Consider the following 48,590-nt stretch of genomic DNA (forward strand, 5'->3'; position numbering starts at 1 on the left):
CTTCGGCGGCACCGACGAGGGCCGCCTGGCCCAGCTGCATGCGGCGGTCGCCGATCCGGATATCCAGCTGATCATCGCCCTGCGCGGCGCCTATGGCATGACCCGCCTGCTGCCGCACATCGATTTCGAGGCGATCGCCGCCAGCGGCAAGATCGTGGTCGGCTTTTCCGATGTCACCGCGCTGCAGATGGGCCTGATGGCCCGGACCGGCGCCCTCAGCTACGCCGGTCCGATGATCGCCGGCGACTTCGGCGCCCGCGAAGTCGAGCGCTTCACGCTCGAGGACTTCTGGCGCTGCCTGGCCGGCCCCACCCACGCGATCCACGAGCGCGCCTGCGGCAATCCGCTGCTGGACGTGCGCGGCACGGTCTGGGGCGGCAACCTGGCGATGCTGGTGTCGCTGCTCGGTACGCCGTACTTCCCGTGCATCGAGGGCGGCATCCTGTACGTCGAGGACATCAACGAGCATCCGTACCGGGTCGAACGCATGCTGCTGCAGCTGATGCAGGCGGGCGTGCTCGCACGCCAGCGCGCCATCGTGTTCGGCGATGTTTCGGGCTACAAGCTGGCCACGGCCGACAACGGCTACGATTTCGACAGCATGCTGGCCTACCTGCGCGCGACCCTGCCGGCGCCGGTCCTGGCCGGGCTCACCTTCGGCCACATCGATCGCCGGGTGACGATTCCGTTCGGCGCCCAGGGCCACCTGGTGTCCGATGCCGAGGGCTTCACGCTCATGCTGTCGGACTATCCGACCTTGCGCCGTGCCTGAGCGGCTGCTCGATACCACCTACTACCGGGCGAGCTCCTCGCCCGACAGCCATTCCCCGCTGGACGGCGCACGCGAGTGCGCCGTTTGCATTATCGGCGCCGGCTTCGCCGGCCTGGGCACCGCCATGTCGCTGCACGAGCGGGGGCAGCGCGACATCGTCGTGCTGGAGGCGGACCAGGTCGGCCACGGCGCTTCGGGCCGCAACGGCGGCTTCGTGTTCGGCGGCTTCTCGCTCGGCGAACGCGACCTGCATGCGGCCGCCGGGCCCCAGGCGCGCGGTCTCTACGGCCAGACCCTGGAGGCGGTCGCCCTGATCCGGCGCCGCGTCCGGCAGTACGGCATCGACTGCGACGCGCGCGAGGCCGGGGTCATGCTGGCCAACTGGTTCGACGACGACCGCATCCTCGATGCGCAGCAGCGCTTCATGGAGCAGCACATGGGCGTGCAGTGGCAGCGGATCGGCCGCGCCGAACTGGCCGAGCGCCTGGCAACCCGCCGCTATACCGGCGCGCTGTTCGAGCCGGGCGCCTTCCACTTCCATCCGCTCAAGTATGCACAGGGCCTGGCGCGCATCCTGGCGCGGGAGGGGTGCGCGATCCACGAGCACAGCCGCGCGATCCGGATCGGCCGGCGCGGCGCGGCCTGGGTCGTGGAGACCCCTGCAGGGCGGGTGCATGCGCGCGAACTGGTGGTCTGCTGCGGCGGCTACCTGGGCAAGCTGCACCCGCGCCTGCGCGCGGCGATGCTGCCGATCGCCACCTATGTGATGGTCACCGAGCCGCTGGGCGGGCGCCTGGCCTCGGCGATCCGCACCGGGTCCGCGGTGTACGACACCCGCTTCGCCTTCGACTACTACCGCGCCTTGCCGGACACCCGCCTGCTGTGGGGCGGCCGCATCTCGATCCGGCGCCGCTCGCCCGCGGCCGTGGCCGAACTGCTGTACCGTGACATGCTGCGCGTCTATCCGCAGCTGGCGGGAATCCGGGTCGAGCATGCCTGGAGCGGCCTGATGAGCTACGCGCGCCACAAGATGCCGCAGGTCGGGCGCCTGCCCGACGGCACGTGGTACGGCATGGGCTTCGGCGGCCATGGCGTGGCGCCGACCACACTGGCCGGCGAGCTGCTGGCCGGGGCCCTGACGGGCGAGCCCGAAGGCCTCGGGCAGTATGCGCGCTGGGGTCTGGCGCATACCGGCGGTGCGGCCGGGATGGCCGCGGCCCAGCTGGCCTACTGGTATTACGGCGTGCGCGACTGGCTGCGCGAATAGTCGCCTGCGCATCCGCCTGCTAGCCGATCAAGGGCGTATCGACCTTTTTCAGGGTGCGCAGTACGAAGCTGGATTTGCTGTGGCGAATGCCAGGGATCTTGTACAGCCTTTCCCTCAGCAGCCGTTCGTAGTCCCGGGTGTCCTTGACGGCGATGCGCACGAAATAATCGTAGTCGCCTGAAATGAGCAGGGCCTCGAGCACTTCAGGAATCGACTCCAGCGCCCGTCCGAACTCGTAGAGGGTTTCCTCGCTGTGGCTGTCCAGGGTGACCTGGACGATCACGGTGTCGTGGTAGCCCAGGCTCGCCAGGTCGACCTTGACGGTGTAAGCCTGGAGCGCGCCGCTGTCCGTCATTCGCTTGATCCGGTTCCAGCATGAGGTCGTGGACAGCCCGACCGCGCTGCTCATCTCCTGCAGGGAAGTGCGCGAGTCCCTGAGCAGGATGGCGAGGATGGCCAGATCCGCCGCGTCGAAAGATTTTCCGTCTTGTTGCATATGTCATGTAGGATTTTCAGTTTGTGCACCTATATTAACTGAAAATATGAAGCACTTTCCGGTTGCGGGTCGATATCATTCAGGGATGAACACACACTCATCCAGGCATTCTCCGTTCCCGCCGCTGGACACCCCGGGCGAACCCGTCCGGACCGGTGCGGGCCTGCTGCTCGATACCCTCGTTAAATGTGGCGTCGACACGATTTTTGGATATCCGGGCGGCGCCGTCCTGCCTCTGTACGATGCGCTGGCGCACGATACGCGCCTGCGGCATGTCCTGGTCCGGCACGAGCAGGCCGCAGTCCATGCGGCGGAGGGCTACGCGCGCTCGACCGGGCGGCTCGGCGTGGTATGCGTGACCTCGGGACCGGGGATCGCGAACACCACTTCCGGCCTGCTCGATGCCCTGAGCGACTCGATTCCAGTCCTGTGCATCAGCGGCCAGGTTGCCACGACCTCGATCGGCACCAGCGCATTCCAGGAATGCGACGCGCTGGGGATCTCGCGCCCGGTCACGAAGTGGAACGCGCAGATCCGCGCGGAGGGCGATATCGTCGCGACGCTGCGGCGGGCGGTACGGGAGGCAATGGGTGGCCGACCCGGGCCGGTCCTGGTCGATGTGCCGAAGGATATCCAGGCCCGGTCGGTGCCTGCGGCAGCGTTCGCGCAGGCGTCGCCGCCAGCGGCGCAGCCGCGCCGTGCGGCCGGGCTGGACGGCAGGCTGGATGAAGCGGCGGCACTGATCCGGCAGTCCCGTCGGCCGGTCTTCTACGGGGGCGGGGGACTGGTGAATTCAGGCGGCGATGCCTGCGCCGCCTTCACCGAGCTGGTTCTCTGGAAGAATGGACCGTGCACGCTGACCCTGATGGGACTCGGGGCGTTTCCGGCCTCGGCTTCCCAATGGCTGGGAATGCTGGGGATGCACGGCACCCTCGAGGCGAACCTGGCGATGCACGGGGCGGATCTGGTCGTGTGCGTCGGGGCCCGCTTCGACGACCGGGTGACGGGCAAGCTGGAACATTTCTGTCCCGGTGCGCGTATCGTCCATATCGACATCGATCCCGGATCGATCGGCAAGGTGGTGCAGGCCGACGTCAGCCTGGTCGGGGACTGCGGCGCCGTGCTCACGGACCTGGTCCGCAGGCTCGCCCCCGAGTCCGCCGATCATGCATTGACTGCCGATTGGTGGAACACCATCGGGACCTGGCGCGCCGTGCGCTGCCTGGACTTCGACGGCAGCGCGTCGACGATCATTCCTCAACAGTTGATGCGCACGCTTGGCGACCAGTTGAGGGACAGGAACGCGATCGTGTCGACCGATGTCGGACAGCACCAGATGTGGGCTGCGCAGTATCTGCGCTTCGAGGCTCCCCGGCGCTGGCTGACGTCCGGCGGAGCAGGGACGATGGGCTACGGCTTGCCGGCGGCGATCGGTGCGCAGGTAGCCAATCCGGACGCGCTCGTCGTTTGCGTGACCGGGGATGCTTCCGTGATGATGAATATCCAGGAACTGTCGACCGCCGTGCAGCACCGCTGTCCCGTCAAGCTGGTGTTGTCGAATAACGGATGCATGGGCATGGTCCGCCAATGGCAGGAACTTCACCACGGCGGGCGCTACAGCCATAGCTGTCACGAGGCCTTGCCCGATTTTGTCGCGCTGGCGCACGCATTCGGCTGGAAGGCGCGCCGCGTCGAACATGCCTGCGACCTGGAGGCGGCCATGCGGGAGTGCCTGTCTTCGGATGGTCCCTATCTGCTGGACGTTGTCGTCGAGCAGACTGAAAACTGCTTCCCGATGATCCCCGCCGGGCATGGCCACCACGACATCATGCTCGCCAAGGACCGCTGGTTCGATCCTGCCGCACGGGAAGCGCCTGCTCGCGCTGCCTGTCCTTTGAGATGAAAGCAGGGGTCCCCGCCACAAGGAGTCGTACTCGGTGCTAATATGGTGCATATTTGGTGCACAAATGGGGGCCATCATGCATATAGAGCAACGATCACCCGTATTCGGCCAGGATTTCGACGCTTTCATGGCCTACCTGCGCGACGAAACCAGTCCGACGCTGTCACCGGCGCGCTACGGCCAGGTGCTGCACCTGGACGCCCAGAGCCTGGCGCAGAGTGCGCAGGTACACCGCAACACCCTCCGGCGCGCGCCCCAGTCGGCGAGCGTCCAGGGCTTCCTGCGCGATTCGGTCCGCGTGCTGCGCGCCGCGACGGATCTGAACGGCAGCGTCGAGGAAGCGCTGTTCTGGTTCTCGAATCACCCATTGCCTGTATTCGACTACAAGACCGCCCATACGCTGGTGGCGGAACGCAGGACCGAGGCACTGCTGCGTTACCTGACTTCGCTCGACGCAGGGTTTACAGGATGAAGCTTGCCCGACTCGATGCCACCGCATATCGAGTTCATACACCGCGCTGGGCCCATGCCCCGCTGAGCGGGGCCGGAGCGGCGCGCGCGGGTGGACGCGCCAACCGGCCGGGGATCCAGGCGCTCTACCTGTCGCTGGAACTGGAAACGGCGCTGGCGGAATACCGGCAGCTCAGCCCGCTCATGCCGCCCGGCCTGATGGTGTCCTATACCTTGAACCTGGGACCGCTGGTCGATTTGCGCGACGGGGTCGATGCCGACTGGGATCCTCTGTGGCACGACTTTTACTGCGACTGGCGCGCGCTGCACTTCGACAAGGACGTCGAGCCGCCTTCCTGGGTGCTGGGCGACATCGCGATGGCCGCTGGCGCCAAGGGCATCCTGTTTCCGTCCGTGCTAGTGCCAGGTGTCAACCTGGTCCTGTATACCGAGCTGCTCGATGCAGACGATCGCCTCGACGTTTACGATCCGGACGGCGGGCTGCCACGCAACCAGCGTTCCTGGGAGTAGGGGACGCCGCATGGCCTTGCGGGCCATTGTTTTCGAGGGTCTCTATAGAGTGGCCCATAGTGCATGTTGTATAATGCGCGATTAAGCTTTAACCCTTTGATCTTCAAAGCAAAAGACACAATCTAGCATGCTATCCACAGCCAATATCACGATGCAATTCGGCGCCAAGCCGCTGTTCGAGAACATTTCCGTCAAATTCGGCGAGGGCAACCGCTACGGCCTGATCGGCGCGAACGGCTGCGGCAAGTCGACTTTCATGAAGATCCTCGGCGGCGACCTCGAGCCGTCCGCAGGCAATGTCAGCCTCGATCCGCACGAACGCCTGGGCAAGCTCCGCCAGGACCAGTTCGCCTATGAAGACACCCGCGTGCTCGACGTGGTCATGATGGGCCACACCGAGCTGTGGAACGCCATCGCCGAGCGCGACGCCATCTACGCCAACCCGGAAGCGTCCGACGACGACTACATGCGCGCCGCCGAGCTCGAAGGCAAGGTCGCCGAATACGACGGCTACTCGGCCGAAGCGCGCGCCGGCGAACTGCTGCTGGGCGTGGGCATCGCCACCGACCTGCACCAGGGCCCGATGAGCGCCATCGCTCCGGGCTGGAAGCTGCGCGTGCTGCTGGCCCAGGCGCTGTTCTCGAACCCGGACATCCTGCTGCTCGACGAACCGACCAACAACCTGGACATCAACACGATCCGCTGGCTCGAGGAAGTGCTCAACGAGCGCAATTCGACCATGATCATCATTTCCCACGATCGTCACTTCCTGAACCAGGTGTGCACCCACATCGCGGACATGGACTACGGCACCCTGAAGGTCTATCCGGGCACCTACGACGACTACATGCTGGCGTCGACCCAGGCGCGCAACCAGCAGCTGGCGAACAATGCCAAGGCCAAGGAAAAAGTGGCCGAGCTGCAGGAATTCGTGCGCCGCTTCTCGGCCAACAAATCCAAGGCGCGCCAGGCGACTTCGCGCGCCAAGCAGATCGACAAGATCAAGATCGAAGAGTTCAAGCCGTCCTCGCGCGCCTATCCGTTCGTGCGCTTCGAAGGCGAGAAGAAGCTGCACCGCCTGGCGGTGGAAGCCGAGAACATCTCGAAAGCCTACGACCGCCAGCTGTTCAAGAACTTCTCGATCATGGTCGAGGCCGGCGAGCGCATCGCGATCATCGGCGCCAACGGCGCCGGCAAGACCACCTTGCTGCGCACCATCGGCGGCGAGCTGTGCAACATGCAGCCGGACAGCGGCCGGGTGAAGTGGGCCGAGAACGCCAATCCGGGCTACATGCCGCAGGATCCGACCGAGGAATTCGCGACCGACGCCACCCTGACCGACTGGATGGGCGAATGGACCCAGGAAGGCGACGACGACCAGGCGGTGCGCTCGATCCTGGGCCGCCTGCTGTTCGGCGGCGACGAAGTCAAGAAATCGGTGCGCGTGCTGTCCGGTGGCGAGAAGGGCCGCATGATGTACGGCAAGCTGATGCTCGGCCGCCACAACGTGATGCTGCTCGACGAGCCGACCAACCACATGGACATGGAATCGATCGAATCGCTCAACATCGCGCTCGACAAGTACGCCGGCACCCTGATCTTCGTCTCGCACGACCGTGAATTCGTGTCTTCGCTGGCCACCCGCATCCTCGAGATCCGCGAGAACGACATCGTGGACTTCCGGGGTAACTACGAAGAGTACCTGAAGAGCCAGGGCATCGACTGATGCCAGGGGCGGGGAACTCCCCGCCCATCCTGCCGGACTGGCCAGGCGTCCCTGGCCGGCCCTCGGCACTCCCGCATGCATTGTGAGATGATATCCCGCATGAATACCGTACCGATCAAGACCTTCGAATACGACCATCCGCAGTCGGGCGCCGCCTGTACCGCGGAAGCCTGGGCGCGTACGCCCGTCACGCCGACCGCCGCCGAGAAAATCGAGCTCAAGGAGCGCATCCGCCGCCTGCTCAAGGAACGCGAGGCCGTGCTCGTGGCCCACTACTACGTGGACGCCGACCTGCAGGACCTGGCCGAGGAAACCGGCGGCTGCGTGTCGGATTCGCTGGAAATGGCCCGCTTCGGGCGTGACCACCCGGCCAGGACCGTGGTCGTGGCCGGTGTGCGCTTCATGGGCGAGACCGCCAAAATCCTGAACCCGGAAAAGACCATCCTGATGCCGGACCTGGACGCGACCTGCTCGCTCGACCTGGGTTGCCCGGCCGACGAATTCGCCGCCTTCTGCGACCAGCACCCGGACCGCACCGTCGTGGTGTACGCCAATACCAGCGCGGCCGTGAAGGCGCGCGCCGACTGGATGGTGACCTCGTCGATCGGCCTGGACATCGTGGCCCACCTGCACGCCCAGGGCAAGAAGATCCTGTGGGCGCCCGACCGCCACCTGGGCGCCTATATCCAGAAGCAGACCGGCGCCGACATGCTGCTGTGGCAGGGTTCCTGCCTGGTGCATGACGAATTCAAGGGCATCGAACTCGACCTGCTGAAGGCCGAGCACCCGGACGCCAGGGTGCTGGTGCACCCGGAATCGCCGGCCGCGGTGGTGGCCCTGGCCGATGCGGTCGGCTCCACCACCCAGCTGATCAACGCCGCGCGCGACATGGATGCGACGACCTTCATCGTCGCCACCGACAACGGCATCCTGCACAAGATGCGCATGGCCGCCCCCGGCAAGCATTTCATCGCGGCGCCGACCGCCGGCAACAGCGCCACCTGCAAGAGCTGCGCGCACTGCCCGTGGATGGCCATGAACGGCCTGAAGAACCTGGCCGAGGTGCTGGAAACCGGCGCCAACGAGATCCATGTCGATCCGGAGATCGGCCGCCAGGCCAAGCGCGCCATCGACCGCATGCTCGATTTCGCCGCCGCCAGGAAAGCCAAGGCGCTGCCGACCGGCGCGCTGGAGCAGAACGCCACGCTGTTCTCGGGAGTGGGCCCGGCATGACGACCCTGCGCAACCCCCACGACCAGTTCGACGACAAACTGCAATCCGCTTTCGAGCAGAATATCCTGGCCGCGCTGCTGGAGGATGTCGGCACCGGCGACCTGACCGGCAAGCTGGTGCCCGACGACACCCGCGTGAAGGCGCGCGTGATCGTGCGCGAAGCCGCCGTGCTGTGCGGCGCGCCATGGTTCGAAGGCGTGATGCTGGCGGTCGACCAGGACATCGAGATCGACTGGAAATACGCCGAAGGCGACATGATGGCCGCCGACAGCGTGGTCTGCACCATCGAGGCCAGCCCGCGCTCGCTGCTCACGGCCGAGCGCGCCGCGCTGAACTTCCTGCAGCTGCTGTCGGGCGTGGCGACTGCCACCCGCACCTATGTCGACGTCATCGCCGGCACCAGGGCGGCGATCCTCGATACCCGCAAGACCTTGCCGGGCCTGCGCCTGGCGCAAAAGTATGCGGTGCGGGTCGGCGGCGGCAAGAACCAGCGCCTGGCCCTGTATGACGGCATCCTGATCAAGGAAAACCACATCGCCGCGGCCGGCGGCGTGAGCGCCGCGCTGCGGGCGGCCGATGAACTCGGCGCAGCGGTGCCGGTGCAGATCGAGGTCGAGAATATTGCCGAGCTCGAGGAAGCGCTGGCGGCCGGCGTCAAGTCGGTACTGCTGGATAACTTCAACCTCGACATGATGCGCGAGGCGGTGACCGTGAATGCCGGCCGCGCACTGCTCGAAGCCTCGGGCGGCATCAACATGGAGACCGTGCGTGCGATCGCCGAGACCGGCGTCGACCGCATCTCCATCGGCAGCCTGACCAAGGACGTGCGCGCCACCGATTATTCGCTGCGCATCGTCGGCTGATCTTGCGCGTGTCCGCCGTCCCCGGGGCGGCGGTCCGCGCTCCAGGCGGCTGCGGCCGCCGTCTTCATTCCTGCACTTCCATGTCCACATCCAAGTTGTCGCGTTCGCTCGGTTCCCGTCTTTTCTGGCTCGGCTTCGGTCTCCTGCTCGGTCTGCCCCAGGTGGCGGACGGCATCCGCTACCACCTCAATGGTGAACTGTACTTCGGCGTCGGCATGCTGCTGCTGGGCATCCGCGGCTTCCTGCGGCCGGTCATGATCAAGAAGGCGCTGACCATGAAGCACGATGGCGAGGCGGAAGAGATCTCGATCGGCTCGCCGATGCTGCATGGCGCACTGGCGCTGGCGATGACGGCGGCGCTGGTCACCGGCCTGGTTCTGAAGTTCACGTCCCAGGCCTGAGGCGGCTCAGACCCCGCTTTCGCTGGCCCGCGCCAGCGCTTCCGCCTTCGGATTACGAATCGGCACAGGCTCGCCCACCCGGGCCGCCATGGCGTCGATCGCCGCCATCACCTTTTCGGGATGGGCGTAATGCAGCATGTGGCCGACACCCGGCTCCAGCTCCAGTTCGCTGTGGTGCAGGCCTTCCTCGTGCAGGCGTTCCGAGTTGTGGCCGAACATGGCCACCTTGTCCTTGGTCCCGGCCAGGATCGCCGCCGGCACCTTGAGTTCGCCATAGCGCCTGGCCAGGCTCATGGCCGCCGGCACCATCATCGCGCTCTCGGCCGCGGCGGCGCGCAGCTGGCTGGGCCGCAGCGCCATCCACACCGGGAAGCGGTCGAACTTCTTGTCGACCGGCAGCGGCGAGAAGGCCCGCTTGATCACGCCCCGCCACATCAGGCGCCCGAGCAGCGGCGACACCGTGTAGCGCATCACGTCGCCGACCACTGGAATGGCAGGCGGAGAACTCAGGACCACGTCCAGCCTCACGCTCGGGTAGTAATAGCCGCTCAGTAGGACCAGCCCGCGCACGAAGTCCGGCACCTGCAAGCCCATGGCCATGGCCACCATGGTGCCCCAGGAATGTCCGACCACGATGGCCGAGTCGACCCCGATTTCCTGCAAGGCGTGGTGCAGCAGGCAGGCCTGGTTCTCCGGCGTCCACACGGTGCTGCGCGGCCGCTCGCTGTAGCCGAAACCCGGCCGGTCGAAGGCGATCACGCGGTAGCGTTCGGCCGCCTTCTCGAGCAGGCCGCAGTACTCGAAATCCTTCGAGTACACGCCATTGCCGTGCAGGAGGACGAGCGCGGGCCCTTCGCCGCGTTCGAGGTAGTGCAGGCGCACGCCGTCGACCTCGACGAACTTTCCCTCGGGCGGATTCTCGCGCTCGGCCTTGCGCGACCTGGCCTGCACATAGAGGAAGGAAGCCAGCAGGCCGAGGCCGGCCAGCACGGTCCTGGAGCCCAGCAGGCCGGAACTTCGACTGCGGATATACGTGGAGCGGTAAGTCTCGTTCACAATGTTCCCCTATGGTCGATGAGCTCGGGTGGCAGCTCGGGTGATGTCACGTTCAGCATCCTGGCCACCAGCGGCAGCAGGTCCTCGGCGGATTCCTCGAGTTTCAAGGCGAGCAGGTCGTCGGCGCGGGTGCGCCCCAGGTTCACGGCGGCGATCGGCTTGCCGCTGGCGGACGCCATGCGGCAGTAGCGGAAGCCCGAGTAGACCATCAGCGAGGAGCCGACCACCAGCAGCGCGTCGGCGGCCTCCATCTGGCTCAGCGCGCAGGCGGTGCGCGCCGGCGGGACGTTGTCGCCGAAGAAGACCACATCCGGGATCAGGTTGCCGCCGCAGTGCACGCACCAGGGCAGCTGGAACTCGGTCAGCGAGTCGGGTTCGAGCGCCGCGTCGCCGTCGGGCAGCGGGGTGGCCATGGCCTGGGCGACATGCGGATTGGCGCCCTGGAGCTGGGTCTGGACGAAAGCGCGCGGAAACTGGGCGCCGCAGTCGAGGCAGGCGACGGTGTGGATGTTGCCGTGCAGCTCGAGCACGGCGTGGCTGCCGGCCTGGTGGTGCAGGCCGTCGACGTTCTGGGTGAGGATGAAGCCGATCTTGCCGCCGGCTTCCAGTGCTGCCAGCGCGCGGTGCCCGCGATTCGGGGTGGCGCGCGCCAGCACCGGCCAGCCGACCATGCTGCGCGCCCAGTAGCGCCGCTGGACCGCGGCCGAGCGCCGGAACTCCGGGCCCTGGATCGGCTGCTTGCCGCGCCGGGTGCCGTCGCGGTCGCGGTAGTCGGGAATGCCCGACGCCGTCGACAGTCCCGCTCCGGTGAGCACGAGGGTGCGCGCATGCCGGTCGAGGAATGCGGCGAGTTCCTCGGCGCGGTCCTGGACGTTGAAACCTTCTGCCATGTGACGGGATCCTCCCTGTGCATGGGATCCTAACACCCTTCATCCGGGCATCGAAACACGATTCCCAGGCATAAGATGGATGCACACCCGGCATGTCGCCCTGTCCCGGGGCTGCGGGGCAGCCGCCGGGAGGCGCTCAGCGCGCCGAGACCGCGATGCCGCCCACGATCATCGCGAACGCCAGCACGTGGTAGAGGTGCGGCGGCTCGCCCAGGAAGGCCGACGACAGCAGCGCCGTGAACAGCGGGGTCAGGTTGATGAAGAAGGCGCCGATGCTGGGGCCGGCGCGCTGCACCCCGGCGCCCCAGCTGCGCATCGCCAGGATCGCCGGCCCCAGCGCGACATACAGCAGCGCGGCGGCCAGGCCCCAGCTCCAGGCGATGTGCACGCCCGCGAACGCCCATTCGCCGCCGGCCAGCGCGGCCGACCACAGCACGCCATAGCCCACCTGCACCAGCAGGAAGGCGGCCCAGTCGGCGCGCAGCCCCGGCACATCCTTCTGCTGCATCAGCATCCAGCTGTAGAAGGACCAGGCGATGGTCGCCAGGATCATGTACAGGTCGCCCACCACGAGGCGCAGCGCGGCGAGCTGCGCCAGGTCGCCGCGGCACATGACCACCAGCACGCCGGCGATCGAGAGCACCGCGCCCGCGATCTGCCGGCGCTTGACCGGCACCCCATAGAACAGGCGGCCGACCAGCAGCATCCAGACCGGCATGCCGGAGGCGACCAGGGTGACGTTGATCGGCGTCGAGCTCTGCAGCGCAAGGTATTGCAGCGAGTTGTACAGGCCCACGCCCAGCAGTCCGAGCATGCTGTAGCGGCGCCAGTTGCCCAGGGCCCCGCTGCCGCTGCGGAAGGCGGCGCGGCCGAGCGGCACCAGCACCGCGAGGGCGAGCACCCAGCGGATCAGGTTGAGGGTCATCGGCGGCACCGCGTCGCGCACCAGGCGGCCGACAACGGCGTTGCCGGCCCACAGCACCGGGGCCGTGGTCAGGAGGGCGATCGTGGACAGCGTGAGCGGTTGGCGGTTCATGGGCAGGGCGATCCGGCCTGCGCGCGGCAGGCCGGACTGGCGTGGCGCCGGATCAACGGCGGCGCGGCGTCAGCACGCTCGGCAGCGCCTTCGGCAGCGTGTCGGGGAAGTCGCGCGAATAATGCAGGCCGCGGCTCTCGTGGCGCGACAGGGCGCTCCGCACGATCAGGTGGGCGACCTCGACCAGGTTGCGCAGCTCCAGCAGGTCGTGCGTGATGCGGAAGTTGCGGTAGTACTCGTCGATTTCTTCCTTGAGCAGCTTGATGCGGTGCAGCGCCCGCTCGAGGCGCTTGGTGGTGCGCACGATGCCGACATAGTTCCACATGAAGCGGCGCAGCTCGTCCCAGTTGTGCGCGATCACGACTTCCTCGTCGGCGTTGGTGACGCGGCTCTCGTCCCAGGGCGGCAGCACCGGATTCTGGACCGGCGGCGCGGCCGCGATCTGGTGCGCGCAGGCGCGCCCGATGACCACGCATTCGAGCAGCGAGTTGCTGGCCAGGCGGTTGGCGCCGTGCAGGCCGGTGCAGGCGGTCTCGCCGACGGCGTACAGGCCCGGGATGTCGGTGCGGCCGGTCAGGTCGGTGACGATGCCGCCGCAGGTGAAGTGGACGGCGGGCACCACGGGGATCGCCTCCTTCGTGATGTCGATGCCCAGTTCCAGGCAGCGCGCGTAGATCGTCGGGAAGTGTTCCATCAGGAAGGCCGGGTCCTGGTGGCTGATGTCCAGGTGCACGTAGTCGAGGCCGCGCTTCTTCATCTCGAAGTCGATCGCGCGGGCGACCACGTCGCGCGGCGCCAGTTCGCCGCGCTCGTCGTGGGCGGGCATGAAGCGGGTCCCGGCCGCCGGGCCGGCCTCGGGCGGCAGCTTGAGCAGGCCGCCTTCGCCGCGGATCGCCTCGGTGATCAGGAAGGACTTGGCATACGGGTGGTACAGGCAGGTCGGATGGAACTGGATGAATTCCATGTTCGACACGCGGCAGCCCGCGCGCCATGCCATCGCGATGCCGTCGCCGGTGGCGGTGTCGGGATTGGTGGTGTACAGGTAGACCTTGCCGGCGCCGCCCGTGGCCAGCACGGTGTGCTCGGCCTCGAAGGTCAGCACCTTGCCGTTGCGCTCGTCCTGCACGTACAGGCCGTAGCAGCGCGGCTGGCCGACCATGTGCGGGATGCCGCCATGGACGCTGCTGCCGGTCAGCTTGTCGGAAGTGATGACGTCGATCGCGCTGTGGTGTTCGAACAGCGTGATGTTCGGATGGGCGCGCACCTTCTGTTCCAGCGTGACCTGGACCGCGTGGCCGGTGGCGTCGGCCGCATGGATGATGCGACGCTGGCTGTGGCCGCCTTCGCGGGTGAGGTGGAAGCCCAGCTCCGCCGAGGCGTCGCGGGTGAAGGGTACGCCCTGTTCGATCAGCCATTCGATGGCTTCGCGGCCATGTTCGATGATGTAGCGGGTGGCCGCCTCGTCGCACAGTCCGCCGCCGGCCACCAGGGTATCGGCGATGTGCTGGTCGTGGCTGTCGGAAGAATCGAGTACCGCGGCAATGCCGCCCTGGGCCCAGCTGCTTGCTCCGTCGAGCAGTTCGCGTTTCGAGATGATGGCAACCTTGCGGGTTTGCGCCAGGTGCAAGGCCACCGACAGGCCGGCCAGACCGCTGCCGACAATAGCGACGTCAAATTTCATGGCAATGTCATATGTGTACAGAAGCATCACTATAGACGATTTGCGCCGCTTGCGTTGGCAGGTGGAAAAGTCCAGTCCGCCGCCAAACGTTCGCGGCCGCACCGATGATCCCGCGTGGCCGGGCTAGGATCGGAAAATCGCCCAACCGGAGGACCTGCCATGACCAATCACCATGCCGACAACCACGCCGCAGTTCTGGCCGACAAGATCGGCTCGATGCGCTTCGCCATGTTCACTTTCCGCGACCAGTACGACCACCTGGTCAGCCAGCCGATGACCAACCAGCAGATCGACGAGCACGGCGGCCTGTGGTTCTACGTCCGTACCACGACCTCCCTGTGGGACAGCATCGCCCGCAATCCGGAAGTCAACCTGAGCTTCGCCAACAACGACGACAGCACCTATGTGTCGGTCAGCGGCACCGCCGAACGCGTGGTGGACCGCAGCCAGATCCACGCCTTATGGAACGGCATGGTCCAGGCCTGGTTCCCCGCCGGCCCGGAAGACGAGCACGTGGTGCTGGTGCGGGTCGTGCCGCACGCGGCGGAGTACTGGGATGCGAACGACAGCCAGATGGTGCGCATGTTCGCCATGGCCAAGGCGGCCGTCACCGGCACCACGCCTGACCTGGACGCCGAGCACGGGACCATCCGCATGTGAGTGATACCGCATCGAGCGTGGCCTGCCCCCGTCGTCGAAACACGGCGGGCGACTTGCTGCAAGGTACTGCCCTGGCTTACAGTAGTGCTCCCACAACCCGGAGCGTACCATGACGAAATCCTGGCGCCGCCACGCACGATGATCGGGCCGCTGGAGCTGGCGGCGAATGCCTTCACGGCGGTGGCGATCGTGCTTGCCGGACGCAACAGCGTCCATACCTGGTGGACCGGCATCGTCGGCTGCACCCTGTTCGGCCTGCTGTTCGCGCAAAGCCGCCTGTATGCGGACGTGGTGCTGCAGGTGTTTTTCGTCGCCACCAGCCTGCTCGGGTGGTGGCGCTGGGCGCGCGGGAACCACGGCGCGCCGCTGCCGATCACGCACGCCGGCCTGCGCTCGCTGGCGTGGATGGCGCCGGCGGGCCTGGCGGCCACGGCCCTCTACGGCGCCTTGCTGCATTTCCACACCGATGCCTACGCGCCCTTCATCGACTCGGCGGTGCTGGTGTTCAGCGTGATCGCCCAGCTGCTGATGATGCAGCGCCGGATCGAGAACTGGCCGGTCTGGCTGGTGGTGAACACGATCGCCGTGCCCCTGTACTTCAGCCGCGAGCTGTACCTGACCGCGGCGCTCTACGTCGGTTTCTGGATCAATGCGATCGTGTCGTGGATCTGGTGGCGCAAGCTGGCGCGGCGCCAGGCCGAGGCCGCTGAACCGGTCACGGCGTGATCGTGGGCGGCAGGTCGCCCTCATCCTGATTGCCGCCGGTCTCCGGGGTGCCCAGCCCGGTCCCGGTCGAGCCGGCCTGTTCCTGGCGCGTGTCCTTGGCGCCGCGGCCCGTGTGGGTCATCGCGCTGTCACCGGCCTTGCCCGACATGCCGCCCTGGCCGGTCGCGCCGCCTTGCTCGGCGTTGCCGTCCGGTGCGTTGGTGGTTGCGCCGGACTGGTTGCGGGTCAGCCCGTCGCCGCCGTTGCCGCCGGTTTCCTGCTGGGTTTCATGGGTTGGGGTAGCGCCTTGCTGCCCGCTGGTCGAGCCGCCGACCCCGAGCGTCGTGGACGGGTCGTCCTGCGGGGTGGCGCCCGGCTGCTGGGCGGGCGTGGATGCGGGAGTATTCATCGCGGCCTCCTGTCGTATGGAAACCATATTCTGCCGCGATCGCGGGCGCGCCGCTATCGGCGCACCGTGCAAGCGCATGTAGGACTACAAGCTTACTCGTCCGCTTCCAGCCTGGTGACGGTGAAGGCGCCATCCACCCGGTCGGCGACGAAGCGGATCCGGTCGCCCCGCTTGAGCTGCGCGAGCAGGGCCGCATCCCGGACCCGGAACACCATGGTCATCGGCGGCATGTTCAGGCTGGCCAGCGGGCCATGCCTGATGGTGAGCTTGCCGGCGTCGCGGTCGACTTTCCTGACTTCGCCCGAGACCATGCCGGCGGATGCCGCGGCCGCAGCCGCAGCCGCGGGTGCATCGGCCCGGGCCGGGGCGGGAATCGATGACGCCGCCGACAGGGCAAGCAGCAGCGGAAGGGAACACGTCCCGGTCTTCATGCGCATCCCGCTTCCTTATTTATAGTGCTTGTAGACCGTTGCCTTGCCGCCATCCTTGACGAGCAGCACGTCGTAAGGATCGCTGCGCGGACCTTCCATGCCGGGCGAGCCCATCGGCATGGCGGGCACGGCCAGGCCGCGCGCCCTGGGCTTCTCGGCGAGCAGGCGCTTGATCTCGGCGGCGGGAACGTGGCCTTCGAGCGCGTAGCCGTTCACGCGCGCCGAGTGGCAGGAACCGAACTCGTGCGGAATGCCGAACTTCTCGCGGTAGTCCGAGGGATTGTCGACATCCCTGGCCTTGACGCTGAAGCCGTTGGCCTCGAGGTGCTTGACCCATTCCTTGCAGCAGCCGCAGCTGGCGCTCTTGTAGACCTCGATGACCGGCTGGGCGGCCATGGCGCCCAGGGGCAGCGCGACCAGCGCCGCAGCGGCGGATGTGATGAGAAAACGCTTGAACATGCCTACTCCGAATGAATACAGGGCGGGTTGCGCCGGGGTATCGTGCGTGGGCGCCTGCCTGCCGGTGCTACGGTACGGGCGTGGCGGCGACTCGCCGCTACTATACCAGCGCGACGGCGCGGGGTGGCTCCTGCGCTCGAGGAGATGATATGGAACGTTCGCAATACGCAAACTGCATTGAAGCATGCAATGATTGCGCCGATGCCTGTGACATGTGCGCATCGGCCTGCCTGCGCGAGGAGGACCCGAAGGCGATGGCCCGCTGCATCGCCCTGGATATCGATTGCGCCCAGCTGTGCCGGCTGGCAGCCGCCGTGATGGCGCGCGGCGGCGACGCCGTCCACGCGATTTGCCTGGCCTGCGCCGAGGTCTGCGAACTGTGCGCGGACGAGTGCGCCAGCCACCCGATGCAGCATTGCCAGGATTGCGCCTCCGCCTGCCGCCGCTGCGCCGCCGAGTGCCGCCACATGAGCGGAAACCAGGGCGGCCGCCGCAACCTCGGCATGCCCGCACCGCATTGACAGCGCATTGACACCAGGCCCGCGCACGGGCGGGCTACCGGACACCCTCGCGGCGATGTTATACTGTACATTAATACAGTATCCATCGCCGTACCATGCCAACTTTCCTGCCGATCGACCTCGACCCGCTTCCCGAGCAGGGACTGGACCGGGCCGCGGCGCACCGGCCGAACACGGGCGCATTCCGCGGCGCGCACGACGAACCGGTCACCGAGGCCCGCAACGATGCCGAGATCGCCCGCGAGTACATCTCCCATGGCGAACTCAGCCCCAAGTCGATCGCCAACACCCAGAAGGAGCTGTACCGCTTCCTGACCTGGTGCCGCGAAGAGATGAAGAAGACCTTCCACCAGCTCAGCGTCGCCGACCTGAACGCCTACAAGGAATTCCTCAAGCAGCCGCCCGACGCGTGGATCTCGAAGACCAAGTGGCCGCGCAAGGATCCGCGCTACCGTCCGTTTTCCGGGCCGCTGTCCGACGCCAGCCGGCGCCAGTCGATGATCGCCATCAAGGGCCTGCTCGGGTTCGCGGAACAGACCGGCTACCTGCGCCGCAATCCGGCGCGCCTGGTGAAGAACGTGCGCGCCGCGCACGCCAGCCGCATCACGCGCTACCTGACGCCGCAGGCGATCGCGCTGGCGCTCCAGAACGTCGCCGAGCGGCCGGTCGAGACCGAGGCCGCCGCGCGCCAGCGCGAGCGCGACCGCTTCCTGCTGATCGCCTTCGCCCAGACCGGCGCACGCCTCAACGAGATCGTCGGCGCCCACATGGGCTCGATCTACAGTGAGGGCGATGGCCGCTGGTGGCTCGACGTCATGGGCAAGGGCGCCAAGCCGCGCCGCCTGCCGGTGCCGCCCGCCATGCTGTCGGCCTACCGCGACTACCGGCGCGCCTACGGCCTGCTGCCCCAGACCAGCCGCGCCGACCGCATGCCGCTGGTGCTGTCCAGCCGCAGCAGGGAATTCCTGCGCATCACCGACGAGGCGGCCTCGGAGGCGCTCAAGGCCGTATTCCAGGCCGCGGCCGACAGCGCTGCGGCGCAAGGCGACGGCGACAGCGCGTCGGTGCTGCGCCAGGCATCCACCCACTGGCTGCGGCACAGCATGCTGACCAACCATGCCAACAATGGCGTGCAGCTCAAGACCCTGCAGGACACCGCCGGCCATGCGAATATCGCGACCACGGCCGCCTACCTGCACAAGACCGACCACGAACGGCACGATGAAATCCTCGGCTCGCCGGGCGGCAAAGGCATCGCGTAGCAGATGGTGAGGATGGACGACAGGGAACCGGGACCGTGTGGCGACCGGCGCCTCAGACCGGAATGGACGAGGTGCCGCCGGCGGAACTGCCGTAGTTCTGGAGTTCATCCAGCGACAGGCGGCGCTCGTTCAGCGCGGCGAGGATCGACTTGAGTTGCTCCGCATCGGGCTGGATATAGACGATGCGCTGCTCGAGCTCGTTGTCCCAGTAGCGGGTGTAGGGAACATCGGTTTCCGCCATCACCTTGGCGTTGAAGCTGCCGTCCTGCAGTTCACCCACCAGCGTGACTCTTGCCGTATCAGGCGTAGTGTTCTTCACGGTAATGTTCATACCACTCCTTTTGAATGATCAGTTCGGGTGCAGCCATTCTCCCGCAGGGGCCAGGCGTGCGCAAACCGGCGCTTCAGGCGTGCGCACCCATCCCTCCAGGAGGATCAACGCGGCGGATCATCAAAAAAATCGAATGGGACCGTCAATATTATCCGCTTTTCAATATGGCTCCGTGCCCAGATACTGTCGGCATCCAAGGCGGACTCCGCGCAGGACCCGCCGCCACCGACCTCCAACAACACTGGGAGCTTCACCATGAAAACGCTGACCCTGACGCTGCTCGCGGCGGGCCTGCTGAGCGCCACCGCCGCCCGGGCGCAGGCCGACCTGATCATCACGAACGGCAAGATCGCCACCATGGCCAGGGAGGGCGAGTTCGTGCAGGCCCTGGCGATCAAGGGCGGCAAGATCGCGGCCACCGGCAGCAACGAGAGCGTGCTGCGCCTCAGGGGCAAGGCCACCGAGGTGGTCGACGTCGGGGGCCGCACCGTGATTCCGGGCCTGAACGACTCGCACACCCACGTGATCCGCGAAGGCCTCAACTACAACATGGAAGTGCGCTGGGATGGCGTGCGCACCCTCAAGCGCGCCATGGAGATGCTGAAGGAACAGGCCGCGCGCACGCCGCAGGGCGAATGGGTGAAGGTGGTCGGCGGCTGGAGCGAGCACCAGTTCGAGGAAAAGCGGCTTCCGACCCTGGCCGAGATCAATGCGGCGGTGCCGGACAAGCCGGTCTTCATCCTCTACCTGTATGGCCTGGGCTACCTGAACCAGAAGGGCGTCGAGACGCTCGGCTATACCAGCGAGACGAAGTTCCCCGGCGGCGTCGTCGAACTCGGCGCGGACGGCAAGCCGACCGGCTTCCTGGCGGCCAAGCCGAACGCCATGGTGCTGTACACGACCCTGGGCAAAACCAACAAGCTCGGCCGTGACGACCAGCTCAACTCGACGATCCAGTACTACCGCGAGCTGAACCGCCTGGGGATCACCAGCGCCATCGACGCCGGCGGCGGCGGCCAGGCCTACCCGGACGACTATGGCGTCACGGTGGAACTCGCGAAACAGGGCAAGGTGACGGTGCGCACCTCGTACTACCTGTTCGCCCAGAAGCCGGGCAAGGAACTCGAGGATTACCAGCGCTGGGTGGGCATGACCAAGCCGAACCGCAACGACCACATGTTCCATGCGAATGGTTTTACTACCGAAGGCGCGGGCGAGAACCTGGTGTGGAGCGCGGCCGACTTCGAGAACTTCCTCGAACCGCGTCCCGAGCTGCCGCAGCACATGGAAGGCGAGCTGGAGCCGGTATTGAAGCTGTTGATCAGGAAGCGCTGGCCGTTCCGCCTCCATGCCACCTATGGCGAGAGCATCGAGCGCGACCTGGCGGTGATCGAGAAGGTGGACAAGACCACGCCCCTGAAAGGCCTGCGCTGGATCGTCGACCATGCCGAGACCGTGACCGACGACCAGCTCAGGCGCATCAGGAAGCTGGGCGGCGGCGTCGCGGTGCAGAACCGGATGTATTTCCAGGGCGAGGCCTACTGGAAGCAGTACGGTCCGCAGACGCGCCAGATGCCGCCGATCCGCAAGATGCTCGAGCTCGGCGTGCCGGTCGGGCTGGGCACCGACGGCACCCGGGTCAGCAGCTATGGACCCTGGCCCTCGCTCTACTGGGCGGTGACCGGCAAGACCGCCGGCGGACTGCAGACCTGGCAGCCGCGCGACCTGCTGTCGCGTCACGAAGCCCTGAAGCTCATGACCGTCGGCAGCGCCTGGATGAGCGGCGAGGAAAAGTTGAAGGGGACCTTGCGCAAGGGCCAGTACGCCGACCTGGCCGTGCTGCCGCAGGACTATTTCACGATGGATGTCGAAAAGATCAAGGACCTGGAGAGCGTCCTGACCATCGTCAACGGCAAGGTGGTCTACGGCAGCGGAGAATTCGGCAAGCTGGCGCCCGCGGCCCCGCCGGTGTCGCCGGCCTGGAGTCCGGTAAAGGTGTTCGGCGGTTACCAGAACCGCTAGCCATCTCCTCCCGTACAGGCAAGGGGGGATGCGCGCGGCCATGGGCTGTTGTCCTTGTGCAGGTCCCGAGCGTGCGCGTCGTGCATCGCGGACCGCCGCTGCGGCACCGCGACTTCGGCTACGACAGCGTGCCGGGCCGCTACCGCCATGGCCTGGTGGTGCCGCGCCTCGACCTCGATCACCTGCTGTGCCAGGCCGCGGTGGCCGCCGGCGCGGTGCTGCCGAGCGGTGGAGGGCGCCCTGGACTGCGATCCGCCCGGCAGGTGCGCACTGGCCCGGCTGGTAGCGGCGCCGACGGTTCAGGCGAAGATGGCCCGCGAGATGGCGAACCATGCGGACCGCGCCGCGTCTGCGCTCCAGCGGCTGCCGGAGGCGGGCGCCACCGGCGCGCTGCACGCCCTGGTCCGTCACGGTGTGGAACGTGTTTCGCTGGTCCGGGCGGTGGTCGGCACGCCTTGGCTGTCGGCTGCCCTCGGCGCCGAGGCGAACATGTCTTGAGTATCGGAAAGGGGAGAAGTGCACTCCGCGGCAGGCCTTCGAGCAGCCATGCCCGGGACCTGGCACGGAAGGGAGCACCCGGAAGCGGCGCACATCGAAGCCTCCCGCGATCGCAGCCCGAGAGCGATTGCCGGGCAGGGGCGGGGCAGGGACAGTCAAGCTGCCAGGCGGGCCGGACACGATCGAGCGCCCGACAAGCGATCTCCCGGCTGGCGGAGACATGGTCGATCCTGTCTCTTCAAGCGAACCAGCTGGCCGCCCATGAGGCTCGGGCAGGGCTGTGAATAGTGCCGCTCGCGGTCGCACGATATCCTGGAGGGAACTACGAAAGTTCAACCGTGCGAAGAGTCGTGCGGCATGCTCCAAACAGTCGATGGCGGTACCGGTGCAAGGACTGAAAACACGGAGACAGGGCCCCGGCGCGCACAAGGAGGTCACGAAGCCTGGCAGTCCGCGACGCGTTCGGGCGTCGCCCAGCAACGCGCTGCCGATGATGGACAAACGCCGAATACCAGGCCGTATCCCGAAACTCCCCCATTATCTCACTCGACATTAGCAAATATATTGTCGAGTTTGTCCCGCGCAGCCCATGCCGCTGTTGTGTTCCCTGAGCAATACCGGTAAAGTCCCCGGCGAATTTGTTGAGCAGGGAACGATCGAATGGGTGTGCAAAGTATTTCCTCAGGCGCAGACAGCGGACGGAACGAAGACCTCGTTGCCGTCTTCGAAACCGGAAACAGGACGGATCTGCTGGTCATCGATGGCGCAAGCTCCGTCGCCGACCGCGACTACATCGACGAGCAGCGCGGCGACGTGGTCTGGTTCGTGCATGCCTTCGCCTCCGCGCTGGCGGCCACCCTCGACAGCCAGCGCACACAGCACGACAGCGTACGGCTTGCGCTGGCGGCGCTGCAGGAGGAATGGGCAGCGTGCCTGGGCGGGCAAACCATGCCGGTCCATGCCTGGCCGATCGCCGCCTTGAGCTGGGTTCGGATCGTTCGCCATGGGGATGCGCAGCGCGCCGAGCTGTACAGCCTGGGAGACTGCAAGACGCTGCTGCGCGCCGCGAACGGCTTGACGACCGACATCGACCCCTATGTGAATCCGCAGGAGTCGGTGCTCCAGGCGGAAATCGAGAAACTGCAGGCCCGGGGCGTCACCGACGCCATGACGCGGCGCGCGCACCTGCTGCCCATGCTCAGGACGCGCCGCGAGTTCCAGAACACCACGCTCGCACCATTCGTCCTGTGCCTGCGTCCGCACGGTCCGCTGGACGCCCGCACGGCCCGTTTCGACCTGGCGCCAGGCACCGCGCTCCTCATGATGACGGACGGCTTCTACCGGCTCGTGGACACCTATGGCCTGTACGGCGTCGACGAGCTCGCCGACGCCTGCGTGCGCCTCGGCCCGGCGCGCCTGCTCGCACAGTTGCGCGCCCATGAAGCGGCGCACCTGGGTGCCGCTGCGCTGGCGGTGAAGCGCGCCGACGACGCCTCGGCTGTCGTGTGGACCGCCGCGTGCCGGATGCTGCAAGGAGCGGAAATCTTCCCGCAGGCGATTGGGAGCGCGGTCGACGATCCGAGCTCCGGATCCGCGAACGCCAACGCCAACGCCAACGCCAACGCTGCCAGCGTACGTGCTCTGGAACCGGAGCAGCGCGCACCAGGCTAGCGCCGGCGTCGATGCGCCGGATCGCCCATGGCCAGCCTTCCTGCAGGGAGTTTGCCTCGCTCCACGGCTCCAGGGATGCGCGCCAAGACAGCGTATTTAACATAATATAGATTATGCGAAGAATGCTATACGGACCCCAGTCGTGGATTTTTCGCCACGCCTGGCGTTCGTAACGACTTCCATGCTCATTGGCGCCCCCTCCGGTTCGGTCCGCGACGAATCAAGCTCGGCGACGGGCTCGAACCAGCCCCCGCGCGCGTTCTGAACGACGGTTGAACCCACCGGATACCCGGATTCCTGCTACGCCCCGACCGCCGCCACGCCTGCAGACGCGACCTGAGCGTCTTCGCTTGCCTTCACCCCCGACACCCCGACAGCACCCACGATCGCACCGTCGACCACGATCGGCACACCGCCTTCCAGCGGAACGACCGGCATGGACAGTGCGGCGAACCGGCCGTTATTGATCATGTCCTCCAGCGACTTGCTGGGTTTTCCGCTCAGGACGCAGGTCCTTGCTTTTTCCGGGGCCACCGTCGCACTCATCAAGGGAGCGCCATCCATGCGTTGCAACCACAACGGATGGCCACCGCTGTCGCAAATGGCAATGCTGACCGCCCATCCATGGGCGATCGCCTCCGATTCAGCCGCGGAAGCAATGCGCTTCGCGTCGCCGAGTGTCAATACTGCTACCGTTTTCATCTTGTTGCCCCTGTCATCATATGGTTGAAGCCGGTGTTCCATCACTGCGGTCGAAGCGGTGTTCGCCGCCCTGTTTCCTCAGGCTGGCCGCTGTCCCATGGTGAACGAAATGCTCCCGACGCCGCTTACCGTGGCGCCGACCCGATCGCCTGGCTGCAGCGCGCCCACGCCTGCCGGCGTACCGGTGAAGATCAGGTCGCCCGGCGCGAGCGCGACGCTTTGCGAGATGTAGGCGATGACATCCGCGACCGGCCAGATGAGCTCCTCGAGATCGCCCTGCTGGCGCGGATCGCCGTTCACCGTCAGGCTGACGCTGCCGGCCCGGGGGTGCCCGGTCACGCCCACCGGGACGATGGGACCGCAGGGCGCCGATGCATCGAAACCTTTCGCCCAGTCCCAGGGCCTGCCCATCTTCTTGGCGACCGCCTGCAGGTCGCGCCGCGTCAGGTCGACGCCGACCGCATAACCCCAGACATGCTCGAGCGCCTGGTGCGCCGACAGGTTGGCGCCCCCTGTGCCGATCGCCACCACCATTTCCACCTCATGATGCAGGTCGTCGGTGAGCGGAGGATAAGGAACGGTCCCGCTGGCGGCGACCACCGCATCCGCCGGCTTCATGAAGAAGAACGGCGGCTCCCGGTCGGGATCATTGCCCATCTCGCGGGCATGCGCTTCATAGTTGCGGCCGACGCAGAACACGCGGCGGATCGGAAACCGCGCTTCGCTCCCGGCGACGGCGCCGGATGCCTGCGGGGCGGGTGGAAAAACGAAATCGGACATGACGGCTTTCAGGTGGATGACGGTCGGGGGCGGCGGGTTCACTTCGCGAAGACCTGGCTGAGGTCGCCGAAAGCCTTGAATTCGAGCGCATTGCCCGAAGGGTCGAGGAAGAACATGGTCGCCTGCTCGCCGACCTGGCCCTTGAACCGGACGTGCGGCTCGATGACGAAACGGGTGCCGGCGTCGCGCAACTTGCCGGCCAGGGCTTCCCACTCCGCCATCGGCAGGATCGCGCCGAAGTGCCGCACCGGCACCTTGTCGCCATCGACCTCGTTGGTCGACGCCGGGCCGAGTTCGTCCGGCGCCAGGTGGGCGACCACCTGGTGGCCATGGAAATTGAAGTCGACCCACTCATCGGAGCTGCGGCCTTCGGGGCAGCCGAGCAGGTCCCCATAAAAGCGCCGCGCTTCGGCAAGGTCGCGGACCGGGAAGGCCAGGTGGAACAATGGAATGGATTGCATGGAGTCTCCTTGGGAATCGTCGTGGTGAATGTCAAACAGCTGTTCTTCAGCGATAGGGGCACAGGTGGGTCTGCGCATCGAGCTCCTGCAAACCGTTAATGCCCAGCATCGCCATGTTGCGCGATACCTCCTGCTGCAGGAGGCTGATCGCATGCCCTACCCCGGCCTCGCCCCCGACCGCCGCCGCATAGCCGAACGGCCGGCCGACGAAGACGAAGCGGGCGCCCAGCGCCAGCGCCTTGAGCACGTCCGAGCCGCGCCGGATGCCGCTATCCATCATCACCGGGATGTCGGGGCAGGCGTCGACGATCCCCGGCAGCACGCGCAGGGGAGAAACGGCGCCGTCGAGCTGCCTGCCGCCGTGGTTCGAGACGATGATGCCATCCGCGCCCATGTCGCGGGCAATGCGGGCGTCCTCCCGGTGCAGGATGCCTTTGATGACGATCCTGCCGGGCCAGATCTTGCGGATCAGCCCGAAGTGCTCCCAGTTCAGGTGTCCGCGGTCGGAGAAATCGCGGGTCACCGACTTGGACAGGATCGGCGCGCCGCGCCGCGCATAGTTGTTTTCGAAATGCGGCATTCCGTGCTGCAGGATCGTCCTGAAGAAGGTGCCGAACAGCCAGCGCGGATGCGAGATGCCCTGCCAGGCCAGGCCCAGGCTCGGACGCAGGGGCGAAGTGAAGCCGCTGCGGGCGAAGTGCTCGGGATTCGGCGTGACCGGCGTGTCCACCGTGAACACCATGGTCTGGAAGCCCGCATTCCCGATCCGGTCCACCAGCGCCGTGATGTTCGGGACATCGCCCGGCAGGTAGGCCTGGAACCAGGCGCCCAGCTTTTCCTTCGCCACGTCCTCGAGCCGGATCAGGGAGGATCCGCTCATGATCATCGGAACGTTGGCGCGCGCCGCCGAGCGCGCCAGGACCAGGTCGCCGCGATACGCGGAAAGCGCACTGATACCCATCGGGGCGATGCCGAACGGCGCCGCATACTCATGGCCGAACAGCGTTGCCACCGTGCTGCGCCGGGATACGTCCTTCAATACCCGGGTGACGAACCCGTAGTCGTCGAAACATTCGCGATTGCCGCGCAAGCTGCGCCGGGTCTCCGCCGCCATGGAGATGTAGCCGAACACCGGGCGCGGCAGGTGGCGCCGAGCGGCATGCTCGAAATCCTCGAGGCTGCGCAGTTCCCGAAGGCGTGCGGGAAGCGCCGGGGGCGCAGCGCGGCTGGCGGAGGATGGAAGGTCGTGGGAGGCGATGGCAGTAGTCATGGTGCGGTGGATGCGCTGGATGAGCCCTATTGTGCTCAAGGTGGGAACCAAGGACAATTTCATCTTCGAATATTCAAACTGAAGGAGATGTTCATTATGGAGACGCGGTTCCTGGACAGTTTCGTGACCATCGCCGAATGCGGCTCGATGGCCGAAGCGGCGCGCCGCCTCAATGTGACGCCCACCGCGCTGGCGCAGCGGGTGCGGGCGCTGGAGGATGAATTGAACGTGAAGCTGATCGAACGCTCGGGACGGACGGTGCAGCTGACCGAGGGGGGCGCCCGGGTGCTGGCGCGCGCGCGGCGCTTCCAGCGCGAAGTGCGGGAACTGAAGGCGGCCGCTTCCGAGGAGGCCTTCGCCGGGGAGTTGAGGCTGGGGACGATTTCCACGGCGCTGACCGGCATGCTGCCGGCGATCCTCGCCACGCTCGCCGGACGGCATCCGAAGGTGGATGTCTATATCGTAGCGGAGGTGTCGCGCCTGCTGTATCACCAGGTGGTGAGCGAAGCGCTCGACGCGGCCCTGATCATCGAGCCGCAGTTCGCGATTCCCAAGTCCCTGGTCTGGCGCGTGCTGCGTTCCGAGCCGCTGGTGGTGCTGGCGCCGGCCTCGCTGGCGCACCTGCCGCCGCTCGAACTGCTGGCCACCCAGCCCCTGATCCGCTACGACAGGAACAACTGGGGAGGCCAGCTCGCCGACCGCTACCTGCAGGAGCAGCAGATCTTCCCGCACGAGCGCTTCGAACTCGACGCGCTCGATGCGATCGCCCTGCTGGTCGAGCGCGGCCTCGGGGTGTCGCTGGTGCCCGACTGGCCGCGCGCGTGGCCGCTGCCGGAAGGCGTGACGATCATCGCCCTGCCCGGCCAGGCGCCGGTGCGCAAGCTGGGACTCTTGTGGCGCGCCAGGTCGCCTTTCAGCCGCATGCTCGACGAGTTGCTGGAACTGCCCGATCCGCAGGCAGGCCAGGACGACGCGTTCAAGGCGGAACGCGCCGGCTAGGGGCGGCGCGTTCCGTCACTGCCTGGCGCCCGCTTATTCAGCCTTGATGTTTGCGCTGCGCAGCAGCTTGGCCCACTTCGGCACTTCCTGCTGCATGTAGGCCTTCAACTCGGCGGAGGAGCCGCCGACCGCGGTCAGCCCCTGCTGCCCGAGCTTTGCGCGCACATCGGGCGATCCCAGGCTTTTCTTCACTTCGGCATTGAGCCGGTCGACAATGGGCTGCGGCGTGCCGGCGGGTACGAACATGCCGAACCATGTCAGGGCTTCGAAGCCCGGCAGGCCGGACTCGGCCACCGTCGGAATTTCCGGCGCGGCGTTGCTGCGCTGCAGGCTGCTCACGGCCAGCGCGCGCAGCTTCCCGCTCTTGATGTGCGGCAGCAGGGACGGCAGGTTGCCGAACATCACCGGCACCTGGTTGCCGAGCAGGTCGGAAATGGCGTTCGCCTCCCCCTTGTACGGAACGTGGACCATGGGCACCTTGGCCATCTGCGAGAACAGTTCGGTGGCGACGTGCTGCGGGCCGCCCTGGCCCGACGACGCATACGACATGCCGCCGTTCTGGCGCCTGGCGTAGGCGATCAGTTCCTGGATGTTCTTGACCGGCACCGCGGGATTCACCACCATCACCATCGGCACCGAGGCCAGCAGCGAGATCGGCGTGAAATCGGCGACCGGGTCGACTTTCATCTTCGCATAGATGCTCGGCGCCACCACCATGGTCGACTGGGTGGCCACCAGCACGTTGTATCCATCCGCGGGCGCCTTGGCCGCCTGCTCGGCGGCGATGACGCCGGTCGCGCCCGGGCGATTTTCCACATAGAAGGAACCGCCCATGCTCTTGCCCATGCTCTGCGTCACCAGGCGCGCCACGTTGTCGACCGCGCCTCCCGCCGAGAACCCGACGATCACCTTCACCGGCTTGGAGGGATACGTGTCCGCCAGCGCCATTGCCGGAACGAGGCTTGCGCACAGTGCGAACGTGAGGAGGCTGCGCCTCGGGATGCCACTTGTCTTGAATGTCATGCTGCCTGTCTCCAATATATTATGATTATGAATCTACGTCGTTCAGACCAGTTGCGCGTGTCCGCCGCCGGTCCTCACCTCAGATCTTCCACCTGGGGCATGCTGAACCCGAGCTGGTGAAGTCCGCTCTCCAGCCGATCCCTCTGGTCCGGCGCGAGTTCCACGAGCGGCGGACGCACCGCGCGCCAGCCGTCGTCGCCGGTCTTCCAGGCGATCGCCGCCTTCATGGCGGGAATCATCGGGAATTGCTGGAACACCGCGCGGGTCTGGTCCAGCGCGCGCTGCTGCTCGTCCGCCCCTTCCTGGCGCCAGCTTTCGTACAGCGCGACCATCGGCGCGGGATTGACGTTGCCGGTGGCCGTGATGCAGCCGGCGCCGCCGGCGCGCATGTTCGCGAGCAGGAAGGTCTCGCTGCCCGCGAACACGTCGAAGCCTTCCGGCTGGAAGTTCCTGAGCATCGCCTCGGTATGGCTCCAGTCTCCGGCGCTGTCCTTGACGCCGGCGATGGTGCCCGGGTAGGCCTTGAGCAGGCGTTCGATCAGGCCGAGGCTGATCGGCACCTGGGTAACGGGCGGGATGTGGTAGAGGTAGATCCTCAGGCGTTCATCGGCGACCGCGTCGATCAGCGCCGCGAAACTCCTGAACAGGCCCTCGTCGCTGACGCCCTTGTAGTAGAACGGCGGCAGCATCAGCACGCCGCCGCAGCCCGCTTCCACCGCATGCCGGGTGAGTTCGACCGCGTCTCCGAGCGCGCATGCCCCGGTCCCCGGCATCATGCGTCCGGCCGGCAGGCCGGCGTCCAGCAAGGCGTCGAGCAGGCGGTGCTTTTCCGCCAGCGTCAGCGAAGTCGCCTCCGAGTTGGTGCCGAAGATCGACAGGCCGACGTCCTGCTTCAGCAGCCATGCGCAGTGCCGGGTGAAGCGCTCGACGGAAGGGGTCAGGTCCGCATTGAAGGGTGTGAGAACCGGCGAAAACACGCCGCGAAGACGAGTGGTGGTGGTCATGGAGGTCCCGAGTGAGTGATGGGCGACAGGCGCTACATGGCCATTCTAGTAAGCCTGTCGCCCAACAAAAACATCATTCTTGGCACTTCAGAATCCATGAAAAGTGGATGCAGGGCTCATCCGCCAACCCGATCTTCCTTCCCGTGCGCCATGTAGTACATCAGGGGCAGCAGCAGGAGCGTCAGCACCGTCGACGACAGCACCCCGCCGATGACGACGGTCGCCAGCGGCCGCTGCACTTCGGCGCCGGTCCCGGTGGCGATCGCCATCGGCAGGAAGCCGAGCGAGGCCACCAGCGCCGTCATGAGGACCGGCCGCAGCCGGGTCAGGGCGCCCTCGTGCACCGCCTCGGCCAGCGGCATGCCGCCCTCGCGCAGGCTGCGGATGAACGACAGCATCACCAGCCCGTTCAGCACGGCCACCCCCGACAGCGCGATGAAGCCCACGGCGGCGGAGATCGACATCGGTATCCCGCGCAGCCACAGGGCGAAGATCCCGCCGGTCAGGGCGAAGGGAATGCCGGTGAACACCAGCAGCCCATCCTTGACGTTGTTGAACACCACGAACAGCAGCGCGAACACCAGCAGCAGCGAGGCCGGCACGACGAGCTGCAGGCGCTTGGCCGCCGCCTGCAGGTTCTCGAACTGCCCGCCCCAGGTCGTCCAGTAGCCGACCGGCACCTTGACCCCGGCGTGGATGCGGCGTTCGGCTTCCTCGACGAAGGAGCCGATATCGCGGCCGCGCACGTTGGCCGTCACCACGACCCGGCGCTTGCCCTGCTCCCGGCTCATCTGGTTCGGGCCGGGCGCGGTGTCGAAGCTCGCGATCTCGCCCAGCGTGATGAAGTGGCGCGGCTGGTCCGTGCCCGCAGCGGCGTCGCCTGCGGGCAGCGGAACCGGCAGCCGCCGCAGGGCGTCGATATCGCTGCGCACCGCTTCCGGCAGGCGCACCACGATGTCGAAGCGCCGGTCGCCCTGGAACAGCGTGCCCGCCTCGCGTCCCGCCGTCGCCGTCGAGATCAGATCCTGCACCTCGGCGATGTTCAGGCCCATGCGGGCGGCCCGTTCCCGGTCGACCCGGATCTGCAGCATCGGCAGCCCGGTGGTCTGCTCCACGGTGACTTCGCTCGCCCCCGGCACCTGTTCCAGCACGCTCCCGATGCGGGCGGCGGTGGCGTTCAGGATGTCGAGATCGTCGCCGAACACCTTGACCGCGACATCGCTGCGCACGCCCGAGATCAGTTCGTTCACCCTGAGCTGGATCGGCTGGCTGAACTCATGGCTGTTGCCCGGCAGCGTGTCGACGGTTGTCCGGATGGCGGCCAGCAGCTGGTCGCGCGTCTTCTTCGGCCTGGGCCACGCGCTTTCCGGCTTGAGCATGATGTAGCCGTCCGATACGCTGGGCGGCATCGGGTCGGAGGCGATTTCCGCCGTGCCGGTGCGGGCGAACACCCGGGCGATCTCCGGGAACCTGTTCATCAGGGTGGTCTCGATCTGCTGCTGCATCCTGACCGACTGGGTCAGGCTGGTTCCCGGTATCCGTACCGTCAGCACCGCGAAATCGCCTTCGTTCAGGTTGGGCACGAACTCGGCGCCCAGCCGGGTGGCCAGCAAGGTCGAGAGCGCGATCATGATGCCGGCGAAGGCCAGCGCCACGGGCCGGTTCGCCATCACATAGCGCAGGCAGGGTTCGTAATGGCGCTTTGCGCCCTGCATCAGGCGGCTCTCCTTCTCGGCGACGCTCTTCCCCATGAACAGGGCGACGCCGGCGGGCACGAAGCTGACCGACAGGATCATCGCGCCCAGCAGGGCGATCACGACCGTGAACGCCATCGGATGGAACATCTTGCCCTCGATCCCGGTGAGCACGAAGATCGGCAGGTAGACGATCATGATGATCAGCTGGCCGAAGAGGAGCGGCCGGCGCGCTTCCTGGGCGGCGAGGAAGACTTCGTCGAAGCGCTCCTGCATCGTCAGCGGACGTCCCCGCGCGGCCTGGGCATGCGCCAGGCGCCGCACGCAGTTCTCGACGATCACGACGGCGCCGTCGACGATGATCCCGAAGTCGAGCGCCCCGAGGCTGAGCAGGTTGGCGCTGACGTTGTTGGCCACCATGCCGGAGAAGGTGAACAGCATGGACAGCGGAATGACCATCGCGGTCAGCAGCGCCGCCCGGATATTCCCGAGGAACAGGAACAGCACGCCGATCACCAGCACCGCGCCTTCCAGCAGGTTGTTCCTGACCGTCCTGATCGCCCGTTCTACCAGCACGGTACGGTCGTAGACCGTGACGGCCTTGACGCCGGCCGGCAGGCTGCGGTTGATCTCGGCCATCTTGCGGTCGACCGCGGTCGACACCGTGCGGCTGTTCTCGCCGATCAGCATGAAGACGGTGCCCAGCACGACTTCCTGGCCGTTCTCGGTGGCGGCGCCGGTGCGCAGCTCGCGGCCGATCGACACCTCGGCCACGTCCTGGATGCGCACCGGCGCGCCGCCGATGCTGGAGACCACGATGTTGCCGATGTCGGCCATCGAGCCCACCTGGCCCGGGGCGCGGATCAGGTACTGCTCCCCTGCCCGTTCGATATAGCCGGCGCCGACGTTGCTGTTGTTCTTCTCCAGCGCCGCCACGACATCGGCCAGGCTCAGTCCATACGAGGACAGGATGTTCGGATTCGGCGCGACCAGGAATTCCTTGTCGTAGCCGCCGATGGAATTGATCTCCGTGACGCCCGCCACATTGCGCAGCTGCGGCTTGATGATCCAGTCCTGGATCTCGCGCAGGTCGGTCGGCGTATAGGGCGTGCCGTCGGGCTTCGTGGCGCCGGGCACGGTCTCCACGGTCCAGAGGTAGATCTCGCTCAGCCCCGTGGCGATCGGCCCCATGGTGGGCACGGCCCCCGCCGGCAACTGCTCGCGCGCGTCCTGCAGGCGCTGGCTGACCAGCTGGCGGGCGAAATGGATGTCGGTGCCGTCCTTGAAGACGACGGTCACCTGGGACAGGCCGTAGCGCGAGAGCGACCGGAAGGACTCCAGGCGGGGCAGGCCCGACATCAGCGACTCGATCGGGAAGGTGATGCGCTGCTCGGTCTCGAGCGGCGAGTAGCCGGGGGCGGCGGTGTTGATCTGCACCTGGACATTGGTGACGTCCGGGACGGCGTCGATGGGCAGCCGCTGGTAGTTGTATACGCCTGCCGCCGCCATGATGAACACGAAGAACATGACCAGCCAGCGGTGCGCGATGGAGGCGCGGATGATCCGATTGAACATGGGCTCTCCGTTCAATGTCCGTGCTCGGCAGCGCCCTTGGCCTGCTCCGCCTTGATGGCGAAGCTGCCCGCGCCCGCCACCTGCTCGCCGGCCTTGATGCCGGCGACGATCTCGACCAGCCGTCCGTCCAAACGGCCGGTCGTCACCGGCTGGGCCACGAACCCGCTGTTCACCCGCTTATAGACCACCTGGCGGCCTTCGACCGTCTGCAGCGCCTCCTGCGCGACCGCCACCTGGACCCTGGCCGATCCGGTGACGATGTCGACGTTGACGAACAGGCCGGGGCGCCAGGCCTGTTCCGGATTGTCCAGGACCACCCGCGCCCTGGCGGAGCGCGAGGCTTCGCCGATCAGGGCGCTGACAAAGCTCACTTTCCCTGGCGCGGTCGTGTTCGAGGCGACGGAGCGGATGACGGCCTCGGTGCCGACCCGCACGATCTCCAGGTCCTTGGCCGGCACCACCACGTCGGCCCAGACCGTCGACAGGTCGGATACCGTGAAGATGCGGGTGTCGGCGCCGACCACCTCGCCCAGGGCCACGTGCTTCTCGACCACGGTGCCGCCGAACGGCGCGCGCACCTGCAAGCGGTTGGTCGGGCCGGAGGACCCGGCATGGGCGCCGAGCGCCTGCAGCTTCTGGCGGGCGTTCTGCACCGCGATCTCGGCTTCGCGCAGTTCCTGCTCGGCCTTCAGGTAATCCTGGCGCGCCGAGATCCGTTCCTGCCACAGGGTCTTTTCCGACGCGTACACGCCGCGTGCATACGCCGCGCGCTTGTCGGCGGCCGCCAGCTCGGCCCGCCGGTCGGCGATCTCGCCGCTGGCAATCACCGCCAGGATCGCGCCTTTCCTGACCGCCTGGCCCAGGTTGGCCTCGACCGCCTCGACGGCCCCGGGCGCGCGCGGGGTCACGTGGGCCGTGCGGTCCTCGTTCAGTGCGATCTGCCCCGGCATGCGGATGAAGGTGTCCAGGTGCGCGGCGGCCGCGGTCTGCAGCGCGATGCCGGCGATCCTCACCTGGTCGTCGCTGAAGCGGACGACGCCATCGTCCGCATGCCCGTGCCCGTCGCCATCCTCGTGCTCCTTTTCCCCGTGCTGCGCGGCGGCCTCGCCCTGTTCGTGCGTCTGCGCGCCGCCGTCGCGGTCCTGCAGGACGACGAACCCGGCGAATCCGAGCGCCAGGGCTCCCATGACGGCGATGACCTTCAGTTGTTGCGGCTTCATTCTTGCTCCTGATGCTGGCCCTGGTCGACTTGCGGGGTGGCGCCGCCGATGATCCGCTCGATCTCGGCCGAGGCGCGGTGGCTCTCCGCAATCGCCAGCAGGTATTGGTTCTTCGACTGGAACAACGTGCGCTGGGCGTCGAGCACCTCCAGGAAGCTGAACTTCCCGAGCTCGAATCCGCGGCTGGTCGCCCGGTAGGCGCTCTCGGCGCCGGGCAGGATATCGGTCCGGATCAGGTCCGTTTCCCGGAGCGCCGCGGCCAGGCGCGCATGCGCATCCGACAGCTCGGCACGCAGGCGCACATCCTCCGCCTGGACTTCGTCGCGCGCCTTGTCGCTGCGGCGCAGCGATTCCAGCAGGCCGCCCTGGTTGCGGTTGAACAGCGGCAGCGGGACCGACAGGCCGACCACGGCCTGCCTGCGCTCGTCCTCGCGCTTCGTGCCGAGGACGACATTCACATCCGGAATCCGGCGCGCCCGCTCGACCTCGACGAGCGCCTCGCGCTGCCCCAGCTGCGCGCGTGCGCGCCGCAAGCCCGGAGCCTGCTCCAGCCGTGCCAGCAGCGTGGGCAGGGGAACCAGGCCTGGCGGCTCGAGCGCGCCCAGGTCGATCACCTCGATCCGCTGCGGGTCGCCCCCGGCCAGCGCAGCCAGGCGGATCCGGGCGCGCTCCAGTTCCCGGTCCGCCTGCAGCGCGTCGATGCGAAACCCGGCTTCGGCCACCCGGGCACGGGTTTCCTCGACCGGCGAGGCCTTGCCCGCCACGACACGCTTGCCGGCGGCGCCCGTCGCCTGGCGCGCCAGCGCGGCCAGCTCTCCGGCCAGCCGGCTGCGCTCGCGGGCGGCGACCAGCTCGTGGAAGGCCGCCAGGGTCTCGGCCCGGATACGCGCGCGGATGGCGTCCAGCTCCAGCGCGGCGACTTCCTGCCCGCGCCGGGCGGCGTGCACCCGTGCCGATCGCTTGCCGCCCAGTTCGAGCGGAATGCTGAGTTGAACGGTCGAGCTGCGGTTCGGGCCGTCCTTCCCCTCGCGCAGCAGCTCGAGCTCCGGGTTCGGCAAGGCGCCGGCCTGGGTCAGCGCGCCGTCCTGGGCCGCCAGTTCATGCCCGGCGGCGCGGATCTCGGGATGCAGCCGCAGCGCGCGTTCGACCGCGGCGCCCGGGGTCAGCGCGGCCTGCGCCAGGACGGCGCCAGACATCGAGGAAATCGCCGCGAACATCAGCGGCAACATGCGTTTTTTCATGACGTGCTCCGAACAGGATGGCTATTCGGCGGCGACACCGGGACGAACCACGCGGCAAGCGCATGCCCGTCGGACCGTGATTGTCGCGCCGGCTCAGGCGAGCGCCTGCCTGTCGGGCCGGGGAACCAGGTCGGGGATGTGGGAGATGTAGCGCAGGGTCTCGCGACGCAGGTGCGCGGAAGGCTGGGGCGTCGCCGGCGCCTGCGCGGCGGCGCAGATCGCGCTCGCCGAGGCGTGGTGGCAGTAGTCGCAGTCGGCGTCGGCCTGGGCCGGGACCTTGTGCGACGCTTCCCTGTCGGTTTTTCCGGTCTCCTCGTGCTTGTGCACGTGGTGGCCGACATGGCGGGCCGCCGCGCCTTCTTCGTGCGCGCAATAGGCTCCCGCGGCCGCCCAGGAAAACTGAAGCGGCAACAGCGCCAGCAGGAAGATCAAAAAGTAGCGTTTCATCGGGATTCTCGACGCAGCAGGCGCAAGCCGTTGAAGATCACGAGCAGGCTTGCGCCCATGTCCGCGAACACGGCCATCCATAGTGTAGCCGATCCGGCCAGCGCCAGGACCAGGAACGTTGCCTTGATCACCAGGGCGATGGCGATGTTCTGCCTGAGGATCGCGGCGGTCCGGCGGCTCAGGCGGATGAACTGCGGGAGCTTGCGCAGGTCGTCGTCCATCAGGGCCACGTCGGCGGTCTCGATCGCCGTATCGGTGCCGGCGGCGCCCATCGCAAAGCCGATGTCGGCTTTCGCCAGGGCCGGCGCATCGTTGATGCCGTCGCCGACCATGCCGACGATGCCGGACCGGGCGCGCTCGTCCTCCACCGCCGCCAGCTTGTCCTCCGGCAGGAGGCTGCCTCGGGCGTCGTCGATGCCGGCCTGGCGGGCGATGGCGCTGGCCGTCACCGCGTTGTCGCCGCTCAGCATGACGGTGCGCACGCCCAGCTCGTGAAGCTGGGCGATGGCTTCGCGGCTGCTCGCACGGATGGTGTCGGCCACGCCGAAGACCAGCAGGGGCTTTGCTTCCTCGCACAGGAACACCGCGCTCTTGCCCTCGCCCTCCAGCCGGGAGAGGGTTGCGGCGACGTCCGGGCCGGCGATGCCCAGTTCCCCGAGCAGGCGCCCGTTGCCGAGCCAGTAGCGCTTGCCGTCGATGCGCCCGCTGGCGCCGCGTCCGGCGAGCGCCTCGAACCCGTCCACCGCCGCAAGGGGCGGCGTGCGCTCCTGCTCCTTCCAGTAGCGGCTGATCGCGCCCGATACCGGATGGTCGGAGCGGTCGGCGAGCGAGGCCGCAAGCCGTAGCGATGCCCCGGCCTCGCCGCCCAGCGCCAGGGCATCCGTCACCACCGGCCTGCCATGCGTGAGCGTGCCGGTCTTGTCCAGGGCGAGCGCGCGCAGCCTCGCGCCCAGCTCGAGGTAGACGCCGCCCTTGACCAGGATGCCGGCCTTCGCCGCGGCGGCCAGGGCGCTGACCACCGTGACCGGCGTCGAGATGACCAGGGCGCAGGGACAGGCGATCACCAGCAGCACCAGGGCCTTGTAGATCCATGGCATCCAGGCGGCGCCCAGGGCCAGCGGCGGCAGCAGCGCCACCACCAGGGCGATGGCGAACACGATCGGCGTGTACACACTGGAGAAACGGTCGACGAAGCGCTGGGTCGGGGCGCGGCTGCCCTGCGCCTCCTCGACCGCCCGGATGATGCGCGACAGCGTCGAGTCGTCGTGGCCCGCGGTGACGCGGTACTCGAAGGAGCCGTTCTCGTTGACGGCGCCGGCAAACACCTTGTGCCCGATGGCCGTGGGGACCGGCATGCTTTCGCCGGTGATCGGCGCCTGGTTGACGAAGGACTGGCCCGCTGTGACTACCCCGTCCAGGGCGATCCGCTGGCCGGGACCGACCCGTGCGAGGGCGCCAACCGTGACCGTGGCGGCATCCGTTTCCACCCAGCCGCCATCGTCCCGGCGTACGGTCGCCGTATCGGGCGCCAATGCCATCAGGCCCTGGATCGCATTCCTGGCGCGGTCGAGCGAGCGCGCCTCGATCAACTCGGCGATCGCGAACAAGGCCATCACCATCGCAGCTTCCGGCCATTGACCGATCAGGACGGCGCCGGTGACGGCGGTCGCCATCAGGGCGTTGATGTTGAGATTGCGGTTCCGGAGCGCGATCCAGCCTTTCCGGTACACCCCCAGGCCAGTGCTCCCGATCGCCAGCAGCGCCAGCAGGATCACCGGCCAGGCATGCTCGCTGCCGCTGGTCCAGGCCAGGATTTCCGTGCCCACGGCCGCGCCGAGGCCAAGCACGAGCCGCGCCTGTTTCCACTGGCGCCCGGCCGGCGGCGCCGGCGCACCGGCCGCGGCCGCGACCGGGACGGCGTGCATCCCGATCGACTGCAAGGCGTCCTGGATCGCGTCCGCCGGTCCCGTATGCGTGACGCTCAGGCGGCGCTGGACCAGGTTGAACCCGAGCTGCGTCACCTGGGGCAGGTTCGCCAGCCTGGTGCGGATCAGCGCCTCCTCGGTCGGGCAGTCCATGTTCTCGATCCGAAACACGGAACCGGCGCCGGCCGCGCCGGCGACGGCAAGCGCATCCGGCTCGACGGGCGCGGATGGCGCGCAACAGGATTTGGCCTGACAGTCCGACATCGCCGGTCCTCATTAAACGTGTATAGTTCGCATTTAAAACCCTGTAGCGGGTACAGGGTCAAGCAAGCGTCAAGCGAACACACCGAACCATGAAGATAGGCGAACTGGCCGAGCGTTCCGGCTGCCCCGTGGAGACGATCCGGTACTACGAACGGGTCGGCCTGCTGATGCCGCCCGAGCGCTCGTCGAACAACTACCGTAGCTACCACCAGCGCCACGGCGAGCGCCTGCAGTTCATTCGCCATTGCCGGGCGCTGGACATGACCCTGGACGAGATCCGGGTCCTGCTCGACTTTCGCGACCATCCCGAGCAGGACTGCCTCGGCGTCAACGACCTGCTCGACCGGCACATCGGCGACGTGGCCGAGCGCATCGCGGCGCTGTCGGCGCTCGAAACCCAGCTCAGGGAGCTCAGGAGCCGCTGCGTCGTCACCGACGCCGCCAGTTCCTGTGCGATCCTGCAGGCGCTCGGCAAGGACGCGCGCAATTGCCATGGAGATGGCTGATGCAATCGCCTGTCGTCGTCGTGAATGCAGTGCGCCAGGTGGCGCCGCTGGAATTGCTGGCCGTGCCGCGCGAACTGGACGGCTCGCGCGGCAGCAACCGCGAATGGGATGTCCCGCGCCAGATCGGGGCCGATACCGACGTCGAGGCGATCCGCGCCTGGCTGACGAATTTCGCGGACCGGCGGGCGACCTTCGACGCCTATCGCAAGGAGGCCGAACGCCTGCTGTTGTGGTCCGTCTGGCAGCTCGGGAAGCCGCTGTCCTCGCTGACGCACGAGGACTGGCTCGCCTACCTGGCCTTCCTCGCGGCGCCCTGTCCTCCGGAACGCTGGATGTCGGACGGGGGACGCAAGCACCCGCGGGGCGACGCCAGGTGGCGCCCATTCGCAGGCCCCCTGTCGGCATCGAGCCAGCGCCAGGCCTCGGTCATCCTGAATTCGATGTTTTCCTGGCTCGTCAACGCCGGCTATCTCGCCGGGAATCCCCTGTCGCTGTCGCGCCAGCGCAAGCGCCGCCCGGCGCCGCGCATCGTGCGCTATCTCGAGGAGGGGCCGTGGCTGGAAGTGAAGGCGGCCATCAACGCGCTGCCGCGCGAGACGTCGCGCGAACGGGAGCATTACTACCGGCTGCGCTGGCTGATCACCCTGTGCTATATCTGCGGCCTGCGGATCTCCGAGATCGCCGCCAACAGCATGGGACACTTCTTCTGCCGGCGCGACCAGGCCGGCAACGAGCGCTGGTGGCTCGAAGTCCTCGGGAAGGGCAACAAGGTCCGCATCGTTCCCGCGACGAGTGAACTGATGGAAGAGCTGGGGAACTACCGGCGCACACTCAGCTACCCGGCGCTCCCGGTGTCCGGGGAATCGACGCCGCTCCTGCTGCCGATCGGCGGGCGGCCACGGCCGCTCAGCCGGGGTGGGATCCACGACATCATCAAGGGCGTCTTCGAGATGACGGCCGAGCGGGTGCGCCTCAAGGGGCCGGAGCACCAGCACGAAGCGGCGCGCATCCTGCAGGCGTCCGCGCACTGGCTGCGGCATACGGCCGGTTCGCACATGGCCAATCATGACCTGGACCTGCGCCACGTGCGCGACAACCTCGGCCACGAGTCGATCAGCACCACCAACACCTACCTGCACGCGTCGGACGATGCGCGCCACGCCGAGACGGAGAGCAAGCACCGCGCGAACTGGTAGCCAACCGGGACGGGCAAGGAGGTCAGCCTTTCGGCTTCGTGCGCACGGGGGCCTTGCGGGCGGCCCTGGCGCCGGGAGTGGCGCTGCCCGGGCTGTCCGCTGTCTTCGCTGCCGGCGCTGCTTCCGGTTTGTCGCGCAGGCGGGCCAACTCCTCCTGCAGATGTGCGGCCCGGGCCGACTCGGTCGCCGCCTGGGCGATCGCGGCCTCGAGTCGGCCGCGGGCTTCGCCCAGCCGTTCATTCGCACGGGCCAGCTCATCCGCGGATGCCGCGGCCGCGCCCTGCATGGCGCCGATCCGTTCGTTCAGGCGTGCGATCGTCAACTGGGCGTCATTAGCCTCCGTGCGCAGCCGTTCGAGGGCGGCGGCATGGGCCGCCCGTTCGCCGTCGAGCGATTTCTGCAGCTTCGCCGCGATCGTCCGCTCGCGGTCGATCTCGACCAGCGCCCGCTTCTCCATGTCGGCGAAACGCTCCTCCGCCAGGCGCATGCGCTCGGCGAGCTTTTCCAGTTCGGCCCTGTGCGCATGGCGTTCGTCGTCCATCCGCCGCTGCCCGGCCGCCGCATCGGCCCGGCTCTGCGCCAACTGGCGTTCCACCGCGGCGCTTTCCGCCCTGGCGCCCGCCAGGTCCTGGCGCAGCTGGTCCGCCGCCGCCGCGGCCGCCGCCAGCTGTTCCCGTGTCCGCTCCAGCGCACTGGTCGTCTCGGCATGCGCAGCGGCAGCCTGCGCCTCCGCCGCCCTGGCGGCGTCGACGGCCGCCTCGGCTTCCGCCCTGAACTGCGCAAGCGCATCGAGGGCGGCGGCCTGCGCTGTCTTCCACAGGCCGGCGAGCATGTCTCCCGCACTGGTCTTCAGCTCGTCCGGCAGATCCGCATGCTCGACGCTCACCCGGGAACGCTGGCGCAAGGTTTGCCAGAACTGGCCCAATGCCTCCGTCGGCGCCGACATGCTTCCCTTGCGGACCAGCTGGTACAGCTTGTTGGTGGTCGGGGTGACGCCGTAGCGGAAGAACAGCAGGACGCACACCTCCCGATACAGGTCCTGGGTGCGCGGATATTGCTGCCGGAGGCTCTCGACATCAGCCAACAGTTGGGATTGATCCTCGATTTCCGACATTATTGATTCCGATTGATCGACATCTTCAATATTACTACGTAATACGTATCGTTATCAACTGCGCTATCCATACTTCTGACATTACTTCTATAATGTCGGAAAAATCGATGCGGCCGGGCCGCTTGCTGTCGCTCGGGGGTTCAGGGGAGATGGAGGGGAGTGGAGAGGCTGGGCAGGCGGGTGTTAGCCGCCTGCCGCGCCGCAAACCGTCTTACAGGCCGACATGCCGTCGACCGTGGCCTCAACCAGGGGGAGGCGTCACAGGCTGCCCGCCGTCGCGGCGTAGCAGATCCACGCTGTCAGCAACAGCACATACCCCAGAACGCATGTCGTAACGAGCTTCAGTCTCATGGTGATCTCTCCAACCGGATTCGAATGGACTGGCAAAGCCTCGCCTCCCTGCCGACGCCATGGGCCATGCGTCATGCGGTGCCGGTCGCCTGCGCCGACGACCAACTACGACTTAACCAATCGGAGTCAAGTATAGACCGATGCTACCGCGAGGCAATAGGTAAAACTACGCAGACGAGGCCAGCCCACAACAGAAGGCGGAGGCCTGACTGCAGGACAAGTCAGCCGGTACGGGCCTTGTGCGCGCGCCGCGAAGCTTCTACAATACTGCGACAAATCTAATCGGAGTGCACCCTTGAGCCACATCAGCGCAGGTGTCGAGTACGGGATACACTGCCTCCTGTATTTGACGCCGACCTTCAATCAACGGCGCGAAGCGAGCGTACGCGACCTGGCGGAACTGCAGGGCGTGCCGCACGAATTCCTTGCCAAGCTGTTCACCAAGCTGGCGAAGGCCGGCTTGCTCGTCGCATCCGAAGGCGCGCGCGGCGGCTTCGCCCTCGCCAGGCCGGCCGCCGACATCACCGTCCTCGACATCGTCGATGCGATCGACGGCCAGAAGTCCCTGTTCGATTGCCGCGAGATCCGCTCCCGCTGCGCCATCTTCGATCCCGAGAACCCGCCCGCCTGGTCATCGCGGGGCGTCTGCTCGATCCACTCGGTCATGCTCTCGGCGCAGCAGCGCATGAGGGAGGAACTGGCACTCTGGACCCTCGCCGATCTCGCCGCCAGGACCACCGAGAAGGCGCCGGCCAGTTATCCCGCCACCGTGATCCGCTGGCTCGATGGCCGCGGCCCCGCGCGCGGCGCCTGAGGCACCCACCCTCTTCCTCCGCTTCTCCGGGAGGCCGGCACCGGCCTCTTGTCGAACGACCCACCGCCACTCCTCGTAGCACCCCGGCCGTCCGCCCCATGCTGGCCTGACGGCCCCTGCCTGTTCCCCGCCTTTCATGCCGGGCGGGTCATGTGCACTCGCGCGTCGTGCCAACTACGCAAGCGTCCATTCATGCAGGTGGACTAGCGTTTTTCGGCCCGATTGGCTCCCCGGCCGGCGCAAGGCAAATCCTACAATCCACTCCACGATCACAGCCCCAGGTACGCACCCGCGTAGCCAGGCAGCAGTAGCGATCACGCGGGCCCACATCGCAGTTTCTCGTTCCGCCTTCATTCCGAAAGGGGAACGATTTGCATCGATCCAACGCTACTCATCTACGAGAGAGACCATGAACACCCATCAACGACACTGGTACGAACCACGCCCCCGGACTGCCGCACTCGCCCTGGCGAGCGCCGTAATGCTCGCCCTGGGCGGCTGCGCTCCCGGCAATGCCGACTCCCCGGCGCCGCCCGCCGCATCCGCCACGCCCGTCACCGCGTCCGTCGTGGTCGAACGGCGGGTGGTGGACACCCAGGAATTCTCGGGCCGCATGGAAGCCATCGACCGCGTCGAGATCCGCTCGCGTGTCAGCGGCTACATCACGGCGATCAACTTCAGGCCCGGCGTCACGGTCAGGAAAGGCGATGTGCTGTTCGTGATCGATCCGCGCCCCTACCAGGCCGAAGTCGACCGCGCCGAGGCCGCCGCCGCCGCCGCCCGCGCCAAGGCCGACCTGGCCAAAATCGAACTCACCCGCGCCGAACTGCTGCTGAAGGACAAGGCGATCGCCCAGCGCGAATACGACGAGAAGGCTTCGGGACTCCGGGAACTCGAGGCCAACGCGCGCGCCGCCCGCGCCCTGCTGGATACCGCCCAGCTGAACCTGGAATACACCCGCGTCAAGGCGCCGATCGACGGCCGCGTCTCGAAGGAAGAGATCACGCTCGGCAACCTGGTGGATGCCTCTGCCCTGCTGACCTCGGTCGTGTCGACCGACCGCATCTACGCCACCTTCGAGGGCGATGAAGCCACCTACCTGCGCGTCGCCAGGGCGGCCCAGCAAGGCAAGCCGGTCGGCGTCAAGGTCGGCCTGGCCAGCGAAACCGGCTTCCCGCACGAAGGCAGGCTCGAATTCGTCGACAACAGCCTGGACACCGGCACCGGCAGCGTGCGCATGCGCGCCGTCTTCGCGAACGCGGACCACACCCTGGCGCCCGGCATGTTCGCGCGCGTCCAGGTCAGCGGCGGCGACGGCGAGCAGGCCGGGCGCCAGTCCATCCTGATCACGGACCGGGCGATCGGCACCGACCAGAGCCGCAAGTTCGTCATCGTGGTAGGCGCCGACGGCAAGACCGAGCACCGCGAGGTCAAGCTCGGTGCGCTGTCGGGCGGCCTGCGGATCGTCACCGACGGCCTGAAGCCGGGCGAACGGATCATCACCAGCGGCCTGCAGCGCGTGCGTCCGGGCGGCGCCGTCAAGGCCACCATCGTCGGCATGCAGCACGATACCGGCAAACCGAAGGCAAAGGCGGTCGTCGCCGACGCCGGCGGCGCGGGCGCCAAGGAGTAAATCCATGAACTTTTCCCGTTACTTCGTCGACAAGCCGATCTTCGCCGGCGTCCTGTCGATCATCATCGTCGTCGCCGGCCTGATCTCGATCTTCGCGCTGCCGATCTCCGAGTATCCGAACGTGGTGCCGCCGTCGGTCGTCGTGCGCGCCCAGTATCCGGGCGCCGATCCGAAGGTGATCGCCGAAACCGTCGCCTCGCCGCTCGAGGAACAGATCAACGGCGTCGACGGCATGCTCTACATGTCGTCCCAGAACACGGCCGACGGCACCCTGACCCTGACGATCTCGTTCGCCCTCGGCACCGACGTCAAGCAGGCCGAAACGGACGTGCAGAACCGGGTCCAGCGCGCCATCCCGCGCCTGCCGGACGAGGTGCGCCAGCTCGGCGTGACGACCGTGAAGTCCTCGCCGAACCTGACCATGGTGGTGCACCTGCGCTCGCCCGACGGCCGCTTCGACGAGCAGTACCTGCGCAACTATGGCGTCATCCGCGTCAAGGACCAGCTGGCCCGCATTCCCGGCATGGGCGAGGTCGCCCTCTGGGGTTCGGGCGACTACGCCATGCGCGTCTGGCTCGATCCGCAGAAGGTGGCGCAGCGCGGCCTGACCGCCGGCGACGTGGTCGCGGCGATCCGCGAGCAGAACGTCCAGGTGGCGGCCGGCATCGTCGGCGCCGCCCCGAGCAAGGAAAGCCAGTTCCAGCTGACCGTGAATACCCAGGGCCGCCTGAAGACCCCGGAAGACTTCGGCAACATCAGCGTCCGCACCAACGAGGACGGCGCCCTGACCCGCCTGCGCGACGTCGCCCGTATCGAACTGGGCGCCAACGCCTACGACCTGCGCTCGACCATCGACAACAAGAACGCCCTGGCCCTGGGCATCTTCGAGTCGCCGAACGCGAACGCGCTGCAGCTGTCGACCGACGTGCGCGCCAAGATGGAAGAACTCGGGAAGGACTTCCCGCCGGGTCTCGAGTACGCGATCGTGTACGACCCGACCAGCTTCGTGCGCGATTCGATCAGCGCCGTGATCAAGACCCTGCTGGAAGCCGTCGCCCTGGTGGTGCTGGTGGTGATCGTGTTCCTGCAATCCTGGCGCGCCTCGATCATCCCGCTGCTGGCGGTGCCGGTGTCGATCGTCGGCACCTTCGCCATCATGCTGGCCTTCGGCTTCTCGATCAATACGCTCTCGCTGTTCGGCCTGGTGCTGGCGATCGGCATCGTGGTCGACGACGCGATCGTGGTCGTGGAAAACGTCGAACGGAATATCCACGACGGCCTGTCGCCGCGCGAAGCCACCGTGCAGGCCATGCGCGAGGTGAGCGGCCCGATCGTCGCCATCGCCCTGGTGCTGTGCGCCGTGTTCGTGCCGATCGCCTTCGTGCCCGGCCTGTCGGGCCAGTTCTACCAGCAGTTCGCCCTGACCATCGCGATCTCCACCGTGATCTCGGCGATCTGCTCGCTGACCCTCGCCCCGGCCCTGTCGGCCAGCCTGCTGCAGTCGCACGACGCCCCCAGGGATGCCGTGACCCGCTTCATGGACCGCTACCTGGGCGGCTTCTTCCGGGTCTTCAACCGCTTCTTCGGCCGTGCTTCGAGCCGCTACGAGAATGGCGTCAAGGGCGTGTTGCGCCGCAAGAGCACCTCGCTGGCGGTGTATGCGCTGCTGACCGTGTGCGCCGCCTTCATGTTCAAGCTGGTGCCGGGCGGCTTCGTGCCGACCCAGGACAAGGGCTACATCGTCGGCATGGCCCAGCTGCCGGACGCTTCCTCGATCGACCGCACCGACGCCGTGATCCACCGCATGCACGACATCGGCATCGAGATCCCGGGCGTCGCCCACTCGTCCTCGTACACCGGTTTCTCGATCAACGGCTTCACCAATTCGTCGAACTCGGGCATCGTGTTCAGCGTCCTGAAACCGTTCGAAGAGCGTCCGGACGAGAACGAGACCGGCCTGGCGGTCGTCGACGAGATCAACAAGCGCATGGGCGCCATCGACGACGCCTTCATCATGGCCTTCCCGCCGCCCGCAGTGGCCGGCCTGGGCACCATCGGCGGCTTCAAGATGATGATCGAAGACCGCGGCAACCTCGGCTACGACGAACTGTACAAGGCGACCCAGGCCATCCTGGAGAAGGCCAACAAGAGCCCGAAGCTGTCGGGCGTGTTCTCGAGCTACCAGGTGAACGTCCCGCAACTGTATGCCGACATCAACCGCGACAAGGCGAAACAGCTGGGCGTGCCCCTGAAGGAAATCAACCAGGCGCTCCAGGTCAATCTCGGCTCCCTGTATGTCAACGACTTCAACCAGTTCGGCCGTACCTTCCAGGTGCGGGTGCAGGCCGACGCGCCGTTCCGCTCCCAGGTCGACCAGATCGCCCAGATCAAGGTGCGCAGCGACCAGGGCGAGATGATTCCGCTGTCCTCGCTGGTGACCATCTCGGACAGCTACGGTCCGGACCGCGTGCAGCGTTATAACGCCTACGTGGCGGCCGACCTGAACGGCGGCCCGGCGCCGGGCGTGTCGTCCGGCGAAGCGCAGGCCGAGATCGAGCGCATCGTCAAGGAAACCCTCCCGGCGGGCATGGCCTACGAGTGGACCGACCTGACCTACCAGGACATCCTGTCCGGGAACACGATGTTCTACGTCTTCCCGCTGTGCGTCCTGCTCGTGTTCCTGGTGCTGGCGGCGCAGTACGAGAGCTGGACCCTGCCGCTGGCGGTGATCCTGATCGTGCCGATGTCGATCCTGTGCGCACTGGCCGGCGTCAAGCTGGTGGGGGGCGACAACAACATCTTCACCCAGATCGCGCTGTTCGTGCTGGTGGGGCTGGCGTCCAAGAATGCCATCCTGATCGTGGAGTTCGCGAAGGAACTGGAAGACCAGGGCCGCACCATCGTGCAGGCCGCGCTGGAATCCTGCCGCCTGCGCCTGCGTCCGATCATCATGACCTCGATCGCCTTCATCATGGGTGTGGTGCCGCTGGTGTTCTCGCACGGCGCCGGCGCCGAGATGCGCCAGGCGATGGGCGTGGCCGTGTTCAGCGGCATGCTGGGCGTGACCTTCTTCGGCCTGTTCCTGACCCCGCTGTTCTATGTGCTGCTGCGTACCCTGGCCAAGCGCCTCGAACGCCAACCCGCGGCTGCGCTGCCGCAATCCAAGGAAATGGAAGGATCCCATTAAGATGAAGACCATGATCGCAAAAGGCGTCGCGCCGCTGATGGCCGCCCTGCTGTTGTCCGCCTGCGGCCTGACGCCGGTGTTCAAGCAGCCCGAGTTGCCGGTCCCGGCGGCCTTCAAGGAAACCCAGCCGGGCGTGCAGCTTGCCGCAGACGGCACGCGCTGGAAGCAGGCCCGGGCCGCCGAACAACAGGCCCGCGGCGAATGGTGGCTGGCCTTCGCCGATCCGACCCTCACCGGGTTGATCGCCGAGGCCGGCGCCGCCAACCAGAACCTGGCGGTGGCCACGGCCCGCGTCAAGCAGGCCCGCGCCATCGCCGGCATCGCCGGCGCCGATCGCAGCCCGCAGGTCGGGTTCGGCGCCGGCGTCCAGCGCGGCACCTCGCCCACCGAGGGTGGCGGCCCGGCGTCCACCTCGTACCAGGCGCAGCTGACCGCCAGCTATGAAGTCGACCTGTTCGGCCGGGTGGCCGCCAACGTCAGCGCGGCCAGGAACGACGCCGCCACGGCGGAAGCGAACCTGCGCTCGGTGCAGCTGGCGCTGCAGGCCGATGTCGCGCAGACCTATTTCCGCCTGCGCGCCACGGATGCCGAGCTGGTGACCCTGAACGACACCGTCCGCCTGCTGGAAGAGAACGTGAAGGTCAACCAGCGCCGCTTCGACCTGGGCGACATCGGCGAGTTCGACCTGTCGCGGGCCAGGACCGAGCTGGCGCGCTGGCGCGCCGACGCGATCGGACTGCAGCGCGAGCGCGCTGCGGCCGAACACGCCCTGGCCGTGCTGCTGGGTAAACCGCCTGCCGGTTTCGGCCTGCCGAGCGCGCCCATCGCGGACTCCAGCACCCTGCCCGTGATTCCGGCCGGGCTGCCCTCGACCCTGCTGGAACGCCGTCCGGACATCGCCGCCGCGCAGCGCACGATGGAAGCCGCCAACGCCCGCATCGGCGTGGCGCGCGCCGCGATGTTCCCGGCCATTGGCATCGGCGCCAGCGGCGGTGGCGTCGGCGGGGCCCTGTCGGATGTGTTCAAGATGAGCAGCAAGTCGTGGATGCTGGGCGCCCTGCTGTCGCTGCCGGTGATCGACGGCGGCCGCAACAAGGCCAATGTCGCGCGCAGCGAGGCGGTGCTCGAGGAATCGGTGGCCGAATACCGCCAGAAGGTCCTGGTCGCGTTCTCCGAAGTCGAGGACAACCTGGCCGGCCTGCGGATCCTGTCGGCGCAGGCCGAACAGGTCGACGAGGCGCTGGCCTCGGCCCGCCGTTCCGCCGACCTGGCCCAGAAGCTGTACGACGCCGGCCGCTCGAGCTACCTCGACCTGCTGGACGCGCAGCGGAACCTGGCCAATGTCGAGCGCAGCGCGGTGCAGTTGCGCGGCAACCATGCCGTCACCACGGTTGCCCTGATCCGCTCCCTGGGCGGCGGCTGGGACGCCGCTCCGCGCGGCTAGAAGAACGGACGCCGCGCCCCGCATCGCCGGTCCGGCGATGCGGGGCGCGGCAGCATGCAGCGCGGAGTTCGTCCGCCGCGATCTTCATGGCGGCTGCCTGGAGGCGCAGGCGGCGGCAAGCCTGGAGCGACCATGGCCCCACACCTCGGCGCGCTGCCAGCGCCGCCCAGGGCGGTATTCTCGCGCACCGGCGGCGCGCTGGCCTCGTACCTGCTGTTCGAATCGGGCTACACCCGCGACCTGATCGCGCTTGGCTACAGGGACGCCCTCGCCCGCCGCGACGACGCCCTGGCATTCTTCGGCACCCACACCGACTCCTGAATTTCGCCCAAGACAATTAGGGTCAGAGTCTAATGCCGTTAAGTTAGGGATGGCGGACGTCGGAGTCGGCGTTCTGGATAGCGTTGCGGTTTGGCTTTGGTGACCCGGTCGAACTTTCGGCCGGGTCGATACACATTCAGTTCGA

44 protein-coding genes and 1 pseudogene (1 of these 45 cut by a window edge) are annotated in these 48,590 nt (G+C 67.4%); 24 read left to right on the top strand and 21 right to left on the bottom strand.

What is annotated here, in order from left to right:
- On the top strand, nucleotides 1-772 hold the 3' portion of the coding sequence (gene ldcA / locus H162_RS0113920) for a muramoyltetrapeptide carboxypeptidase (RefSeq protein WP_020654087.1). It extends 146 nt beyond the left edge of the window; the window shows 772 of its 918 coding nt (coding positions 147-918); its start codon lies off the left edge, out of view; it ends in the stop codon at nucleotides 770-772.
- Nucleotides 765-2,039: an NAD(P)/FAD-dependent oxidoreductase gene (locus H162_RS0113925; protein WP_020654088.1), complete on the top strand. Its 1,275-nt coding sequence runs from the start codon at nucleotides 765-767 to the stop codon at nucleotides 2,037-2,039. Before ldcA ends, H162_RS0113925 begins: the two co-directional genes overlap by 8 nt.
- Before the next feature lie 19 nt (nucleotides 2,040-2,058).
- Here the strand turns inward: H162_RS0113925 and H162_RS0113930 are convergent, their stop codons facing one another.
- On the bottom strand, nucleotides 2,059-2,535 hold the full coding sequence (locus H162_RS0113930) for an Lrp/AsnC family transcriptional regulator (RefSeq protein ID WP_020654089.1): 477 nt from the start codon (nucleotides 2,533-2,535) through the stop codon (nucleotides 2,059-2,061).
- An 85-nt stretch (nucleotides 2,536-2,620) separates the two neighbouring features.
- Here H162_RS0113930 and ilvB point away from each other — a divergent pair, with 85 nt between their 5' ends.
- The 7 genes from ilvB to H162_RS0113965 all read left to right on the top strand — a co-directional run bounded on the left by ilvB (nucleotide 2,621) and on the right by H162_RS0113965 (nucleotide 9,642).
- A complete protein-coding gene (gene ilvB, locus H162_RS0113935) occupies nucleotides 2,621-4,438 on the top strand; it encodes a biosynthetic-type acetolactate synthase large subunit (protein ID WP_020654090.1) in 1,818 nt (605 codons plus the stop codon).
- A 76-nt stretch (nucleotides 4,439-4,514) separates the two neighbouring features.
- Nucleotides 4,515-4,910 carry a DUF2384 domain-containing protein gene (locus tag H162_RS0113940; protein ID WP_211223703.1) on the top strand — a complete coding sequence of 132 codons (396 nt, stop codon included), beginning with the start codon at nucleotides 4,515-4,517 and terminating at the stop codon, nucleotides 4,908-4,910.
- A complete protein-coding gene (locus H162_RS0113945) occupies nucleotides 4,907-5,419 on the top strand; it encodes an RES family NAD+ phosphorylase (protein ID WP_020654092.1) in 513 nt (170 codons plus the stop codon). Before H162_RS0113940 ends, H162_RS0113945 begins: the two co-directional genes overlap by 4 nt.
- 127 nt (nucleotides 5,420-5,546) lie before the next feature.
- Nucleotides 5,547-7,145, top strand: coding sequence for an ABC-F family ATPase (locus tag H162_RS0113950; protein ID WP_026354625.1), 1,599 nt, complete (start codon nucleotides 5,547-5,549; stop codon nucleotides 7,143-7,145).
- A gap of 99 nt (nucleotides 7,146-7,244) precedes the next feature.
- Nucleotides 7,245-8,378: a quinolinate synthase NadA gene (gene nadA / locus H162_RS0113955; RefSeq protein WP_020654094.1), complete on the top strand. Its 1,134-nt coding sequence runs from the start codon at nucleotides 7,245-7,247 to the stop codon at nucleotides 8,376-8,378.
- The gene (nadC, locus tag H162_RS0113960) at nucleotides 8,375-9,241 is read left to right on the top strand and encodes a carboxylating nicotinate-nucleotide diphosphorylase (protein ID WP_020654095.1); all 867 of its coding nucleotides are present in this window, start codon (nucleotides 8,375-8,377) and stop codon (nucleotides 9,239-9,241) included. Before nadA ends, nadC begins: the two co-directional genes overlap by 4 nt.
- An 80-nt stretch (nucleotides 9,242-9,321) precedes the next feature.
- Complete coding sequence (locus H162_RS0113965) at nucleotides 9,322-9,642, top strand: hypothetical protein (RefSeq protein WP_020654096.1); 321 nt, start codon at nucleotides 9,322-9,324, stop codon at nucleotides 9,640-9,642.
- Between the two features lie 6 nt (nucleotides 9,643-9,648).
- On the opposite strand, the gene H162_RS0113970 is transcribed toward H162_RS0113965, so the two are convergent.
- The 4 genes from H162_RS0113970 to nadB all read right to left on the bottom strand — a co-directional run bounded on the left by H162_RS0113970 (nucleotide 9,649) and on the right by nadB (nucleotide 14,305).
- Nucleotides 9,649-10,698 carry an alpha/beta fold hydrolase gene (locus tag H162_RS0113970; protein ID WP_229452070.1) on the bottom strand — a complete coding sequence of 350 codons (1,050 nt, stop codon included), beginning with the start codon at nucleotides 10,696-10,698 and terminating at the stop codon, nucleotides 9,649-9,651.
- Nucleotides 10,695-11,588, bottom strand: coding sequence for an NAD-dependent protein deacetylase (locus H162_RS0113975; RefSeq protein WP_020654098.1), 894 nt, complete (start codon nucleotides 11,586-11,588; stop codon nucleotides 10,695-10,697). Before H162_RS0113975 ends, H162_RS0113970 begins: the two co-directional genes overlap by 4 nt.
- 136 nt (nucleotides 11,589-11,724) lie before the next feature.
- Entirely contained in the window at nucleotides 11,725-12,624 is a 900-nt protein-coding gene (locus H162_RS0113980; RefSeq protein WP_020654099.1) for a DMT family transporter, read from the bottom strand.
- A gap of 52 nt (nucleotides 12,625-12,676) precedes the next feature.
- Complete coding sequence (nadB, locus tag H162_RS0113985; RefSeq protein WP_020654100.1) at nucleotides 12,677-14,305, bottom strand: L-aspartate oxidase; 1,629 nt, start codon at nucleotides 14,303-14,305, stop codon at nucleotides 12,677-12,679.
- 159 nt (nucleotides 14,306-14,464) lie between these two features.
- On the opposite strand from nadB, the gene H162_RS0113990 reads away from it, so the two are divergent.
- Nucleotides 14,465-14,965, top strand: coding sequence for a pyridoxamine 5'-phosphate oxidase family protein (locus H162_RS0113990; protein WP_020654101.1), 501 nt, complete (start codon nucleotides 14,465-14,467; stop codon nucleotides 14,963-14,965).
- A 138-nt stretch (nucleotides 14,966-15,103) separates the two neighbouring features.
- Nucleotides 15,104-15,691, top strand: coding sequence for a nicotinamide riboside transporter PnuC (gene pnuC, locus H162_RS0113995; RefSeq protein ID WP_020654102.1), 588 nt, complete (start codon nucleotides 15,104-15,106; stop codon nucleotides 15,689-15,691).
- Here the strand turns inward: pnuC and H162_RS0114000 are convergent.
- The 3 genes from H162_RS0114000 to H162_RS0114010 all read right to left on the bottom strand — a co-directional run bounded on the left by H162_RS0114000 (nucleotide 15,681) and on the right by H162_RS0114010 (nucleotide 16,969).
- A complete protein-coding gene (locus H162_RS0114000) occupies nucleotides 15,681-16,079 on the bottom strand; it encodes a hypothetical protein (protein WP_020654103.1) in 399 nt (132 codons plus the stop codon). The genes pnuC and H162_RS0114000 overlap by 11 nt on opposite strands.
- A gap of 92 nt (nucleotides 16,080-16,171) precedes the next feature.
- Nucleotides 16,172-16,516 (bottom strand): copper-binding protein, encoded by a 345-nt coding sequence (locus tag H162_RS0114005; protein WP_020654104.1) that lies wholly within the window; start codon nucleotides 16,514-16,516, stop codon nucleotides 16,172-16,174.
- 9 nt (nucleotides 16,517-16,525) lie between these two features.
- Nucleotides 16,526-16,969 carry a DUF411 domain-containing protein gene (locus tag H162_RS0114010; protein ID WP_020654105.1) on the bottom strand — a complete coding sequence of 148 codons (444 nt, stop codon included), beginning with the start codon at nucleotides 16,967-16,969 and terminating at the stop codon, nucleotides 16,526-16,528.
- A gap of 149 nt (nucleotides 16,970-17,118) precedes the next feature.
- Here H162_RS0114010 and H162_RS30895 point away from each other — a divergent pair, with 149 nt between their 5' ends.
- Both H162_RS30895 and H162_RS0114020 read left to right on the top strand, forming a co-directional pair.
- Nucleotides 17,119-17,490, top strand: coding sequence for a four-helix bundle copper-binding protein (locus tag H162_RS30895; protein WP_051109933.1), 372 nt, complete (start codon nucleotides 17,119-17,121; stop codon nucleotides 17,488-17,490).
- 95 nt (nucleotides 17,491-17,585) lie between these two features.
- Nucleotides 17,586-18,752, top strand: a complete 1,167-nt coding sequence (locus H162_RS0114020) for a tyrosine-type recombinase/integrase (protein WP_026354627.1) — start codon at nucleotides 17,586-17,588, stop codon at nucleotides 18,750-18,752.
- Between the two features lie 52 nt (nucleotides 18,753-18,804).
- Here the strand turns inward: H162_RS0114020 and H162_RS0114025 are convergent, their stop codons facing one another.
- Nucleotides 18,805-19,083: a hypothetical protein gene (locus H162_RS0114025; protein ID WP_026354628.1), complete on the bottom strand. Its 279-nt coding sequence runs from the start codon at nucleotides 19,081-19,083 to the stop codon at nucleotides 18,805-18,807.
- 255 nt (nucleotides 19,084-19,338) lie between these two features.
- On the opposite strand from H162_RS0114025, the gene H162_RS0114030 reads away from it, so the two are divergent.
- The 3 genes from H162_RS0114030 to H162_RS0114045 all read left to right on the top strand — a co-directional run bounded on the left by H162_RS0114030 (nucleotide 19,339) and on the right by H162_RS0114045 (nucleotide 23,274).
- On the top strand, nucleotides 19,339-21,105 hold the full coding sequence (locus tag H162_RS0114030; RefSeq protein ID WP_020654108.1) for an amidohydrolase: 1,767 nt from the start codon (nucleotides 19,339-19,341) through the stop codon (nucleotides 21,103-21,105).
- Nucleotides 21,106-21,414: 309 nt separating this feature from the next.
- Complete coding sequence (locus H162_RS30900) at nucleotides 21,415-21,603, top strand: hypothetical protein (RefSeq protein WP_020654109.1); 189 nt, start codon at nucleotides 21,415-21,417, stop codon at nucleotides 21,601-21,603.
- Nucleotides 21,604-22,263: 660 nt separating this feature from the next.
- Nucleotides 22,264-23,274, top strand: a complete 1,011-nt coding sequence (locus tag H162_RS0114045) for a SpoIIE family protein phosphatase (protein WP_020654110.1) — start codon at nucleotides 22,264-22,266, stop codon at nucleotides 23,272-23,274.
- A 300-nt stretch (nucleotides 23,275-23,574) separates the two neighbouring features.
- On the opposite strand, the gene H162_RS0114050 is transcribed toward H162_RS0114045, so the two are convergent.
- From H162_RS0114050 to H162_RS0114065, 4 genes are all read right to left on the bottom strand, one after another.
- Entirely contained in the window at nucleotides 23,575-23,976 is a 402-nt protein-coding gene (locus H162_RS0114050) for a GlcG/HbpS family heme-binding protein (RefSeq protein ID WP_026354631.1), read from the bottom strand.
- A gap of 78 nt (nucleotides 23,977-24,054) precedes the next feature.
- Nucleotides 24,055-24,756: a fumarylacetoacetate hydrolase family protein gene (locus H162_RS0114055; RefSeq protein ID WP_026354632.1), complete on the bottom strand. Its 702-nt coding sequence runs from the start codon at nucleotides 24,754-24,756 to the stop codon at nucleotides 24,055-24,057.
- Between the two features lie 38 nt (nucleotides 24,757-24,794).
- A complete protein-coding gene (locus H162_RS0114060; protein WP_026354633.1) occupies nucleotides 24,795-25,217 on the bottom strand; it encodes a VOC family protein in 423 nt (140 codons plus the stop codon).
- A gap of 46 nt (nucleotides 25,218-25,263) precedes the next feature.
- Entirely contained in the window at nucleotides 25,264-26,487 is a 1,224-nt protein-coding gene (locus H162_RS0114065; RefSeq protein ID WP_026354634.1) for an alpha-hydroxy acid oxidase, read from the bottom strand.
- A gap of 96 nt (nucleotides 26,488-26,583) precedes the next feature.
- On the opposite strand from H162_RS0114065, the gene H162_RS0114075 reads away from it, so the two are divergent.
- On the top strand, nucleotides 26,584-27,486 hold the full coding sequence (locus H162_RS0114075; RefSeq protein ID WP_020654116.1) for a LysR family transcriptional regulator: 903 nt from the start codon (nucleotides 26,584-26,586) through the stop codon (nucleotides 27,484-27,486).
- Nucleotides 27,487-27,519: 33 nt separating this feature from the next.
- Here the strand turns inward: H162_RS0114075 and H162_RS0114080 are convergent, their stop codons facing one another.
- The 7 genes from H162_RS0114080 to H162_RS0114110 all read right to left on the bottom strand — a co-directional run bounded on the left by H162_RS0114080 (nucleotide 27,520) and on the right by H162_RS0114110 (nucleotide 37,879).
- Nucleotides 27,520-28,509 (bottom strand): Bug family tripartite tricarboxylate transporter substrate binding protein, encoded by a 990-nt coding sequence (locus H162_RS0114080; RefSeq protein ID WP_026354635.1) that lies wholly within the window; start codon nucleotides 28,507-28,509, stop codon nucleotides 27,520-27,522.
- A gap of 74 nt (nucleotides 28,510-28,583) precedes the next feature.
- Nucleotides 28,584-29,513: a dihydrodipicolinate synthase family protein gene (locus H162_RS0114085; RefSeq protein ID WP_040787399.1), complete on the bottom strand. Its 930-nt coding sequence runs from the start codon at nucleotides 29,511-29,513 to the stop codon at nucleotides 28,584-28,586.
- A 116-nt stretch (nucleotides 29,514-29,629) separates the two neighbouring features.
- The gene (locus H162_RS0114090) at nucleotides 29,630-32,782 is read right to left on the bottom strand and encodes a CusA/CzcA family heavy metal efflux RND transporter (protein ID WP_020654119.1); all 3,153 of its coding nucleotides are present in this window, start codon (nucleotides 32,780-32,782) and stop codon (nucleotides 29,630-29,632) included.
- An 11-nt stretch (nucleotides 32,783-32,793) separates the two neighbouring features.
- A complete protein-coding gene (locus H162_RS0114095; RefSeq protein ID WP_020654120.1) occupies nucleotides 32,794-34,002 on the bottom strand; it encodes an efflux RND transporter periplasmic adaptor subunit in 1,209 nt (402 codons plus the stop codon).
- The gene (locus H162_RS0114100; RefSeq protein WP_040787401.1) at nucleotides 33,999-35,243 is read right to left on the bottom strand and encodes a TolC family protein; all 1,245 of its coding nucleotides are present in this window, start codon (nucleotides 35,241-35,243) and stop codon (nucleotides 33,999-34,001) included. The genes H162_RS0114095 and H162_RS0114100 overlap by 4 nt, the downstream gene beginning before the upstream one ends.
- A gap of 93 nt (nucleotides 35,244-35,336) precedes the next feature.
- Complete coding sequence (locus H162_RS0114105) at nucleotides 35,337-35,690, bottom strand: DUF2946 family protein (protein WP_020654122.1); 354 nt, start codon at nucleotides 35,688-35,690, stop codon at nucleotides 35,337-35,339.
- Nucleotides 35,687-37,879: a heavy metal translocating P-type ATPase gene (locus H162_RS0114110; RefSeq protein ID WP_020654123.1), complete on the bottom strand. Its 2,193-nt coding sequence runs from the start codon at nucleotides 37,877-37,879 to the stop codon at nucleotides 35,687-35,689. The genes H162_RS0114105 and H162_RS0114110 overlap by 4 nt, the downstream gene beginning before the upstream one ends.
- Nucleotides 37,880-37,968: 89 nt before the next feature.
- Between H162_RS0114110 and cadR the strand changes: the two genes are divergently transcribed.
- Entirely contained in the window at nucleotides 37,969-38,385 is a 417-nt protein-coding gene (cadR, locus tag H162_RS0114115; protein ID WP_020654124.1) for a Cd(II)/Pb(II)-responsive transcriptional regulator, read from the top strand.
- Nucleotides 38,385-39,581, top strand: a complete 1,197-nt coding sequence (locus tag H162_RS0114120) for a tyrosine-type recombinase/integrase (protein ID WP_020654125.1) — start codon at nucleotides 38,385-38,387, stop codon at nucleotides 39,579-39,581. Before cadR ends, H162_RS0114120 begins: the two co-directional genes overlap by 1 nt.
- A gap of 22 nt (nucleotides 39,582-39,603) precedes the next feature.
- Here H162_RS0114120 and H162_RS30905 read toward each other — a convergent pair whose 3' ends face one another.
- The gene (locus H162_RS30905) at nucleotides 39,604-40,695 is read right to left on the bottom strand and encodes a DNA-binding protein (RefSeq protein ID WP_020654126.1); all 1,092 of its coding nucleotides are present in this window, start codon (nucleotides 40,693-40,695) and stop codon (nucleotides 39,604-39,606) included.
- 646 nt (nucleotides 40,696-41,341) lie between these two features.
- Here H162_RS30905 and H162_RS0114130 point away from each other — a divergent pair.
- From H162_RS0114130 to H162_RS0114150, 5 genes and pseudogenes are all read left to right on the top strand, one after another.
- Entirely contained in the window at nucleotides 41,342-41,860 is a 519-nt protein-coding gene (locus tag H162_RS0114130) for an RrF2 family transcriptional regulator (protein ID WP_026354637.1), read from the top strand.
- Between the two features lie 409 nt (nucleotides 41,861-42,269).
- Entirely contained in the window at nucleotides 42,270-43,493 is a 1,224-nt protein-coding gene (locus H162_RS0114135; protein ID WP_026354638.1) for an efflux RND transporter periplasmic adaptor subunit, read from the top strand.
- Nucleotides 43,494-43,497: 4 nt separating this feature from the next.
- Entirely contained in the window at nucleotides 43,498-46,680 is a 3,183-nt protein-coding gene (locus H162_RS0114140) for an efflux RND transporter permease subunit (RefSeq protein WP_020654130.1), read from the top strand.
- A gap of 1 nt (nucleotide 46,681) precedes the next feature.
- On the top strand, nucleotides 46,682-48,124 hold the full coding sequence (locus H162_RS0114145) for an efflux transporter outer membrane subunit (RefSeq protein WP_020654131.1): 1,443 nt from the start codon (nucleotides 46,682-46,684) through the stop codon (nucleotides 48,122-48,124).
- 135 nt (nucleotides 48,125-48,259) lie between these two features.
- Nucleotides 48,260-48,445: pseudogene (locus H162_RS0114150) on the top strand (patatin-like phospholipase family protein); the annotation flags it as partial.
- Nucleotides 48,446-48,590 lie beyond the last annotated feature (145 nt).

This window comes from Massilia niastensis DSM 21313, from assembly GCF_000382345.1.
GTDB lineage: Bacteria > Pseudomonadota > Gammaproteobacteria > Burkholderiales > Burkholderiaceae_D > Telluria > Telluria niastensis.

What these genes read in the sequence shown, in the direction of transcription:
- H162_RS0114045 (WP_020654110.1), top strand. Translation starts at nt 22,264, where the DNA reads ATGGGTGTGCAAAGTATTTCCTCAGGCGCAGACAGCGGACGGAACGAA.
- H162_RS0113980 (WP_020654099.1), bottom strand. Translation starts at nt 12,624, where the DNA reads ATGAACCGCCAACCGCTCACGCTGTCCACGATCGCCCTCCTGACCACG.
- H162_RS30900 (WP_020654109.1), top strand. Translation starts at nt 21,415, where the DNA reads ATGGCCCGCGAGATGGCGAACCATGCGGACCGCGCCGCGTCTGCGCTC.
- nadA (WP_020654094.1), top strand. Translation starts at nt 7,245, where the DNA reads ATGAATACCGTACCGATCAAGACCTTCGAATACGACCATCCGCAGTCG.
- H162_RS0114025 (WP_026354628.1), bottom strand. Translation starts at nt 19,083, where the DNA reads ATGAACATTACCGTGAAGAACACTACGCCTGATACGGCAAGAGTCACG.
- H162_RS0113930 (WP_020654089.1), bottom strand. Translation starts at nt 2,535, where the DNA reads ATGCAACAAGACGGAAAATCTTTCGACGCGGCGGATCTGGCCATCCTC.
- H162_RS0114140 (WP_020654130.1), top strand. Translation starts at nt 43,498, where the DNA reads ATGAACTTTTCCCGTTACTTCGTCGACAAGCCGATCTTCGCCGGCGTC.
- nadC (WP_020654095.1), top strand. Translation starts at nt 8,375, where the DNA reads ATGACGACCCTGCGCAACCCCCACGACCAGTTCGACGACAAACTGCAA.
- H162_RS0114120 (WP_020654125.1), top strand. Translation starts at nt 38,385, where the DNA reads ATGCAATCGCCTGTCGTCGTCGTGAATGCAGTGCGCCAGGTGGCGCCG.
- H162_RS0114110 (WP_020654123.1), bottom strand. Translation starts at nt 37,879, where the DNA reads ATGTCGGACTGTCAGGCCAAATCCTGTTGCGCGCCATCCGCGCCCGTC.
- H162_RS0113945 (WP_020654092.1), top strand. Translation starts at nt 4,907, where the DNA reads ATGAAGCTTGCCCGACTCGATGCCACCGCATATCGAGTTCATACACCG.
- H162_RS0114135 (WP_026354638.1), top strand. Translation starts at nt 42,270, where the DNA reads ATGAACACCCATCAACGACACTGGTACGAACCACGCCCCCGGACTGCC.
- H162_RS0114060 (WP_026354633.1), bottom strand. Translation starts at nt 25,217, where the DNA reads ATGCAATCCATTCCATTGTTCCACCTGGCCTTCCCGGTCCGCGACCTT.
- H162_RS0114145 (WP_020654131.1), top strand. Translation starts at nt 46,682, where the DNA reads ATGAAGACCATGATCGCAAAAGGCGTCGCGCCGCTGATGGCCGCCCTG.
- H162_RS0114095 (WP_020654120.1), bottom strand. Translation starts at nt 34,002, where the DNA reads ATGAAGCCGCAACAACTGAAGGTCATCGCCGTCATGGGAGCCCTGGCG.
- H162_RS0113965 (WP_020654096.1), top strand. Translation starts at nt 9,322, where the DNA reads ATGTCCACATCCAAGTTGTCGCGTTCGCTCGGTTCCCGTCTTTTCTGG.
- H162_RS0113940 (WP_211223703.1), top strand. Translation starts at nt 4,515, where the DNA reads ATGCATATAGAGCAACGATCACCCGTATTCGGCCAGGATTTCGACGCT.
- H162_RS30895 (WP_051109933.1), top strand. Translation starts at nt 17,119, where the DNA reads ATGGAACGTTCGCAATACGCAAACTGCATTGAAGCATGCAATGATTGC.
- H162_RS0114000 (WP_020654103.1), bottom strand. Translation starts at nt 16,079, where the DNA reads ATGAATACTCCCGCATCCACGCCCGCCCAGCAGCCGGGCGCCACCCCG.
- H162_RS0114090 (WP_020654119.1), bottom strand. Translation starts at nt 32,782, where the DNA reads ATGTTCAATCGGATCATCCGCGCCTCCATCGCGCACCGCTGGCTGGTC.
- H162_RS0114080 (WP_026354635.1), bottom strand. Translation starts at nt 28,509, where the DNA reads ATGACATTCAAGACAAGTGGCATCCCGAGGCGCAGCCTCCTCACGTTC.
- H162_RS0114010 (WP_020654105.1), bottom strand. Translation starts at nt 16,969, where the DNA reads ATGTTCAAGCGTTTTCTCATCACATCCGCCGCTGCGGCGCTGGTCGCG.
- H162_RS0114030 (WP_020654108.1), top strand. Translation starts at nt 19,339, where the DNA reads ATGAAAACGCTGACCCTGACGCTGCTCGCGGCGGGCCTGCTGAGCGCC.
- H162_RS0113950 (WP_026354625.1), top strand. Translation starts at nt 5,547, where the DNA reads ATGCTATCCACAGCCAATATCACGATGCAATTCGGCGCCAAGCCGCTG.
- H162_RS0114105 (WP_020654122.1), bottom strand. Translation starts at nt 35,690, where the DNA reads ATGAAACGCTACTTTTTGATCTTCCTGCTGGCGCTGTTGCCGCTTCAG.
- nadB (WP_020654100.1), bottom strand. Translation starts at nt 14,305, where the DNA reads ATGAAATTTGACGTCGCTATTGTCGGCAGCGGTCTGGCCGGCCTGTCG.
- H162_RS0114085 (WP_040787399.1), bottom strand. Translation starts at nt 29,513, where the DNA reads ATGACCACCACCACTCGTCTTCGCGGCGTGTTTTCGCCGGTTCTCACA.
- H162_RS0114100 (WP_040787401.1), bottom strand. Translation starts at nt 35,243, where the DNA reads ATGAAAAAACGCATGTTGCCGCTGATGTTCGCGGCGATTTCCTCGATG.
- H162_RS0114020 (WP_026354627.1), top strand. Translation starts at nt 17,586, where the DNA reads ATGCCAACTTTCCTGCCGATCGACCTCGACCCGCTTCCCGAGCAGGGA.
- H162_RS0114065 (WP_026354634.1), bottom strand. Translation starts at nt 26,487, where the DNA reads ATGACTACTGCCATCGCCTCCCACGACCTTCCATCCTCCGCCAGCCGC.
- ilvB (WP_020654090.1), top strand. Translation starts at nt 2,621, where the DNA reads ATGAACACACACTCATCCAGGCATTCTCCGTTCCCGCCGCTGGACACC.
- pnuC (WP_020654102.1), top strand. Translation starts at nt 15,104, where the DNA reads ATGATCGGGCCGCTGGAGCTGGCGGCGAATGCCTTCACGGCGGTGGCG.
- H162_RS0114055 (WP_026354632.1), bottom strand. Translation starts at nt 24,756, where the DNA reads ATGTCCGATTTCGTTTTTCCACCCGCCCCGCAGGCATCCGGCGCCGTC.
- H162_RS0113975 (WP_020654098.1), bottom strand. Translation starts at nt 11,588, where the DNA reads ATGGCAGAAGGTTTCAACGTCCAGGACCGCGCCGAGGAACTCGCCGCA.
- H162_RS0114075 (WP_020654116.1), top strand. Translation starts at nt 26,584, where the DNA reads ATGGAGACGCGGTTCCTGGACAGTTTCGTGACCATCGCCGAATGCGGC.
- H162_RS30905 (WP_020654126.1), bottom strand. Translation starts at nt 40,695, where the DNA reads ATGTCGGAAATCGAGGATCAATCCCAACTGTTGGCTGATGTCGAGAGC.
- H162_RS0113990 (WP_020654101.1), top strand. Translation starts at nt 14,465, where the DNA reads ATGACCAATCACCATGCCGACAACCACGCCGCAGTTCTGGCCGACAAG.
- H162_RS0114050 (WP_026354631.1), bottom strand. Translation starts at nt 23,976, where the DNA reads ATGAAAACGGTAGCAGTATTGACACTCGGCGACGCGAAGCGCATTGCT.
- H162_RS0114005 (WP_020654104.1), bottom strand. Translation starts at nt 16,516, where the DNA reads ATGCGCATGAAGACCGGGACGTGTTCCCTTCCGCTGCTGCTTGCCCTG.
- cadR (WP_020654124.1), top strand. Translation starts at nt 37,969, where the DNA reads ATGAAGATAGGCGAACTGGCCGAGCGTTCCGGCTGCCCCGTGGAGACG.